This window comes from Thermoflexibacter ruber (assembly GCF_900113045.1).
Classification (GTDB): domain Bacteria; phylum Bacteroidota; class Bacteroidia; order Cytophagales; family Thermoflexibacteraceae; genus Thermoflexibacter; species Thermoflexibacter ruber.
In genome coordinates, this window is record NZ_FONY01000002.1 from 1 (window position 1) to 44,251 (window position 44,251).

At 37.5% G+C, this 44,251-nt stretch carries 36 protein-coding genes; 19 read left to right on the forward strand and 17 right to left on the reverse strand.

Translation table 11 applies throughout. The annotated features are described in order from the left end of the window. Positions 1-671, forward strand: a 671-nt coding sequence (locus BM141_RS01105; RefSeq protein ID WP_221407611.1) for a hypothetical protein, incomplete at its 5' end; no start/stop codon positions are given. Further along, positions 671-2,890 carry a hypothetical protein gene (locus BM141_RS01110; RefSeq protein WP_091538576.1) on the forward strand — a complete coding sequence of 740 codons (2,220 nt, stop codon included), beginning with the start codon at positions 671-673 and terminating at the stop codon, positions 2,888-2,890. The genes BM141_RS01105 and BM141_RS01110, both read left to right, overlap by 1 nt. A gap of 461 nt (positions 2,891-3,351) precedes the next feature. Here BM141_RS01110 and BM141_RS01115 read toward each other — a convergent pair whose 3' ends face one another. After that, complete coding sequence (locus BM141_RS01115; RefSeq protein ID WP_091538579.1) at positions 3,352-3,837, reverse strand: Uma2 family endonuclease; 486 nt, start codon at positions 3,835-3,837, stop codon at positions 3,352-3,354. Positions 3,838-4,243: 406 nt separating this feature from the next. On the opposite strand from BM141_RS01115, the gene BM141_RS01120 reads away from it, so the two are divergent. Further along, positions 4,244-6,214, forward strand: coding sequence for a S9 family peptidase (locus BM141_RS01120; protein WP_091538581.1), 1,971 nt, complete (start codon positions 4,244-4,246; stop codon positions 6,212-6,214). Between the two features lie 19 nt (positions 6,215-6,233). After that, positions 6,234-6,860, forward strand: a complete 627-nt coding sequence (nth, locus tag BM141_RS01125; protein ID WP_091538585.1) for an endonuclease III — start codon at positions 6,234-6,236, stop codon at positions 6,858-6,860. Between the two features lie 5 nt (positions 6,861-6,865). On the opposite strand, the gene BM141_RS01130 is transcribed toward nth, so the two are convergent. Further along, entirely contained in the window at positions 6,866-7,378 is a 513-nt protein-coding gene (locus tag BM141_RS01130; RefSeq protein ID WP_091538591.1) for an HNH endonuclease, read from the reverse strand. 233 nt (positions 7,379-7,611) lie between these two features. On the opposite strand from BM141_RS01130, the gene BM141_RS01135 reads away from it, so the two are divergent. Next, positions 7,612-8,124 (forward strand): hypothetical protein, encoded by a 513-nt coding sequence (locus BM141_RS01135; RefSeq protein ID WP_091538594.1) that lies wholly within the window; start codon positions 7,612-7,614, stop codon positions 8,122-8,124. A gap of 69 nt (positions 8,125-8,193) precedes the next feature. After that, positions 8,194-9,330, forward strand: coding sequence for a methylmalonyl-CoA mutase family protein (locus BM141_RS01140; RefSeq protein ID WP_091538597.1), 1,137 nt, complete (start codon positions 8,194-8,196; stop codon positions 9,328-9,330). Between the two features lie 64 nt (positions 9,331-9,394). Here BM141_RS01140 and BM141_RS01145 read toward each other — a convergent pair whose 3' ends face one another. After that, entirely contained in the window at positions 9,395-10,702 is a 1,308-nt protein-coding gene (locus BM141_RS01145) for a GntT/GntP/DsdX family permease (RefSeq protein ID WP_091538600.1), read from the reverse strand. A gap of 177 nt (positions 10,703-10,879) precedes the next feature. Here BM141_RS01145 and BM141_RS01150 point away from each other — a divergent pair, with 177 nt between their 5' ends. Next, a complete protein-coding gene (locus BM141_RS01150; RefSeq protein ID WP_091538602.1) occupies positions 10,880-11,482 on the forward strand; it encodes a hypothetical protein in 603 nt (200 codons plus the stop codon). Between the two features lie 9 nt (positions 11,483-11,491). Here the strand turns inward: BM141_RS01150 and BM141_RS01155 are convergent, their stop codons facing one another. Beyond that, entirely contained in the window at positions 11,492-12,055 is a 564-nt protein-coding gene (locus tag BM141_RS01155) for a hypothetical protein (protein WP_091538605.1), read from the reverse strand. 144 nt (positions 12,056-12,199) lie between these two features. Here BM141_RS01155 and BM141_RS01160 point away from each other — a divergent pair, with 144 nt between their 5' ends. From BM141_RS01160 to BM141_RS01180, 5 genes are all read left to right on the forward strand, one after another. Continuing rightward, on the forward strand, positions 12,200-13,789 hold the full coding sequence (locus tag BM141_RS01160; RefSeq protein WP_091539139.1) for an ATP-dependent DNA ligase: 1,590 nt from the start codon (positions 12,200-12,202) through the stop codon (positions 13,787-13,789). Next, on the forward strand, positions 13,786-14,262 hold the full coding sequence (locus tag BM141_RS01165; RefSeq protein ID WP_091538609.1) for a nucleoside deaminase: 477 nt from the start codon (positions 13,786-13,788) through the stop codon (positions 14,260-14,262). The genes BM141_RS01160 and BM141_RS01165 overlap by 4 nt, the downstream gene beginning before the upstream one ends. Positions 14,263-14,386: 124 nt before the next feature. Beyond that, complete coding sequence (mnmA, locus tag BM141_RS01170; protein WP_091538612.1) at positions 14,387-15,499, forward strand: tRNA 2-thiouridine(34) synthase MnmA; 1,113 nt, start codon at positions 14,387-14,389, stop codon at positions 15,497-15,499. Between the two features lie 126 nt (positions 15,500-15,625). After that, entirely contained in the window at positions 15,626-16,147 is a 522-nt protein-coding gene (locus tag BM141_RS01175) for a hypothetical protein (protein ID WP_143090742.1), read from the forward strand. A 13-nt stretch (positions 16,148-16,160) separates the two neighbouring features. Then, positions 16,161-17,129, forward strand: coding sequence for a GSCFA domain-containing protein (locus tag BM141_RS01180; protein ID WP_091538618.1), 969 nt, complete (start codon positions 16,161-16,163; stop codon positions 17,127-17,129). Here the strand turns inward: BM141_RS01180 and BM141_RS01185 are convergent. The 10 genes from BM141_RS01185 to BM141_RS01230 form a co-directional block, all read right to left on the reverse strand. Then, complete coding sequence (locus BM141_RS01185; protein WP_091538621.1) at positions 17,110-17,688, reverse strand: phosphonate degradation HD-domain oxygenase; 579 nt, start codon at positions 17,686-17,688, stop codon at positions 17,110-17,112. The genes BM141_RS01180 and BM141_RS01185 overlap by 20 nt on opposite strands. A gap of 11 nt (positions 17,689-17,699) precedes the next feature. Next, positions 17,700-19,952, reverse strand: coding sequence for a TonB-dependent receptor (locus tag BM141_RS01190; protein ID WP_091538625.1), 2,253 nt, complete (start codon positions 19,950-19,952; stop codon positions 17,700-17,702). 87 nt (positions 19,953-20,039) lie between these two features. Beyond that, positions 20,040-21,119: an LptF/LptG family permease gene (locus BM141_RS01195; RefSeq protein ID WP_317039420.1), complete on the reverse strand. Its 1,080-nt coding sequence runs from the start codon at positions 21,117-21,119 to the stop codon at positions 20,040-20,042. 93 nt (positions 21,120-21,212) lie between these two features. Then, positions 21,213-24,149: an Eco57I restriction-modification methylase domain-containing protein gene (locus BM141_RS01200; RefSeq protein ID WP_091538629.1), complete on the reverse strand. Its 2,937-nt coding sequence runs from the start codon at positions 24,147-24,149 to the stop codon at positions 21,213-21,215. An 83-nt stretch (positions 24,150-24,232) separates the two neighbouring features. Beyond that, a complete protein-coding gene (locus tag BM141_RS01205; protein ID WP_091538633.1) occupies positions 24,233-26,470 on the reverse strand; it encodes a hypothetical protein in 2,238 nt (745 codons plus the stop codon). A 97-nt stretch (positions 26,471-26,567) separates the two neighbouring features. After that, positions 26,568-27,434 carry a YicC/YloC family endoribonuclease gene (locus BM141_RS01210; RefSeq protein WP_245763955.1) on the reverse strand — a complete coding sequence of 289 codons (867 nt, stop codon included), beginning with the start codon at positions 27,432-27,434 and terminating at the stop codon, positions 26,568-26,570. A 108-nt stretch (positions 27,435-27,542) separates the two neighbouring features. Further along, positions 27,543-28,085 (reverse strand): TlpA family protein disulfide reductase, encoded by a 543-nt coding sequence (locus BM141_RS01215; RefSeq protein WP_091538639.1) that lies wholly within the window; start codon positions 28,083-28,085, stop codon positions 27,543-27,545. A 179-nt stretch (positions 28,086-28,264) separates the two neighbouring features. Beyond that, positions 28,265-29,920, reverse strand: a complete 1,656-nt coding sequence (locus tag BM141_RS01220; RefSeq protein WP_091538642.1) for a S41 family peptidase — start codon at positions 29,918-29,920, stop codon at positions 28,265-28,267. Positions 29,921-30,034: 114 nt separating this feature from the next. Next, positions 30,035-30,961: a PhzF family phenazine biosynthesis protein gene (locus BM141_RS01225; protein ID WP_091538645.1), complete on the reverse strand. Its 927-nt coding sequence runs from the start codon at positions 30,959-30,961 to the stop codon at positions 30,035-30,037. Positions 30,962-30,980: 19 nt separating this feature from the next. Then, positions 30,981-32,333 (reverse strand): alkaline phosphatase D family protein, encoded by a 1,353-nt coding sequence (locus tag BM141_RS01230; protein WP_091538648.1) that lies wholly within the window; start codon positions 32,331-32,333, stop codon positions 30,981-30,983. A 98-nt stretch (positions 32,334-32,431) separates the two neighbouring features. Between BM141_RS01230 and BM141_RS01235 the strand changes: the two genes are divergently transcribed. From BM141_RS01235 to BM141_RS01250, 4 genes are all read left to right on the forward strand, one after another. Continuing rightward, a complete protein-coding gene (locus BM141_RS01235) occupies positions 32,432-33,082 on the forward strand; it encodes a class I SAM-dependent methyltransferase (RefSeq protein ID WP_091538651.1) in 651 nt (216 codons plus the stop codon). Between the two features lie 126 nt (positions 33,083-33,208). Next, the gene (serS, locus tag BM141_RS01240; protein ID WP_091538654.1) at positions 33,209-34,492 is read left to right on the forward strand and encodes a serine--tRNA ligase; all 1,284 of its coding nucleotides are present in this window, start codon (positions 33,209-33,211) and stop codon (positions 34,490-34,492) included. A 63-nt stretch (positions 34,493-34,555) separates the two neighbouring features. Next, the gene (locus tag BM141_RS01245) at positions 34,556-35,155 is read left to right on the forward strand and encodes a DUF4494 domain-containing protein (protein WP_091538657.1); all 600 of its coding nucleotides are present in this window, start codon (positions 34,556-34,558) and stop codon (positions 35,153-35,155) included. Between the two features lie 158 nt (positions 35,156-35,313). Further along, entirely contained in the window at positions 35,314-37,893 is a 2,580-nt protein-coding gene (locus BM141_RS01250; RefSeq protein WP_091538660.1) for a SpoIIE family protein phosphatase, read from the forward strand. A 39-nt stretch (positions 37,894-37,932) separates the two neighbouring features. Here BM141_RS01250 and BM141_RS01255 read toward each other — a convergent pair whose 3' ends face one another. After that, the gene (locus BM141_RS01255; protein WP_091538663.1) at positions 37,933-39,159 is read right to left on the reverse strand and encodes a WG repeat-containing protein; all 1,227 of its coding nucleotides are present in this window, start codon (positions 39,157-39,159) and stop codon (positions 37,933-37,935) included. Positions 39,160-39,246: 87 nt separating this feature from the next. On the opposite strand from BM141_RS01255, the gene BM141_RS01260 reads away from it, so the two are divergent. Further along, positions 39,247-40,830, forward strand: coding sequence for a DUF5723 family protein (locus BM141_RS01260; RefSeq protein WP_091538667.1), 1,584 nt, complete (start codon positions 39,247-39,249; stop codon positions 40,828-40,830). Between the two features lie 39 nt (positions 40,831-40,869). Here the strand turns inward: BM141_RS01260 and BM141_RS01265 are convergent, their stop codons facing one another. Then, positions 40,870-41,661, reverse strand: coding sequence for an SDR family oxidoreductase (locus BM141_RS01265; RefSeq protein WP_317039421.1), 792 nt, complete (start codon positions 41,659-41,661; stop codon positions 40,870-40,872). 3 nt (positions 41,662-41,664) lie between these two features. Then, the gene (locus BM141_RS01270) at positions 41,665-42,252 is read right to left on the reverse strand and encodes a bifunctional nuclease family protein (protein ID WP_091538671.1); all 588 of its coding nucleotides are present in this window, start codon (positions 42,250-42,252) and stop codon (positions 41,665-41,667) included. 191 nt (positions 42,253-42,443) lie between these two features. Here BM141_RS01270 and BM141_RS01275 point away from each other — a divergent pair, with 191 nt between their 5' ends. Beyond that, a complete protein-coding gene (locus BM141_RS01275) occupies positions 42,444-43,940 on the forward strand; it encodes an RNA-guided endonuclease TnpB family protein (protein WP_091538674.1) in 1,497 nt (498 codons plus the stop codon). Positions 43,941-43,949: 9 nt separating this feature from the next. Then, positions 43,950-44,081: a hypothetical protein gene (locus tag BM141_RS23605; protein ID WP_262509442.1), complete on the forward strand. Its 132-nt coding sequence runs from the start codon at positions 43,950-43,952 to the stop codon at positions 44,079-44,081. The last annotated feature ends 170 nt before the right edge of the window (positions 44,082-44,251 follow it).

Sequence of the window (44,251 nt, forward strand, 5' to 3'; positions counted from 1 at the left end):
ACATCCCTAACTTTTGCTATTTATTTAAACTTTATAACTCAACAACCTATCTTAGATATAAAAAACTTTATATTTTAACTAGCACAATTGGTTACGCAAGCATAAAAATAGATTTTTCGGGCAACGGAAAAGAAGTTTCGGCACAAGTTATTCACTTGCCTAAATTGATGCAAATTACAGAATTAAAGAACCTATTTGAAAGGCAAGGCTATGCCACAGATTTTAAAGTTAATGATTATATCATTGCCCCCGAAATTTTTAATAATATCTATAAAGGTGCTTTGGGAGAGGTAATTGGAAAATACATTTTTGAAAAATATGTTTTACCCAATACTAAGTTACAAGAACTACCCAACGAAATTTTTGAAAGATTTGATTTTGAGTTAGATAAAGGCGTTTTCATTGATTTCAAGTTTTGGAATGAAGAAAATAGCCAAGAGCAACAAACGCAAATTGAGAAAATATTTGGCTTAAAAGTGCCTGATATTCAACAAAAAGGATTTGAATTTAGTAAAGTTTTCATCATCAATATTTTGGCAGATAGTCGTTTTCCTATCCGAACAAGTCAGAACGGGCAACTCATTGAAGTTCCGTATTTGATTGACAGCAGTAGTTTTGCGATTGCTGAAAATGTTATTTTTGAATTACGTAACCTTTTAAGCACGAAATAATGCAGTACAAAACCAACCAATTAGAAAAAACTGTTTTGTTCTCAAACGAGAACTTTCAACATATTACACAAGATTTTTGGGTATATAAATTCACTACCGTAAATCCGTCCTATCAATATTCTTTGATAGATGATTTAAAGCAAGATTTACCAAATGTAAAGTCTGTTGTTTATCTGCAAGGCAAGGCTTTTTATACGTTGTTTGAAAAAGCAAAATTCAAAAATGATTTTGAATTAGAAGACAAGATAAAATCAGTTATCAATAACAGTGAGGAAGTACAATTTTCTCAAATCACCAATTTGAGAGATGAAAACGAAATAGACAAATGCCATTTAGCCCAACTTTTATTCAATAGTTTAGCAAATACTTCATCTAAAAATGCTAAATGCTCAAATATTACAGGTAGTTTATATTGGGTAATAAAAGCAGTTGAGGCAAAAGAAAAAGAGGATAAAGCCAAAATGACGTGGCAATATATTACCCTGAAATTAGAATTAGACTATCATTTGCACCTAAAAATAGAGGTAAAAACCTTTTCTAATCTTTTGATGACGGGTAAAATGAATTTTGCCAATAGAAAAACACAGTTAAAAGATTATTTGCAATATGAAATACTTTCGGGCAATATTCGCAGTATGCGAAGACTAAAAAGTAAGGAATACAATAAAAAACCTGAAACAACGTACATTTTAGCCCAAGCAGACGGCAAGAAAAGCACCGTTTCATTTTTAGATTTTTCAGATTGGAATAGTTTTGAAATGTCCAAAAGCGGTGTTTTGTATCTTTTTTTGAAAGAAGTACAAGAGCAGTTATCTAAATACATTACGATTAAGTTTGTAGAATTACCTTTTAGCCAAGAGAAAACGGAGTTTGATAAACAATTATCAGACAGCGTAAAAGCCAAAATAAAGGAGTTTTACCAAAACAAACCTATTGTTATCAATATCGCAGACAGCCTAAAAGACAACCAAGAGGCAAAGCAATTAGCCCAAGATTTGCAAACCTTTCTCACAGACAAAGAACGAGAATATAAAGCAAAGAATGTAACTTTTGGTAATTTATCTGAAAGTGCTTTGAATATTCGTATTATTCGTAGCAAGGAAAATTATGACGAACAAAATGATGAGCATTGCAATAAATACCAAAATGGTAAATATAGAAATTTCTTAGTTCATCATATTACCACAGATGACTTTGATATTGAATTAGAAAAAACCAAGAATGGTGAAACAAAAAAAATACTTTCAAACCCTGCTATTGATGTGATTTTGAAAGAAAGTTACATCAAAAATGATATTAAGCAAGGGAAAATCACTATTTTGGATTGGACTTTTGGCGAGTGGTTATTTATGGGAAAAGAGGAGATAAAAGAAGAAAACCAAAGTAGTAAGGATAAAAAATATGCTTTCCATTTGTTGAAAGTCTTAGAAAATGGCAATTTAGAATTTACAACTTGCCTACCCGACCAAGTTTTCAGTAATTCCGATTATGAAAGACTGAAATCAATTTATCAAACTTACGATAAATTCAATGGCAGGGAGTTTTTGAATTGTCTTTTGGTTTCAAACCATCAAGATGTTAACTTGATATTTGAAACACCACGTTTCACTATTCAAGAAATTGAAAAAATTGGAGAAAAATTGGAGTTAGAGGCACAAGAAACCGAATTACAAAAAAGCCAAGTATTGGCAATTCTTGAAAAGTTTGTTGCAGAAAATCAAAGTTTTGCGAGTGATGAAAAGTTACAAAACACTATCAATCACCTAAAAAATTTCAGAGATAAGTTAAGTAAAGACGAGTTAAACAATATTTTTAAGGAACAGGGTTTAATCAACCGCACCAAAATCAAAAAAGCCTTTTGCGATTTTTACTATCAAAATTCAGAACAATATTTAGGAAGAAAAGACGTATTGCATCATTTTTTCAAGGGTAAAGAAGAAATAGAAGAACTATTCGCCTCTAACACAAATATTTATTATCAAAATGAAAATGCAACAGAGGCTTTCTATTTTGTAGGAGTTGTACCCAAGCAAATACAAACAAGTTTCCAAAATGCAACCAACATTCGCAAAATAAAAGCAGTTAAGAACCTGAAAGGACAACAAAGCCGACTTGTATTTGACCAACTTTTACAAACAATGGCAGTAGATTTCGTAAAACAAGGAAGTTTGACAGTGCTACCGTTTCCGTTTAAGTACCTGAGAGAGATACAAAAGTAAATGCGTGCATCATTGCATTTGTGGCAAGCGGGGCGACAGTGCTTAATTGAAGTTTTGTGCTTTCTATTTACATTTGTGCTTGCCGACAGATTAGTGCTTCTAAGCCCTGCCTTCGCCAAGCCTTTTCCGTTAGGCACAATTTTAAAAAGCCAAAACAGGGAAAGCAAAACTAAAAATTAGCAGCCTAACTACTGAACAGTTTGAATTTTAATCACACTTAAAATAGTTAGCCCAATGGGAAGACAAATTCATTATTTATGAAAAAGTATTTACCCAAGAGGAAATCAAGATGGATTTAGGAGGCTTGAACAAAGGAGCTTATTTTATTGAAATTGAAGATAGTAGAGACAAACAAGTCAGGAAAGTGGTGAAAGAGTAGAGAAAAAGTTATCAAAAGAAAATAGAGAAGCCCCCACAATGATTTTGGAGATGATTGTGAGGGCTTTTTTTCTTTGGATAGCTTACATAAAAACATCTTCAAACTCTATTTCTAAGTCGTTGGCAAGGTCAGTAATTTTACCAGAAGAATATACTTTTTGGTTTCTCAAACTATCCTGCACAATTACTATTTTAGTAGAAGGAATGACAATCCAGCAAGATTTTACACCCCAAGAAAAATAAATTTTAGATTTACTTGTCAAATCAGTCAAAAACTGTTTGGGAGAAAGTATCTCGATAGCGATGAGTGGTGGCGTATCCACATAAATTTGGTCATCTGCTGCCCAATCTACTTCTTGGGCAGGAAAAACACATACATCTACTACGTATTCTTTTCCATTTACACTTAGCGAAAGTTCTGTATAAGCATCAAACTTACTTTTATATTTACTTCTGATAGCATAACTAATATTAGACTGTAAACGGGCATGAAATAAACTTGGTATATCTTTGCTTTCATTAAAATCTTCTATTTCGTATTTTTCAATCAGGTCTGTGGTCAGTTCCATACAATTTTCTCATTTTTTGATATTGTTAAGATACAATTATTTTTGCTATGAATCAAGAAAATAAAAGTTCTTCATAAAAAATTTCTCCTTCCTTGCTCAAAAAATCCAAGGAGATTCCCTTAATCTTGTATTACAAGGGGTAGAGGAGAACCTGATAGCCTCTGGAGAACATAAACAAAAACAACGGCAAGCAAAGGCAAAACAAAACTCGAGCAAACTCAACACTAACCTTCAACTTTTGTTGTTTGATAGACTAATTATTTATTAAAATTCGATAAAGTTTTGGATTTTACATAATTTTGCATAAAATTACCAATTCTTACCACTATTCTCACATATCGCCTATACTGTCTTAGGAACTTCAATATGTAAAAAATGATTATATATTTACAAGACTAATTTAAGTATGAAGGAAATTGCTATGGTACGAGGAGCAACAAACACAAGGCAAAATTGGTGTTTATGGGGTGTAATTGCTGTTTTGATGCTTGCTTGTAGCCCTAATGCCTTGGACAAGGGCACATCCACATCAAAGCATAAAATCTATTCGGCAGAGGATTTTTTTAGTACTCCTCATCTCAAAAAACCCATCTTTTCCCCCAATGGAGAAAAGATACTTCTTTCTACCAATAAGAATGGTACTTTTGACGTATTTGAACTTACCATAACTACAGGCGAACTCACTCAACTTACAGAATATGCTTCTAAATCGGCTTACGGCATTTCTTACTTCCCCAAAGACGAGCGTTTTTTGTATTCTTTGGACTTAGGATTAGACGTATCGCACATTTTTGTTCGCAATCTTGATGGAACTTCTACCGATTTGACCCCAGACTCGACAGCGAAAGCCATGTTTATGAAATGGAGTGAGGATAAAAAATCTTTTTATTACCTATGCAACAAAAGAGATAATCGTTATTTTGACTTGTATAAATTAGAGATAAAAAGTATTGATAAAAAAGATTTACGTTCAATCTTACTTTATGAAAACAAAGAGGGTTACGAAATACAAGGGATAAGCAAAGATGAAAGGTATTTGGCATTGGGCAAACTCTTTAACAGGAATCAGTCAGATGTTTTCATACATGATAGGCAGACAGGTCAGACTCAAAAAATCGTTGGGGACAACCAAGCATATAACTGGGCAGTAGGAGTGGACAATAATGAAAGCAAACTGTATTATCTGACCAACGCCGAAAGCGAGTTTTGCTACCTGAAAAGCTATGACTTTGATACAGAAAAGCATGAGGTCATTGCCAAAGAAGCATGGGACATCAACTATGTATTTTTCTCCCCCCAAAATACCTACCGAGCATTGCTTATCAATGAAGATGCACAAACCAAGCTAAAAATCTATCGAGAGGCAGATAATCAACTCATTAAAATTCCAGACCTCCCTTGCGGTGATATTAGTATGTTCAATTTTTCCGAAGATGAAAAAATGTGTTGCTTTATCCTCAATACGCCTACTTCGCCTAACGACTTGTATGTTTATGACTTTCAAACCCAGAAAGTTAGAAAAGTCAATATGGGAATAAGCACAGTACTGGACTATAAAAATCTATCAGAGCCAGACTTTGTTAAGTTTCCCTCTTTTGACGGCATGGAAATACCTGCGCTGCTTTACAAACCACTTCACCTTAAAGAAAATCAAAAAGTTCCTGCTTTGGTTTGGGTACATACTCCACTTGGAGGTCAAAATCGCGCTACTTACACGCCTATGATTCAATATCTTGCCAATCAAGGCTATGCAGTTTTAGCAGTAAATAATAGGGGTAGTTCTGGGTATGGAAAAACCTTTGCTGACGCTGATGAGGGCAAAGTAGGGGAAATTGACCTGAAAGATTTGATAGCAGGCAAGCAATTTTTAGAAAAGACAGATTTTGTTGCCAAAGGTAAAATAGGTATTATAGGGGCTGGGGCTTATGGTGGCTACATGTCTTTGTCTGCTTTGACTTTTGCACCGACTGAATTTGCCGTAGGGGTGGACTTATTTGGCATTACTAATTGGTTCAGAGTATTTAACAATCTTCCTGCTGCCGCCCAAGCAAGCAAACCTCTGCTCTACAAAAAAATAGGCAATCCAGCAACAGACTCTATTAGTATATACAATAAATCGCCCCTGTTTTTTGCCAAAGAAATTACCCGACCGCTGATGATAGTGCAAGGTGCCAATAATCCACGCGTGAACAAATCAGAAACAGACCAAATAATTAACGAGCTAAAAACCAATAAAATACCATACGAATATTTGCTTTTCCCTGATGAGCCTTACTTTTTCATAAAAAAAGAAAATGAAATTAAAGCTAATAAAGCTATCATCAAGTTCCTGAATAAGTACCTAAGAGGAGAAGTCAAAACCGAAACTTTGCAATAGCAAAGCAAAACATACACTTATGACAACAAAGCAAAAAGCAAAAGAAATTGCCAAAATCTTAGACCATTACTTCCCCAATCCTCCTATTCCTCTACATCACCAAGACGCATATACCTTACTGATTGCAGTATTGCTTTCTGCACAGTGTACTGATGAGCGTGTAAACAAAATTACCCCATTGTTATTTGCTAAGGCGGACAATCCTTTTGATATGCTAAAACTCAGCGTAGAGGAAATCAGAGAAATAATCAAACCTTGTGGACTTTCTCCCCGCAAATCGCAGGCAATTTATGACCTTTCTAAAGTCTTGGTAGAGAAATATGCGGGAAAAGTTCCTAATACCTTTGAGGAGTTAGAAGAACTATCAGGCGTAGGGCATAAGACGGCTTCGGTAGTCATGTGTCAATGGTATGGCATACCTGCTTTTCCTGTGGATACACACATTCATAGATTAGCGGCACGCTGGGGGCTATCCAATGGCAAAAGTGTGGAAAAAACAGAAGAAGACTTAAAGAACCTTTTTCCTAAGTCTTCTTGGAACAAATTGCACTTACAAATTATTTATTTTGGACGCAGCTTCTGCCCTGCTCGCGGACACAAAAAAGAAGAATGTCCTATTTGTAGCAAGTATGGGGTCGCTGACTGAGTTACTTACTCTTCTATACTTTCTGTTTGCAAGTAGGGTTTCCATGTATCATCACCGATACCTGAGAAATCCCGCAAGAATACAACAAAAGAAGGCTTGAAAGGAGCATAAGGCAATCTCATGCCCGCTTCTTCTGGGGTGTAATCCCCTTTGCGAGCATTACACTTCTTGCACGCTGTAACCAGATTAGTCCACTTAGTTTTTCCACCTCTGGAACGTGGCATGACGTGGTCAATGGTCAAATCTTCGCGAGAACTGCAATAAACGCATCTATGCCCGTCGCGTTTGAAAATGTTATGACGATTCAACATAACACTTTTATAAGGCATATTCACATAGCTATACAAGCGAATCACTGATGGCATAGGAAAAGACTGACTGACACTTCGCAAAAAAGTGTTTTCTACTTGATTAACCACCTCTGCCTTATCGAGAAATACCAGTAAAAACGCCTTGTAAACGCTACAAACTGTCAAGGCTCGGTAATCTGAATTAAGTACAAGTACTTTTCTTGCCATAAGTTTTAGGTTTATAGTTCCTTTCCCTACAAAGATAAAGTTTTATTACAAACTTAATATTAATTTTATGTTAATAATTAAAAGAGTATATCAACTACCAAATTATTGTATTTCAACTATATTTTTAGATTTTTAGTTCAAAAGTTACTTTGAAAATTTATAAATTAGTTTTGATTTTCTTCTTCAAACTCGTAAATTAGAGGAAAGTCAAAACTAATTCTACTAAAAATCCCATGAAAAAATATTATTTTCTGCTTGTGCTATTCTTAGGGCTAAGCCCATACTTTACAGAAGCACTCGCCCAGACCACCAAAACTGTACCTCTGAGAGGAATTACCGTACAAAGCGATTTTCTAAAGGATTCGTATTACTACGGCACTAAAAAACTCAATAGTTCTTATGATTTGACTATTCCCTTTATGGAGATAGGTGACAAAGAAGTAGATAGGCTATTTCAATCTGCTAAAACCATGCGTACGCTCCAAACAGCATCTTCCCTTTTGCCACTTTTATACTTTTCTTATGCCTTGAGAAACACAAGCGCACTTTACAATCTTGCTCCTTTTTACTGGGTACTCGGAGGCTCTTTGTCTATCAATATAGGTCTGGGGATATGGGGACGTGCCAATATCAGAAAAGCGATTCACCGATACAATGAACTGATTATGATTGATAATACCCCACAGGCTATATATGCTATGCCCCAGTTCCAAGGCGTACATTTGACTTGGCGATATAAGTTTTAAAAATCTTGTAAACTAATTTAAGACATTCCCTTATCTTTGCTTTTATCTTTATAAACGCATATAGACATCATGTTCGAAGAATTTGCAAAGTTTTTAAATGAGCAGTGGGAGGAGGTAGCCGCCCAAGAAGCCAAAGGCAAAGACCTCAAAGAAACCATCACTTGGAAAGTGGAAAATATGGAATTAAGAGCCATTTACACGGAAGCGGACTTAGCTAATATTTCCTATCTTCAGACTTTTCACCAAACCCTCCTCAATCCTGATGCTCCACAAAGAACATGGAGAAATGCTCAAAAAATCATCGTTTCAACGGAAAAATATGCCAATGCGTTGGCACTCGAAGCCCTCAATGGAGGAGTAAATGAAATTATATTTGAGGTAAGTCAGATAGAAAAACTTGATATAGAAATTTTACTTGCTGAAATTCTCCTGCCTTATTGTGCAGTTTCTTTTGTTTGTAAGGAAAATCAAGCTACCCAACTACTTGATGGCTATCTTTCATACGCAAAAAAATATAACTACGATGTTTCTGCTTTAGTTGGGTCAATAGCTTTTTCAGATGTTTCTGTGCCAAACATAGAAGTCTTGAGAAACTTATTTGCTCTTACCCAATCCGCACCTAACTTTTTAGTGATAAATTTGCTTTCCACAGAAACACACATAACAGATAGGTATGCAAATTTACTTCTCAAAGCTACCCATGTCATAGACTCACTGCTGAGAGAGGATTTCACTATTGCACAAATTGCTCAAAAAATACAATTTACCATTGGACTTAGCAATGCTTATTTCTTAGAAATAGCTGGGCTAAGAGTATTGAGAATGCTTTTTACTGAGATAGTCAAAGAATATGGACTCGAGGATTACAAGCCGTATCAAGTGCTGCTACAAGCCAACACGACCATTAGTACAGATGAAAAAACAATCCAAGAACCTGATTGGAATATGCTCAGCAATACTACCCAAGCCATGTCTGCTATCATTGGGGGGTGCGATGTACTTTGCGTAATACCTCATAATGAAGGAATTGGTGAAGTGAATAGCTTTTCGCATCGCATAGCGCGTAACGTGCATAACCTTTTGGCAGAAGAATCTTATTTTGATAAAGTCATAGATGCAGGTGCAGGGGCTTATTACATAGATGTCCTTACAGACAAACTCGCTGAGAAGGTTTGGGAGCAGTTTACTGCACAACAAGCCCTTTGATTATTACTATTTTAACCTCCCTCTCAGAAGGGGAAGAGCTGGGCGGTTATTTGAACTACTTACTTTACACAAACAGATGCAATATCAGTACCCCAATTAGCCCTACAATAGACACAAGGGTTTCCATAACCGTCCAAGTTTTCAATGTTTCCTTGATAGTCAGGTTAAAATATTCTTTGAAAAGCCAAAAACCTGCATCGTTCAGATGAGAAAACATCAGGCTACCTGCCCCAATCGCTAAGACCATCAACTCGGGTTTGATGTGCGTTTGTTGTTGAATCATCGGAGCAAGAATCCCTACTACTGTCAGTCCTGCTACGGTAGCTGAACCTACCGCTACTCTGATAGCCCCTGCGATTGCCCAGCTCAGCACTAAGGGAGAAATAGGAATGTATTGCAACTGCTCGCCTATGTACTTGCTAATCTGACTGTCATTAAGGACTTGTTTCAAAGCACCTGCCCCTGCTACGATGAGCAGAATAGTAGAAGTCGATTTGAAAGACTCCTCCAATTTTTTCATCACCGTTTTCATGTCATAGCCTTGCCTTAGCCCAAGCAGATAAATAGCCAAGAGTACAGACAGTAACATTCCAATATACGGCTCTCCAAGTAGTTGTAAAACAGGGGATTGGAAATTAAAACTTTTGATGATAGCAGTAAGCGAGAACAAGAGCAAAGGCAATAAAGTCGTTACGATACTTATTCCCAAAGAAGGCAGTTTTTCTTGTGGCAATACATTGACTTGGAAAGGGGAATCTCCTTCTCGGTATTGGTATTTTCTCAATGTTTTGCCAAAGATAGGACCCGCTACTACAATAGCTGGAATGGCTATCACTATGCCATAAATTAGCACTAAGCCCATGTCTGCCCCGATTTGCGTGGAAATAGCTACAGGAGAGGGGTGGGGGGGAAGGTAGCCATGCGCCACTGACAACGCCGAACACATAGGGATAGCGATGTATAAAATAGGCAATTTAGTAGAAGATGCCACAGCAAAAATCAGTGGGACAACGATGATAAAACCTGCATTGTAAAACAGGGGAATCCCAATGATAAAACCCGCTAATGCCAGACCCCATTGCACATTTTTGACTCCAAAAATAGAAATGATAAACTGGGTAATTCGCTGTGCCGCACCACTATCCGCCACCAACTTCCCCAACATTGCTCCAAAGCCAATAATCAGAATCAAATCGCCCAAAGTATTCCCAATGCCTACTTGAATCGACTTGCCAATGGCGGGAACAGACATTCCTGTAAGAAAACCTAAACCCAGTGCCACCAAGATAAAAGAAATAAAAGTATCTAATTTGATGTATGTAATGAGAAAAATAAGGACTAAAATCCCAATGAGCGCGTATAGAATAGGCATGAGAATTTTGACATTTAGATTTAAAAAAAAAAATACAATACGCACAAAGTAAATTGCTTTTAGGAAAAAATGCGAATTTTGTCTTTGGAAAAAGCAAACATTTTTTACAATCCAAGAGATGTTTTTTTACCTTTACAAAATTTTTATCAGACAATCAGCATAAATTCATTTTAAGCTATGTTTATCAAATACTTTCGGTTTATTCTTTTGTTGTTCTTCTTGGCCGCCTGTCAGTCCAAGCAAACAAGTAAGGAAGATTTTAATAAAGTATTGCAGTGCTTTAAAAAAGTAGAACTGCCTTACAAGATTGAAGCAGGGCATGGGAGCGAAAACTTGTTAGATTCTGCCTTTTTCCATGAAAAAATTTTTTCTTCTCCGCTCAAATGGTATCAACTCCCTTCCCAATCAGGTTTGAGCATAGAAGGGCTGGCACCTTCGCATGAAAATGTAAACTGCGGTTACTTAATGTTTGAAAATGAAAGATTTGTGGTCATAGATATTCAAGATACACGCATCGGTTTTGACCGCTATTTGTTAGTTTTTTCCAAAGCAGGCGATTTGATTGACGGTATTCCTGTAGCCCATCTCAGCAAAGGCAGGAATGGTGATGAGAGCTTTGAAATTGAGCAGTTTAGTGAAATAGACCAGAATTTAGTAATTAGAATGACAGAAAACATCAAACACTCTTTCTTAGAAACTACATCTTCGGAAGAGAAAGTTACTAAAACGGCTACTTATCAGATTAAAGAGGACGGAAAAATTCAATTTGTAAAGAATTGACCGAACCTACTAAGTATTAAGCAAATCTTTGTCTGATAGATAATAAGTAATTGTACCTGTTTCAGTTACATCTATTTCAAAGATTTCTTTTTTATAGAGTTCGTCTAACTTTTTCTTTGCTTCATCTATGGAAATATTCAATTTCAGGCAAAGAGCCGCAGGGGTAATTTTCCCTTTGGACTGCACAGCTACCGAGATGACATCAGCGTCTGTAATAGCTTTTCCTTTCTTGCCCTCAATGGAATTGTAGTTTTTTGTAGCGTCTTTGAGTACGTACCTGTGCTTAGAACCTGACCAATCACTCCAATCCCATTTCTGATGAATGATGCCTGACATAAGTAAGCTATTAATCTTTGTTTGTGCCTCATCTAAGGAAAGGTCTGTTTTTTCACAAAGCAAGACAGCACTAATCTCACCTCCATTTTGTCTTGCAATCTCAATTACTTCTTTGTCAGAAACCATAGCACTAATTTTTTTAGTCTTTTCCAAATGTGATTTGATAGCAAAAAAAATAACACTTCCTGCAACACCTAATCCCAAAATAACAGCTATCAAAGTAATTATCATGCTCATATTTTTAATATTTTCTTACTTTTTACAAAAATACAATTCTTTATTTTTATTTTATCGAATAGGCAAAACAAAAATGCGAGTATTAAAGTAGTATCATTACCAAGTTTATGGATACATTTCGTATTTTTGCCCAAAAACTATCAAGTGAAACAATTTGCCGCTCTTATTTTTGAATTAGCCAATAGCACTAAGACCAACGATAAATTACAGACTTTGGTGGAGTATTTTTCCACTGCCTCCAAAGACGACCAAATCTATACTTTGGCTCTTTTTACAGACAGAAGACCTAAAAGGGCTGTGAATACTACTAAGTTGCGAGAGTGGTGTGCGGAGCTGGCAGGGATTCCGCTTTGGCTTTTTGAGGAATCTTATCAGCACGTAGGGGATTTGTCAGAAACCATTGCCTTAGCATTGGGTACACAATTATCTGAAAAAGAACATGGTGCAGAAAAATCGCTTAAAGAGTGGATTATTTTTCTTCAGGACTTGCAAAATAAAACAGAGGAGGAAAAAAAAATAGCCATTACCCAAGCATGGAAAAGTTTAGATAAAAATGAATGTTTTGTTTTTAATAAACTCATGGGAGGAAATTTTCGTGTGGGCGTTTCCAAGGCTATGATAATCAATGCTCTATCCAAAGTGTATAAAATTGATGCTCAGGTAGTAACTCATCAAATTAGTGGGAATTGGCAAGTAGAAAATACCTCTTTGGAGGAACTCGTTCAAGGCAATGTAGGCGAAACCGATATTTCTAAGCCTTATCCTTTTTACTTAGCGTATCCTTTGGAAAGCGAAATCCACACCTTAGGAAATCCACAAGGCTGGCAGGCAGAGTGGAAATGGGATGGTATTCGCGGGCAAATCATCAAAAGAAATGGAGAAATCTTCGTGTGGAGTAGAGGAGAGGAACTTATTACGGACAAATTCCCAGAGTACGAAGTCCTAAAAAAACTGCTTCCTGATGGCACAGTATTAGACGGAGAAATCTTACCTTTTAAGGATAATAAGCCTCTTATTTTCAATGTCTTGCAAACAAGGATAGGAAGGAAAAATATTACAAAAAAAATCTTGCAAGACGCACCCGTAATTTTTTATGCTTATGATTTATTAGAGTACAAAGGCAAGGATATTAGGCAAGTGCCTTTAAGCCAACGGCGAGAATTGTTAAATCAAATGATAACCAACTTACCAAACGAAATACTGAGGCTTTCTCCTTTAGTAGATTTTGCAACTTGGGAAGAATTGGCTAACTTACGAGAAAAAGCACGCGAAAATGGAAGCGAAGGTTTGATGCTCAAAGCAAAAAATTCTATTTATCAAGCAGGACGCAGGCGAGGCGATTGGTGGAAATGGAAAGTTCATCCCCTTTCTATTGATTGTGTGCTGGTGGCAGCACAAAAGGGACACGGAAGGCGAGCCAATCTTTACACAGATTATACCTTTGCGGTGAAAGATGGAGAAAAATTTATTACTTTTGCCAAAGCCTACTCAGGACTGACAGACAAGGAGTTTGAGGAAGTAAATGTTTTTATTCAGCAAAACATCATAGACAAGTTTGGACCTGTAAGAACCGTAAAACCTGAATTGGTGTTTGAATTGGGTTTTGAAGGAATTGCTCCCAGCAATCGGCACAAATCAGGCATTGCCCTCCGTTTCCCAAGAATTTTACGGTGGCGAAAAGATAAGAAGATAGATGAAATCAATACGTTGGAAGATTTAAGGAAAATGTTATGAAAGAAGAAAAGTATCAATTTATGTCTGAGGCAGTTAGACTCTCTTTAGAGAATATACATACAGGTGAAGGCGGTCCTTTTGGAGCAGTTATCGTAAAAAATGGACAAATCATTGCCAAAGGTAACAATCAAGTGTTAAAGACCAAAGACCCTACGGCTCATGCGGAGATAGTAGCGATTCGCGAAGCCTGTAAAGTATTGGGAACGTTTCAGTTAGAAGATTGCGAGCTTTATACAAGTTGCGAGCCTTGTCCTATGTGTTTAGGAGCTATCTATTGGGCAAGACCTGCCAAAGTGTATTATGCCAATACTCGCCAAGAGGCAGCATCAATAGGCTTTGATGATGCCTTCATTTACCAAGAAATAAATACACCTTTTGAGCAGAGGAAAATTCCTATGGAATATCTGCCTCACCAAGAGGCAATTATTGCTTTTCAACAATGGACAGAGAAAAGCGACAAAACCCTTTATTAAACTTTACACCTGAAGAATATTTGAACCTCTCGCATAGTTTATTTGTTAGTTAGGTTATAGTTGGAAAATCTATATTTTTATTTACGTATTTATCTAATTGAAAATCATAATTTTATAGTATAAAATGAGTACAAGAGGTAGAGTGTTAGTAGCGATGAGTGGTGGAATAGATAGTTCCTTAGCGGCGGTGCTACTGCACGAACAGGGTTATGAGGTAGTAGGAATGACCATGAAAACATGGGATTATGCTTCTTCGGGAGCGAAAAAAAAAGAAACGGGTTGTTGTAGTTTAGATTCCATTAACGATGCTCGCAATGTAGCTGTAACTTTGGGGTTTCCACATTATATCTTGGACATTCGCGAAGAGTTTGGAGATTACGTAATTGACCATTTTACAGGAGAATACTTAGCAGGACGAACTCCGAATCCATGTGTACTTTGCAATACGCATATCAAATGGGACGCTTTGCTGAGAAGAGCCGACAAACTCAAATGCGACTACATTGCCACAGGACATTATGCCAACGTCAGAGAGGAAAACGGTAGATTTGTTATTTCCAAAGGCTTAGACCAAGCCAAAGACCAATCCTATGCACTTTGGGGAGTATCCCAAGAAAGCCTTAGCCGAACCATTTTCCCCTTAGGAAAATTGAGAAAAACAGAAATTCGCCAAATGGCAACAGAAAGAGGTTTCATAGATTTGGTTAATAAGTCAGAGTCTTATGAAATCTGTTTTATCCCTGATAACGATTATCGCGGTTTTTTGAAAAATCGCGTGCCAGATTTGGAAACAAGCGTTGATGGGGGAGAATTTGTTTTAGAAGATGGAACAGTGGTAGGTAGGCATCAGGGCTATCCATTTTACACCATTGGGCAAAGAAAGGGCTTAGGCATTGCCTTGGGCTATCCTGTCTTTGTTACTGAAATTCAAAAAGATACCAATAGAGTCGTCTTAGGGACTTACAAAGAGTTGGCAAAAGATGGTATGTGGGTGCAGAAACTAAACATGATTAAATACGCAGACTTGCAAGACAAACAGGTAGAAACCATTACCAAAATTCGCTATAATGATAAAACAGGTACACCTGCGCTCATTACCCAAGAAGGCGACCGCATGAAAGTACTGTTCCACAAAGAGGTGTACGCCATTGCTCCCGGACAGGCAGCAGTATTTTATGAAGGCGATGACGTAATTGGGGGGGGCTGGATTATGTCAAGTTTTAAACAAGAAAAATAGCCTTTTGATAGATAATGGTTTGAAAATTGATAATTTAATCTTTGCAAAAGACCTATCAGGCTTGAGTATCTCAAATCTTATGGTCTTTTGTAAGGATAACTTCTGTAAAACATGATTGAAATGAATATGAAAAAAATATTTTCTTTGCTTTCCATTACACTATTACTCTTTGTATTAACATCAGCAAGGTATGAAAACCTTTTGGATAAAGGGAAACTTCCTGAACTCAAAGTAGAGGTCTATAACAATGGTAAAAAAGTTTCTTTTATTAGGAAAAAGTTACAGAACATTCCCGCTAATACCACTACAGGCTGGGTAAAGGAAAATGTAAGTCCAAAAGAATTGGGAAAATTGGAAGTGAAAATTCTTAACGAACAAGAGGTAAATCAAGTACTGCGTCAAAATTATAGATTGATTATCAATCAGTTGGATATTATGTTGGTCAGAGGTGAGCGATTAATAGGCAACCCACAAACCTTTGCTGACTATCGTGATGCAGCTCAGTTTCCAATAAACGAATGGCTGGGCAATCAGAAATATACCTCCAAAGACCGAGTAGTAGTGGCTTTAAGCTATGTCTATCAAATGCAGGACAATCCTGCACTAAGTGAACAAAAGGCTTTTGTAGTAAATTTTGAGCTACGATAAATCATTACTTTTCATGTTTCGCACTGAACTGCAAGTTTTTCCTGCTAAAACCCAAATTTCTTTGCAAAATCCTATTTTGCTTTTAGGTTCTTGCTTTTCAGATAATATAGGTAAACTGCTACAAGAAAACAAGTTTTCTGTTCTGCCTAACCCTTTCGGGGTCATCTATAATCCTATTTCTATTTTCAATTTGTTAGAAAGTAGTATTTTAGGCAAATCAAATCTTAATGATTTTTTTCTGCAAAGAGAAGAAATTTGGTATCACTATGATTTTCACTCGGGAATCTCAGCACTAAGAAAAGAGGACTTAGAAAAACAAATCTTGGAAAAGTTCAAACAAGTAAATCATTTTTTTTCCTTTTCAAATACTACTACTTTTTTAATCCTTACGCTGGGAACGGCTTTCGTGTATGAACTCAAAGGGAAAGAGAAAATCGTTGCTAACTGCCATAAAATGCCATCTTCGCTTTTTGAAAAGCGACTGCTTTCTCCCGAAAATATGGTCAAGGAATTTGAAAAACTATATGAAATACTACCCCAAAATCTACATATCATATTGACAGTCAGTCCTGTAAGACATATCAAAGATACTATCCCTCTCAATTCAGTAAGCAAATCAGTCCTTCGCTTTGCTTGCTACCAAATAGCAGAAGAATTTGAAAATGTGAGTTATTTTCCTGCTTACGAATTGATGATAGACGATTTGCGAGATTATCGTTTCTATGAAGCTGACATGTTACACCCTAATTCACAAGCAATCAACTATATTTTCCATAAGTTTGTTGAGATGTATTTAGATACTCCTGCTTTGATGTTCTTAAAAAAATGGGAAAAAATTTACAAATCCTTGCAACACAAGCCTTTCTATCCACATACTTCTGCTCACCAGCAGTTTTTAAGGCATCTTCTCCAACAGTTAGAAGCGATTACAGAAGTAGAAGTAAGCGAGGAGATTCATCTGGTCAAAGAGCAAATGATTTAGATAAATGCTTGATAGCCATTTGTTTATATTTGTTTAGTTCAGGCAAGGCTACCCCGATTTCCTTTGCTTTCTCGTCCCAAGTTCGCATCTGGATAGAAAGTGAAAAAAGCGTGTCGTTCTCAAAATTAGTGGCTTCCATTTCTGTCATTTTTCCGCCTTGAAACTCCAGAGTCTTTTTGCTTGCCTCTGAAAGTGCCTGATAATAAGTAGGATACTTGAAAGTCAAGTAACGTTTTGCCTGCACGTGATTTTCCACTAAACGAGCAGTTTTTTCTGAAAAACCTTTACTTCTGAGAAAATCTGCCCCGATTTGTTCGTGTCTTTTTACTCCATAGCCGTCCATGCTCTCAAAAATGCCTTCTTTGGCGCATAGATGCCCAATATCATGAAAAAAAGCGGCTAAGATAACTTCTTCATCAAACCCTTCTTCTTCCGCTAATTGTGCTGATTGGCAGGCGTGTTCTATTTGGGAGATAGGCTCTCCGATATAGTCCTCTTTGCCATATTTATCAAAAAGTATAAATACCTCATGAATAGTTTGTTGGATTTTTTCTTGCATAATGTTATGTATTAAAACTGTAACCTTGTTGTTAGCCAAAAATGCCTACCATAGCCATCTACGCCAGAGCCATGAATGCGATACAACACATTAAAAATGTTGCCTAAACCTCCTACAAAGCGGATATTTTTGTAAGTATAACCTAAGTGGAGATTGACCACCTTCCAACTTGGCGTTCCTTCTTTGCCTATTCGGTTATCATCTTTGTCCCCTTGCGCTAATCGGTCTTGCTTTCCTGCAAAAAGATATTCTAAGTTAGCATAGAATTGCTTTTGTGAGTAAAAAAGGCTGAGTTTTCCATTCAAGGGAGGTATCCTACGTACAGGCTCATTATTAGTTTTATTTTGCCCATAAAGATAAGTTATGTTGCCTAAAATTGTAAATTTAGAGGAAATCTGATAGGCAAATTCTGCTTCTGTTCCTCTGATAACTGCCTCAGCTACATTTTCCTTGCGGTACACTTGGTAGCCTTGTATAGAATCTCTGCCTTGTCTTACTCGATTTATCAAATTGCTCAATTGATTTTGAAAAACAGCAAAGCTACTTGAAAATCTGCCTGCATTAGCTTTCCAAGCTATTTGTGTATTTAGTGATTTTTCAGGCTGTAAGTTATTGGTTGGCAGTTCATAGCGAAAATCTACAATGCCCAAAGTACCTAAGTCATCTACGTTAGGACTGCGAAAGGCAGTATTAGCAGAAGCAATCAATTTGTGATTTTTATGGAATCGGTATGCCAAAGAAATATCGCCTACCAATGCACTGGGAGAGATAACAGCTTTGCCAATAGTTTGCTCAGGAATACTCAAGCGAATGAAATTATAACGCAAACCAGAAGAAATATTGAATTTGCTGAATCTGAACTGGTGCAAAGTAAAAAACGCCAAATTGTCCATAGTGGACTTGTCAGGATACAAGCCTCTTTTATAAGTTGGGCTAAGGGTCTGTGGATTGAACTCCAAACGCATGCTACCGACTTTGTCAAAGTAATATTCTGCCCCAGACTGAATTTCCCAAAAGTGGGTGGGGGCAGAGTGTATTTGGAAAATTAAGGCTTGTGTACGAGTTTTATCTTCCTCATAAACAAGAGTTTGACTTTGATTTCTTCGGTTATACCTGCCCTCATGCGAGAAATGATAGCTGTAAGTAAGTTCTACTTTTTGGAAAAGTCTGCTTTGATAAAACCCTGCTAATCTGGCGTAGAAAAGTTGTCTGTCTTGTGGGTCAAAGTAAGAAAATAGGTAATTTTCTAAAACTACTCTGTGGTACAAAGGAACTTGATTTTGCTCTACATACTGATAGTTCAGTGTAAGTAAGTAGTTGTTTGATAGGCGAAAGCGGGCTTTGGTATTGAAAGTGAGTTCGTTGTAGCCTGTAGGAGTCAGTTTACCCTTGCCTCCTCCTGCTAAAATATCTCCAAAATTGCGATAAGAAAGTCCCGTTTGCACGGCTATATTTTTGCTGGAGAGTTCTATTTCGCCTCTTCCGCTCTGTTCCATGCCGCTACTCATCATTTTGCCATACAGATTTCCATTGATAGTGAGTTTGTCAGAAAAAGTAGGATTTTTGGTAAACACCTGCACCAAACCGCCAATAGCATCGCTACCGTATTGCACTGAGCCAGCCCCTCTGATTACTTCTATCCGCTCCAGACTTAGCGGGTCTATCGTGTTGAAATACTGATTGGGACCTGAGCGAAAAGTAGCATTGTTTAAGCGTATGCCGTCAATCATAAGCAAAGTCTGTTGCCCTGTCAGACCTCTGACGAAGGGCGAACCTCCACCGTGATTAGTCTTTTGCACAAATACCCCCGTAGTTCCCATCAAAATCTCAGGCGTAGAACGTAGGGTATTTTGAAAAAGTTGGGTAGCAGACACTACTGAAGTAATAGCATTAGTTTCAAACTCATTCTGCTCGTAGCGATTGGCACTGACAATGACCTCTTTGTGCAAAGAAAATGTAGCAGCTCGCATGGGGATTGCTAATATCTCTGACTGCTCATTCACTTGAATCTCCTTTTGCAAGGTTTCGTATCCTACACAAGAAATTTGCAGAGTAATTTTTTGAAAGTTAGGTAGTTGAATACTAAAACTCCCCTCTTTGTCGCTGGATACGCCCAAAGAAGTTTGCAGAATAATAATATTGGCTCTTTCAATGTTTGTTTGGGTTTGGCTATCGTAAACCCGACCTCTAAGTAAGAGATTTTGCCCTTGCAGACAAAAAACAAAGGAGCAGAAAAAGAGAATAAGTAAAAAAATTTGCTTCATGTCAGTTTAGATTACATCAGTCATAAAAGCAAATAAAGAGAAAATAAAAGAATTAGATAGGAAGAGAAGTTTAAGTTTTAATGAACTTTATCTTGGTACAGTTTTGTAAAGCAGGACAGCAATGCCAGCAAAAAGTAGCGGAGGTATCAAAGCGGCGGTCAAGGGTTCTAAACTTCCTGCCTGCCCCATGCTTTTGCACATACGCACCAAAGTAATAAAGACAAAAGCCAGAAAAAAGCCCAAAGCGATTTGCCAACCTGTCCCTTGCCGAGATTTTCGGGCTGAGACAATTACGCCCATAATGGTCAGAATGATGATGGCAAAGGGATAAGTATATTTTTCGTACATCTCCACTGCAAAGATACCCACATTCGTATTCCCGCGAGAAAGCTGTTTGTTGATGTATTCTTTGAGTTCGGGCAAGGTAAGAGCCGTTTGGAGTTCGTGAGTGCTTTCAAAATCATTGGGGCTGAGGTTTAAGGCAGTATCTAAGGCATTGCCGCTTTCTATTTTTTCCTGCTCGCCGTCAAAAGTATGCAGTTTATAATAATCGACTTTCCACGTGTTTTTAGTAGTATCATAGGTAATGCGATCTGCCACTAACTTAGCTTCTAACCTGTTCCCTCGTAACTTTTCTATGGTAAAAAGATAGCCTACTTTTGAGATATTGTTATAGCTTTGCATATAGATAAAAGTTTCTGGGGCTACTTTCATGTGAATATCTCTTTGGTCAAAGTAGTATTGCCCTCTGATGTACTTGCCTTCAAAAGCTACACGTATCTTATTGGCTTTGGGGATAATCCAAGCATTGAGGAAAAAAGTAGCAATCGCTAAAATGACTGCCCCTACTACATAGGGAACGAGCAGACGCATAAAACTCACGCCTGAAGCCAGAATAGCTACTATTTCTGTGCGGGCTGCCATGCGAGAGGTAATAAAAACTACAGCAATAAAAACCAATATGGGGCTGAGCATATTGTTGATATGCAGGGTAAAATTGAGATAATAGTCAATCAAAATGAGGTCAAAAGGGATTTTTTTACTGATAAAGTCATCAGTTTTTTCTCCAAAATCAATCACATTGATAACCGCCAAAATTATCAAAGTAACAAAAAAGAAAGTAGAAAAAAACTTTTTAAGTATGTATTTGTCAATGAGTTTTATCATTCTTGTTATTTGGGTTAAGTAGTCCAACTTAGGAGAATAGCTGCTCGAGCAGCGGTTCAAATATAAGGCAAAAGCTAAATCAAAGCAAACATACTAAAAATCTTGCTTTAACTCCCTCAAAACCGTATCGTACAGTTCAGGTAGGATTTCGCTGATTTCGCCTTTTTTGTAGCCCAGCACTTCCAAGATAGCCCTGTCCATGGCTACCCTGCCCTCAAAACGCTTTTCTATTTGCTCTACTATGCTTGGAAACTCTACGCTACTCCACTTGTCAAAGACTGCTAATAACTTTTCCTTTTCTTTGTCTGTGAGTTTTTCATAATCAAGGAGTTGGAAGTTGAGAAGGTCAGTTTCTTTAATATGTGCATACATTCCTGTTGCTTGGCTTTTATTCACGATAACTTGTATCAAATGTAAAATACTATTAAAGTTCAAACATAGGATTTTGGCTTGTTTATTTGAAATATTGGGTACTATTTTAAATACATCTGCTTGTAAAAAATCATTTTCTGAATAAATTGCTAAAAAAGATGTATTGGGAGAATAAATATTAATTTTCATTGCAACAGCTAAATTCACAAACTTATTTTTTGCTTTCTTCTGTGCCAATTCCCAATCAAAATCTTGCTTATCTTTTAGTTTGGGCGATAGTTTTTTAATTTGCTCAAAATCAGGAAATTTATCAGAAATCCAGTAATCATGCTGTTCCTTGATTTCAAAAGTTTTAACACCTGTAATCGTTCTCAATGCTTTTTTTACTACTTTTTTAGGCACTCTATAGCGCAAATCTGTTTTACCCAATCTGATGTTTAAATAATTTTCTTTTTCACTTTCCAAAATCATAAATGCTCTTTCTATTCTGCTTTTTTCGTTTATTGGATTTGTAATAAAGGTTGCGTCCATTAAACCTCCATAACCCGCAGAAGTATAACAATCTCGTACAAAATTTTTAGGAAAATTCATTAACTTACTTTTATTCAGCTTCTTATAAAACTCATTAATAGTTTGGTAGCTTTTCAGTGTGCTTGCCCAAAGGAAATACATCAAGTTAGTATGTTTTTCTTGGAGTTGCTCTTGTGTTACAGTAAAAATGTCAAAAGTTTCATTGCTTTCGTTTTCCGCCTTGCGGATTTGGTTGTAGAGTTTGGGCATCTCCTCATTTTTGAAACTTCTGATGCTTTTCTTGAAATACACGATTTTGCAAGTGTCCTCTGCCTCTGGCTTTTTCTTTTCTGTGATGAGCAAAATATCCCTAAATGCCGCCCCTTCGCTGAAAGCCAAATCACCTACGGGCTTTACTATGTACCTGACTGTATGGTTTTTAAAAATAAATTCTCTGATTTTTTCGCTTGCCTGCCCTCTGGCAAAATTGATAGGGATAACCGAACCCACTAAACCATTTTCTTTGACCAATAAATCACCCAAAACCAAGAAATAGCCCCACAAATTGACCAAGTTACCGCAATGCTTGTTAAGTGTTGTATTTTGGTTTAGCTTTTCTTGCATGGATTTAGGCATTTTCTCTCTGTCAGAATAGGGTGGGTTCATAATCACCACATCAGACAAGTTGAGAGTAAAACCTGCACTCTCTCCTTCGGGATTGATAGCCCCTTTTTTTACTTTTTTGCTTTCATAAATTTTGAAAATTGTGCCTTGTATGGTTTCGTTGTAGCCTTCTATGTCTATGCCAAAGTCAGTTACTCTCTCTCGATTCAGTGGACTTGCCAACTCCAAAGAATCACGCGTAGCAAAGCGCACTACATTGGTAACTTGCTCGATGTTTTGCATAGTGAGGTTTATCGTGCTGATATGCGCCGCAAAAGGCATGATGTCAATACCTGTAATGTCATTTTCTATGAAATCCTTGTGCATTTGAGCTTGGTTAGCATAGCCTAACATTTTTTCGTAAAGCCACTGCTTGCGTTTGTAAGCGGCGACCAGTAGCGTTCCAGAACCGCAAGCAGGGTCAATCAAGGTATCTTCATAACTCTCAATAAGCAAACCAGCCAAAAGGTCTGCGGCGTTGGGGTGAGTATAAAATGCGGCTAAGACTTTGCGAACCTCATGCGGTATGAGTTCGTGAAAAAAGCGACCCGCCAAATCGTGGGTGATGTACTCTGCGCGCAAAGACTTGATACCCAAAATCAAATCATTGAGTTTTTGAATAAAAAAAAGTTCGTTAGGGATATGTCCTAAGATATTGACCTTATAAATAGACTTGTAATCAATGAGTTGTATTTCATCAAAATACTTTTGAATGTCTTTGACGTGCTTGATTTCTACAATTTCTGGAACTCTATTTTCTGTTTTTCTATGAAAAATATGGTAAAACAAAATTTGATTAAAAAGTAAAAAAGAAGCAAGGTTAAGCACCTGTTTTTGAGCAGTTTCCTTATCTTTGAAGTCGCCAATAGAGGAAAACAAATCCAGTTTGCTTACTATTTCTTCTGTGAGGCTTTCTTGATTAAAACGGTAAACCGCACTATTAAAGTCAGTTACGTAGTCATTAATACGGTTTACAGTTGATTTGAAGTCAATACTTGGCTTTTCTTGTATAAATTTTTCTTTGAGCTGTTTGATGAAATTGATAAGGGTAGTTTTAGGTATATTTTCAGACCATTTTTCAGTAGCTACATAGGCATAAATCTGGGTTTTCAATACAACATCACTAAAAGGAGTGCTACCAAACAGGCTTTCTTGTTTGAGTTTCTTGGGAAAAACAAAGACAATAAAATTATTTGTTCCCAATTTTTGAGCATACCTATATGCTTGTACGGAGGCACTTGGTAATACTTTTTCATCATCAAGTTTGACCTCTACTACAAATTTTTGCCCTTCGTATTCAAACAAAATATCTGGTCTTGTATTTATATCTTTGAATTTCGTTTCTCCAATCGCATCAAAACCCTCATTGCGAAGGTATTGGATTATTTCAGGGTAGAGGGTGCTTTCTTGGATTTGAGGTGTTTGTTGAATCATTGTTTTACTTTGTACTGTGTTTGCTTCCTCCTCGGCAAAGGAAAAATTCAAAAATAATCAAATTTTATCTCAAAACCAAAACTAAAAATCTTGCTTTAACTCCCTCAAAATAGAAATAAAGCATTGTGGACAATTTACTTCTTGGCTATTTGTATAGTTTGCAAGCTATTATTTGCCTGATAATGAATAGTTAAGGTGCGACTAATCTGATGGAATACATCAATATTAGGATTTTTGGCAATATCCAAAAGGTAATATCCGAAAGAGCGGATATGGTGCGATTGCGTCCAAAATGCTTGCATCTGCTCAAAACTCTTTTGAATTACCTCCTCGTAAGGGAGTTCGCTCCCTATGCCTTTTGCCAAAAGATTAGCCCCTGCCACAAAACTCTCCACTTGGGTAGCTGTATTAGGATTCAACTGAATCAACCCTTGAAAGTAGTTGTATCCCCCTACGCTGTTTCTCTGATAAGAGCCTTCGTAATTTGCCAAGTCTTTGTGCTGACTTTTTAGGTGTGTTTGAGCCAAACTTGCCCAGTTGATATTTTCCTCATATTTAGAGAGATAAGTTGCCCAAAGGGGAGCGTATAGTTCCGCTCGCTTTTCTGCCACCTTACGTGCATCAAAATAATTCAAAAAGTTCATTCCTGCTCCTAACGCCTTGCCTATCAAGGTATTAATTTTTCTTGAAAGTACAGGTAAAAGCATGACAAATGCCTCATTAGGCACTTGGATTTGGAAAACATAAGAAATATTTTTGGTGTTGCCCAAAGTATTTTCAAGCTCAAGTGCGTATTTGTCAAACTCCTCTTCGGTTATTATCCCCCAAAGCACTGCCAAGTCTATGATTTGTAACAGTTCTTCTTTGTCTGTTTCGTTCTCAGTCTGCTCCCAAATCACTTGCAAGCCGTACTGAAATTCATGGGCTTTAGCAATATTTTCAAAAGAAAAATTAGGCATTTGTGCAGTAAAACTTACACCCCAATTCACTTTGTTTTTCCATTCCGTAGCCTTGTAGATACGCGTGCCTACAAATGAAACTTGTTGCTTTAACTGAGCATTTTGTCGTATAGACCATTCTACACTTTTGTTATCCTTACCTGCCAATGCTCCCCAACGCCCAAAATCCAAGCCTAACCCCCAAGCTACTCTTTTTTGGTAACGAGTTTCATGCAGATATTTTTCTATTTTAGCACCTTCTTTGTCTATCAAATTACTTAGCAAATCATTGATTTTGAAGAATAAAATATTTTGGTGGTTTTGTTCTAAAATAGACTGGCTCACTACGGCTTGTAAAAAAGCATCTTCACTTTTTAGTCTTTGGTATTCAAAAGAAAAGCCTAATTGCACCTTAGTTTGCGCGATATTTTTGACCAGTTCCAACACGCTTTTTTCTGTTTCCTCTATTTTTTGAGGAATCTGCTTGATGTCCATGCCTTGCGACAGTCCCAATCGCTTGATAATCACACCAACTGCCTGACGTTCAGCTTCATCAAGCCATTGGTCAGCTTTGATTTTTTCCCCAATTTCTTTGAGTTTATTCTCGGGCAAGTCAAAAATCCCTTCTATCATAGGGGCAAGCATTCGCATCACTTGGGCAGAATTTTGCAAACTTACTCCTATATTTAAGTCGGCTTTTGCTGAAATATTTTGGGCTACCGCTTTTGTCAAGCTAATTTTGTATTGATTATCAGCGATTTTACATATTACTAAGTTAAAATCGTCTTTGACTTCTATGCTAAAATCTGCTTCTGCTTTTGCTCCTAACTGGACTTTGATGCTTTCGTTGCTACCCAAAAGTTTCCCTAATTGGTTCAAACTTCCTGCAAAAATATCAGCCCATCTGACAGTAGCAGAAGTTTTGAACTTTCCCGCTACTTGCATAGAAACTGCCTCATTGATTTGCAAGTTATTTAGTACTTGACTTTTAGAAAAAATCACCACAAAGTCTTTTAGGTCTTGGAAAATCGCTTGGGGAAGGGTTTGGCTGTCAGTGTGGACTTTATAAGAATTGAAAATTATTTTTTTATCCACGTCAAAATTAATTCCTAACTGGCTGATTAGTTTGGGATTATCAATGTCTAAATGACTTTCTGAGGAATACGCTAACCATGCCTCTCCTTGCTTGGGAGCTAATAAGTTCCGCACATTAGCATCGCTGGGCTGTATCGTTTTATTATCGGCAAGGTCAAAAAGTCGGACTTGGAAATTGCTTAGTGCTTTGATAGGCAGTATTCCGTTTTCACCGAAAGAAAGTGGAGTATCCAAAGAAGCTTTTTTCAAAAGAGGCAGAGGTAAGTCTTTGTCTTTAAAGGTTTTACTGCTTAGTAAGCGGTCTATTTCTTCTGCGTTGATATGTTGTAACAGGTTCATGTTAGTTTTTAGTAGTTAAGTGTTTGGTGTTTAGTATTTTACTTTCAAAAGATAAAAAAATTACCTTACTTTTATTGAAGCATAAATTTACAAAAAATTACACCACATTGTTCAACTGTTCTTTCATTTTTTCTAACTCATCTTTCATCTGTACTACTAAGTGTTGAATCTGTGCGTCATTGGCTTTTGAACCAATGGTATTAATTTCTCTACCCATTTCTTGGGTAATGAAATTGAGTTTTTTTCCGTTAGAGATAGGTTCGTTAAGGGTTTCTAAAAAATAGTTGAGGTGGCTTTTAAGGCGAACCTTCTCCTCGTTGATGTCTAATCGCTCTACATAGTAAATGAGTTCTTGCTCAAAACGGTTAGCATCAAAATGTTCACTGCTGATAAAATCTTTGACTTGTTGGTGGAGTTTTTCGCGAATAGTAATCAATCTTTGCGGGTCAAACTTTTCTATTTCTGTTAGTAGCTTGGTAATTTTGTTTGTACAGTCTTTCATCATTTGAAGCATCACTTCTCCTTCTATACAGCGAAAATTATCACATTTTTTTAAAGCTACTAAAAAAGCCTCATATATTATTTGCCATTCCTCTTCGCTAACCGCTGCAACGGGAGAAACCGTATAAGCATCGGGCATCATCATTGCTAAGCGGAATAGGTCTTGCTCGTCTGCGCCTACTGCTTGGGCAGTAGCTTTCAAATCTTTGTAATATTGTCCTACTAAATCCTTGTTTACTACGGCTCTTTCTGCGGTATTTTTTTTATTGGTGTAAATCACTAAAAGATTGATTTTGCCACGTTCTAAGACTTTTCCGAGGTGGTTGCGTAGTTCTACTTCTTTTTCAGAAAGGGCATGGCTCACTTTTGAGGATATGTCTAAGCCCTTAGAGTTCAGGGATTTGATTTCTATAAGCAAATTCATGGATTCGTTGTCAATATTGACAGAGCCGAATCCTGTCATAGATTTTAGCATGAAAAAGTTTTTGAAGTTGTATTTTGGATAAAAAATTAAACAAAACCCGCAAGGTTATTGGAAAACCTTGCGGGTTAGTAAAGATAAAAAAATTGATTATTGTAATAGTTTCATAATATCTTCGTAAGTTTTGCTGGAACCAGGTCTGCTGGCATCTGGATTGACGATTTTCCCATTTTTGTCTATGAGCAAGTATCTTGGGATACCTTCAATCTGAAATTGATTTCGCATGATTTGCTCTTGACTTTCAGTGGGATACCAATGATAACCCTCCAGTTCAAAGTTTTCTATGCCTTCTTTCCATCTTTCCTCAGAATCTTTTACCACTATATACAGAAAAGCAACAGGTTGGTCTTTGAGTTTTTCATGTAATTTTTTAGAGTGAGGAAACTGCGCCCTGCAAGGTCCACACCAAGTTGCCCAGAAATCTACATAGACTACCTTGCCCTTGAACTCACTGATGACCTCAGAGAAAGATTTATCCGTGCCATCTGCCCTTTTAGGATTGATATAAACTATTTTTGCGCTTGACTCTATAGGATTACTCTTACTAATTTCAGAGTAGGAACTCATACTCACTAAAGCAAAGCACACTGCCACTAAAGCAAGTGCGACAATTTTAATAAGATTTTTTCTCATACATCTATGAAAGTTTATACAGTTAAACGAGAAAAATAGACCAAAGTTAGTTAAGAAAATTTAATGAGTCAAAATAGATTTTGCCTTTCAAAATCAGGTAGTTAGGTGTTTTTTTTTCACAAAACAAAAACAAATGTATAAAAAAAAATTTATTTGTCAATAAAAACGCCAATTAGTTTTTACTTGCCTTTGACTAAGGGCTTGCTCTCTAACCTTGTTGCTTCATCAAAAAGTGTCATTGCCTTTTGTACAATCGCATCTTCCTGATTCCAAACAGCAAAAGCCGCTTCGCTATCCCATACCATTCTCCCTATAAAAGCTTTGATATTATTTTTGATGTATTTTTTAGATTTTTCAAAGCCTTTTTCGTGATACTTAATGCTTTGCTTTTCACACATCTTAATAAATTTTTTAAGCATGTCATCGCTGACTTGGAAATCTCTCACATAGTTTCTGATACCCATGCTTAGCAATTTATTTTTGTGTTCGTTGGCATAGTCCAAAGCAAACTCTCTGATGATTTCATGCACAGTGCCGATGGTCTGAACAGTCAAGAAGTCACTGATATGGCTGGTATCCACCGCAACGAAATAATCAGGCATGATGCCTCCACCGCCATAGACTGTTCTTCCCTTAGAAGTTTTGTACTGCTGATTGCGGTCTATTCTGTTGCTATCGGCGTAGAAAAGTTCCCCATTGCTGTATCTTTTCTCTTCTTCTGCGTAGTACTCCTCGCGATGTCCCATGACGTAAGGCTTTTGGATAGAACGACCACTTGGGGTGTAATATCTTGAAATAGTGATTCTTAGCTCTGAGCCATCAGAAAGAGAAATAGGTCGCTGTACCAGACCTTTTCCAAAAGAACGTCTGCCTACGATTAAAGCTCTGTCATTGTCTTGTAATGCTCCTGCTACAATTTCTGAGGCAGATGCGCTCTCTTCGTCTATCAATAACACTACAGCCCCTTGCTCGAATATCCCTCTACTCTTAGTTTTGTATTTTTCATCATACTTGTCCAATTTGCCGTCAGTATAGACGATGAGTTTTTCTCCCCCCACTAATTCATCTACGATATTTACAGCCCTGTCCATGTATCCGCCTCCATTGTCGCGCAAGTCTATCATTACTTGCTTCATACCTTGTTTGAGCAGTTTTTCTAAAGCAGTCTTGAACTCATCGTAGGCAGTAGCCCCAAAGCGAGAAATTTTGATGTACCCTGTCTTGCTATCAAGCATGTAAGCGACATCTATGCTGTGTTGGGGAATTTTGGCTCTGGTAATGTTGAAAACAAGGGGGTTGGCTTCTCCCTTGCGCAGGACTGTGATTTTGACTTTTGTGCCTTTTTTCCCTCTGAGTCTGTCAAAAACTCCACGATTAGTCAGCCCTACCCCTGCAATGTTTTCATCATTGACTTTAATAATTTTATCCCCTGAGCGAAGTCCTGCCTGCTCGGAAGGACCGCCCCCAATGACTGTTTCTATGTGCAAGGTATCGTGGAAAATCTGGAAACTTACTCCAATACCTTCAAAATCACCGTCTAACTGTGTTCCCAGATATTCCATATCTTTGGCAGGAATGTAGGAGGTGTGAGGGTCTAATTTTTGTAACATTTGTTGTATAGCATGGTCGGTAAGTGCATTTAGATCAGTACTATCTACGTATTCGTTATTAATATGAGTAAGCACTTCTCTAAGTCTGCTTATGTTAGCATTAATATCGCCTTTGGACGTTTTTCCATCGCCAAACATTTTTGCACCTACGAAAATTCCTGCACATATTGCAATCGCCAGAATGATAGGCAATCTGACGTAGAAATTATTATGATTATTGCTCATGTTAGTCATCACAAAACTTTTAATTGTAGAAAGGTAAACGATTTTATAATCATTTTGGTTAAGCTAAAATAACTTTTTTATTGTTATATATCAAAAATAAGACAGTTTATTTTGCTATACCGTCCATTCTCCATTGGCTATCCACTGTATTTTTCCACCTACTTTGAGGAGATAAGTTCCCTGTTCGTCCAATTTGCCTTTCAGATATAGTTTGGAAGGTCTTGCGATTTCATAGCCCTGCTCTACAGAAATAGCTAAGTCTTTGCTTTGTAAAAAATTGTTTTTCAGTAGATAAGCTAATAAACAGGCATTAGCACTGCCTGTAGCGGCATCTTCCCTGACCATACCGTTTTCAGGGAGCAGCATTCTCGCATTGATTTGATTTTCTGAGAAATACGTTTCTCTTGAAAAAATAAAAAGCATAGTATGTACGCCTATGGGGCTATTGTCTTTGTGTAGTTGATTTTTAAGTAAGAAATTTTCATAACCTTCTAAATTCACTTTTACTTGCTTGACAGCTTGCAAGCTTTTTAGTGGGACTATCATGAAACCTATACCTGTGGAAACGACTTCCACAGGATAGTTTTCTTCTATATCATTTGGAGCTATGCCGAGCAGTTGGGCTAAGGCTTCCTTATCATAATTCCCACTGAAAGCGGGAGATTTGGCAGTGAGCCAAGCAATTTCCGATTGGTCTGTCTGGGGAACGAACTCCACAGGAATAGTGCCTACTTGGAGGTCTAAATCCAACTTTTCTGCCTTGCCTCCCAATAAGATTTCTTTGATGACCGTAGCCGTGCCAATAGTCGGGTGTCCTGCAAAAGGCATTTCATATTCTGGAGTAAAAATCTTGACCTTGAAGCCTTTATCCGTTGGGGTATTGCCTAAGACAAAGGTACTTTCTTGGAAATTGATTTCCTTAGTAATGGTCTGCATTTCTTGCTGGGAGAGTGTTTCTGCATTGAAAAACACAGCCAACTGGTTGCCTTGATATTTTTTTTCTGCAAAGACATCTACGATGTAAAAGGGTATTTTTTTCATTCTTGCTTATTGTTAGATGTTAGTTGTTAGCTAAATCTTGGGCTAAGATTTCTTTTTTCCAAAGTTCTTTGCCCTTGGTATCAAAAATAGTAATAGTGAGTTTGCGATTTTTCCTTTCTCCTGTAACTTGTAAAGTGGCAAAATTTCTTTCTCTTATCAAAGTATTTTCCACGCGGTTAGTATTGTTTTCTCTTGGATTGGCTGTACCAGAAGTAAGCGGGGAAACAGTTAAATCATACAAAGGATAGACTTTGTCGTTTTCTTTGAGCATGCTCAATTCGGTATGATGACGGTCGCCAGAGAGAAAAAATACTCCTTTTACCCCAGATTGGCGAATCAAGGAAAGTAATTTTTCGCGTTCCTCAGGGTAGGTAGCATAATTTTCAAAAACTTGGGCAGGATTGATTACCTGTCCGCCGATGACTACAAACTTGAAAGTAGCTTGGCTGTACGTCAAAGCATCTATGAGCCAGTTGATTTGTTGTTCTCCAAGGACTTCTCTTTTGCTTACGTGATTGTCATTGGGAGTGCGAAAATAGCGATTGTCTAAGAGGAAAAACTGCACATCTGCCCAGTAAAAAGTTCCGCAAATACCTTTGCCGTCCGTACCTACTCCATAGTTTGGATTGCCCCAAAAGAGTCTAAAAGCCTCAGTAGTAAGGTCTTTGAAAGCATAACCTCTATCGGCATCATTAGGTCCGAAATCGTGGTCGTCCCAAATAGCGTAGTGATGCACAGACCCAAGCAAAGGCTGAAGCTCTGGCAACGAACGAGCATGAGTATTTCTGTGTAAAATTCCAGAGCGGGAGTCATAATCCACCTCCCTCAAATAAATATTATCTCCTCCCCAAAGCATAAAATCGGGCTTTTTTTCATAAATAGAAGTAAAAATCTCATAGCTTCCTCCATAAGGCGTACCGGGTCTGTCGTATTTATCCTCGTTGATATAGGCACAACTTCCAAAAGCAAACTTAAAATCAGGAGGCTCTTTTCGCCAATTCCACAGTTCTTGGGTTTGGAAAGCTAAAGGATAATTTCTAATGGCTTTTTTTCCGTTAATAAATAACTCATATTCGTATTTTGTACTTGGCTCTAAATTATCTATGACTATTTTTGCAACAAAGGCATCTACCTTTTTGGTAACATAACTTTCTGATTGGTTTCGCTTTTGAGGCTGACTTTTTTCCCAGTACTCAAAATATACCGTAGCAGGCTCGCTGGTTTGTACCCAAAGCAATACCTCTCGCATGGCGGAATATCCTACCATAGGACCTGATTGCAAGAGGTTTTTTTGTGCAAAAATTAGCGGATTGGACAGAAAAATACTAAAAACAAAGAGAATGCTTAGTTTGAAATAATAATTTTGTTTCATTTTAATATAATTTTGTTGTTGAAAATTTAGATTCTTGTTTTTTGTTTGCAGGCTTCTTGTTACCAAAATTAATAAACCAGATATATAATAAATTAATTATGAATGATAAAAACATAGACTTTTACAAAAAGATAAACCTCGATAAGTTCAAGGAGTTTGCACGACTGATGGGTTTAGATACAAAAATAGACATTGATTTTATATATCCTTATATACAATCAGCAAAAATCTTAGTAGAGTTAGGCGCAGGTTATGGGAGGGTGATAGAGGCTCTCTTAGAGAAAGGCTTTCAAGGTCAAATAGTTGCTTTTGAGCGAGTTTCAGAATTGATGAACCACCTTAGGAGTCAATTTGATAATGAAAAATTTAACAGGAAAATAACACTCATAGAAGCTGATTTCAAGTACTATCCATTCCCAGAAAAAGTAGATGTGGTGCTTTGGCTTTGGTCTGGTTTTTTAGAATATTCTAAAATAGAGCAGATACAAAATGTAAAACGCATTTATGCCAATTTGACGGACAAGGGAGTATTAGTCATAGAAATTCCCATAGAGGTCAAGCACTTAGGTAAGCATGAAGACCATCAAATCATCAAAGTAGAAACAGAATGGGGGACAATAGAAGCCTATATGCCTCGCTATGAGGAACTTTTGGACTATGCGGCGCAAGCAGGTTTTGCAGGGGTAGAACGTCTTGACTATGCCACCACTACTAACTTAAAACGAGCTATTTATATTTTTAGAAAGTAGCTAAGGTAGGATTACGCTTCTTTTTCTTTTCCGTGCTTGTTTTTTACCAACTTATTTTCATTCATAAAATTAGATACTAACTTTGCAGACTTTACATATTTTTTGACAAAACTTACCTAATGATATATGTTACAGCTTTCATTTATTCGTGAAAATAAAGAACTGACTATTAAAGGATTACATAAAAAAAGAGTGAAAAATCCTGAGCAAATCATAGATGACTTGCTTGCCTTAGACAACAAGCGACGAGAAACACAAACAGAGAGAGATGGTGTACTGGCAAGGTCAAACTCAATTTCAAAGGAAATAGGGGGGCTGATGAAAGCAGGTAAAAAGGAAGAAGCTGAGGCAATGAAAGCAGAAACTTCTCTACTAAAAGCCAAAGAAAAAGAATTGACAGAACTGCTCAACGATTACGAGGCAAAGCTAACACAGATGCTCTATCAAATTCCGAACCTGCCTCACGAGACCGTACCCGAAGGAGCAGGTGCAGAGGACAATGAAGTAGTTTTTCTCTCACAAAATGCTCAAAATCTACCTGTTTTAGAGGGAAATCCTTTACCTCATTGGGATTTGATAAAAAAATATGACATTATAGATTTTGACTTAGGGGTAAAAATTTCAGGGGCAGGTTTTCCTGTTTACAAAGGCAAAGGAGCAAGATTACAACGTGCCTTGGTCAATTTTTTCTTAGATGAGGCTATCAAAGCAGGTTATACAGAAATTCAACCTCCTATCGTAGTGAACGAAGACTCAGGCTATGGCACAGGACAACTCCCTGATAAAGAGGGACAGATGTATTTTATCAATGCAGACGGTTTATATCTCATTCCTACTGCCGAAGTCCCTATTACCAATCTTTATCGCGATGTCATTGTCAAAGATGAAGACCTGCCCATCAAAAATGTGGGCTTTACGCCTTGTTTTAGGAGAGAGGCGGGTTCTTGGGGGGCGCATGTCAGAGGCTTAAATCGCTTGCATCAGTTTGACAAAGTGGAGATTGTGCAGATTACTAAGCCCGAAGATTCTTATAAGACTCACCAAGCAATGTGCGACTATGTAGCTGGTATTTTGGACAAGTTAGAGCTGCCTTATCGTATTTTGCGTCTTTGTGGAGGCGATATTAGCTTTAATGCTGCGCTCTGCCACGATTTTGAGGTGTATTCTGCTGCACAGCAACGCTGGTTAGAGGTAAGTTCTGTAAGCAACTTTGAAACCTTCCAAGCCAATCGCCTGAAACTAAGATATAAAGACGAAAACGGCAAAACTCAACTGCTTCATACCTTGAATGGGAGTGCTTTGGCGCTGCCGCGCATCTTGGCGGCTTTGTTAGAAAATAATCAAACAAACGAAGGCATCAAACTTCCTAAAATTATTCATGCTTATACAGGATTTGATATAATTAATTAATGCAAAAATAATTTTTTATTTCAATAATAATTTATAATTTTGTTATTTAAAATTGTAAAAAATATGACAACTTGGTTTCTTTGCACTATCCAATATATTAAAATATTAGAAAACGATAAGGCTAAAAACGTAAGTGAGCAGTATTTGGTTGATGCAGTGTCTTTTACAGATGCCGAAACTCGCCTTTACCGCAGTTTAAGCAGCGCGATTAAAGACTTCATTATTACGCGAGTAAGCAAGACCAACTACATAGATGTTTTCAACTACGAAGATTGCGAAACATGGTACAAGTGCAAAATTTCCTATTTAGATGTAGATGAGCATAGTGGCAAAGAAAAACGGGTCAGCAAATATATGCTCATAGCCGCCCCTAACCCAAGAGAGGCTTATGACCGTTTGCAAGCGCAACTTAGCACTTGGGTAATTCCTTTTGAAATTACAGACATCAATCTCAGCCCTATTTTGGAGGTAATTCCTTATGTATCAGGAGAGGAATTATTAGAAAATACCAACTTGAAGCCTATCAAGCAAATCGCAGGAGCTACCGAAGCTGACTATGAGAAAGCGGAATTGGAAGCAGAAATAGAGGAAGAAATCGTAGAAGAGGAGGAAATCATAGATGATGAAACAGGAGAGATTATAGAAGACAGCACCGAAGCCTAACCTTTTATTTTATTGGGTTTTATTGATAAAAATTTGTATTTTAATATGAATTTTTCAAAAGATTATTTTTATCTTGCAAGAAATATACCTTATTAAATTAAAATAAATAGATTACAAAGGTCTATTTACGAATATATTATCAATTTACCCCTTAGAAAATGAACGTTAGTAAAGTAGTTATTAGTGGAATAACTATACTTTTTTGTTGTACTCTTTATGCTCCTCTTATAGCACAAAATGAAAGAGGTTTTGTGAGTGGTGCGGCAATGAATAGCCCTTCAAGCCATCGTAGCTTTACAGAACTCATAGACGGGGCTTACCAAAGTTTAAGTATTAAGAACTACGAAAAGGCTTACCTTGAGTTTAAACTTGCCTTCCAAGATGCCAATATCGCTAAGTACCGCAATGCCGATGATGTCAATTGGCAAGCTATCAATAATGATTTTGGGGTAGTATGTGATACTTTGGGAACGCGTCTGCTAAGCACAGAGAGGCACGTAGAGGCGATTAGATATTTTGTAGAAGCAACAACGCCTTACCTAAGAGCTGATAACCAAGAAGCTGTGTTTGATATTACTAAAAAAATGGCACAGATTAGCCTTGCCACTAATCCCGCTCCTGAAAAATACGACAATGCTATCAAGAAATATCAAGATTTTCTCACTTTCAGACGCATCAAAGATATAGATTTGATAGCACAAGCCCACTATGAAATTGCAGTCTTGTACTTAGAAAAAGGAGAAAAGGAGAAAAGCATAAGTTTTTTGCAAGAAAGCATAAAAAACTTTGAGAAAGAGGAAGAGAAAATAGCCATTTATAAAAAGTTAGCTAATTTTTACAAATATTTAAAAGAACAAAAAGGTTATTCTAATCTCATCTACGAAGAAGCGACCAATTTCCTCAAAGAAGAAATAGATAAAACTCTTGACCACGAACTAAAAGCAAATCTTTACCTGATTAAAGCAGATTTTGAACTCAAAAGAGGCAAAAGTGGGAGTTTTTACAAAGATTACACCTCTGCCATTAACCTTTTCCAAGAGGACAATAACCCACTCGGGGCGGCAAATACTTGCATCAAAGCTGCTCAGACACTCTACGAAGCGGCAGAGTACTCCAAAGCCAAAGCCTATCTTGAAGAAGGTAAAAAGCTGATTACCACCATGAAAAATAAGAATCACCCTGACGTAAAGCATACAACTATGCTTCTCCAAGATATGCTCGAGGACGTACAACGCAGGGAAAAGTTAGAAACTATTGAGGGAAAGGCTGGCACGCTTGACGAGCAGTTAGAGGAACAGCAAAGACAGTTTTTGACTATTATTTCTCTGGTGCTGATGTCTGCTTTGGTGTTTGTAGGGATTAGCTTTTACAATGCTCGCAAGAACAATAAGTTATTGCATAGGAAAAACATAGAAATTTATTTCCAAAAAGAGCAAATTTCCCAACAGCACAATAACATCGTCAAGCAGAAAGATGAGTTAGAAACCTCTTATAGGAATATTAGCTTGCTGAGTGAAATTGGTCAGAAAATTACCGCTACCTTAGACATTGATTCTGTGGTACATTTGGTACATGAGTGTTTCAGTGGACTGGTAAGCACAGATATTTTTGCAGTGGGCGTATATAATCCTACGATAGAAAGAGTAAATTTTATTTATCATGTAGAAAATGGAACTGAACTTGCTGAGCATGGTATCAATCTACAAAGGCAAGAAAATCAGTTCCTTGCTAAATGTCTCAAAAGTGGGAGAGAATTAGTCCTCTCAGATGAAGAAAAAGAGATTAAGTCCCAGTTATTTCTGCCTTTGTCTGCCAATAACAAGGTTACAGGCATAATTACTGTGCAAAGCAAAAAAGCCAATGCCTACTCCAAAAGAGATTTGAATCTACTCAAAGCCTTAGCTTCCTATACTTCGGTTGCCCTTGCCAATGCCAATGCCTACCAAATCATTGAAAACAAAAATAAGCACATTACCGACAGCCTACGCTACGGCAAGACTATCCAACAAGCGCTTCTGCCAAGTAAGGAAAAACTGGAAAGCGTATTCAAAGAGAGTTTTATTTTTTTCCGTCCCAAAGACATTGTTTCAGGAGATTTTTATTGGTTTTCAACAGTTTATAATAAAAATATAGTGGCGGCTGTGGACTGTACAGGGCATGGTGTACCCGGCGCATTTATGAGTATGATAGGGCATACCTTGCTCAATGAGATAGTCAATCAGAACAAAATTACTGACCCTGCCCAAATTTTAGGATTACTGCACGCCAATATTCGTAAAGCCTTGAACCAAAGTGCAGAAAGTGGCAATGCCAATGATGATGGCATGGATGCGGCTATTTGTGTGATAGAATCTATCTCTGACGAGCAGACCAAAGTAACTTTTGCTGGAGCAAAGCGTCCTTTGGTCTGTATCCCGTATCCTCATACAGAAATTAAGCATATTAGGGGGGACAGGAAATCCATAGGCGGTTTGCAAAAAGAAGAATACAGGGTTTTTAATAATCACGAATTGATACTGAACAAAAATAGCCTTATTTATCTATTTACTGATGGTTTTCCAGACCAGAATGGCATAGACAAGGGTAGCTTTAGCACTAAACGCTTTGAAAACCTGCTTTTACAACACGCCTCTGAACCTTTGGCGAGCCAAAAAGAAATACTGCGCAGGGAGTTAGCACATCACCAGCAAGAGGCAGAGCAGAGAGATGATATGACTATTATTGGGATTAGGGTGTGAGGTGCTAAAATCCCAATTTTCTAAAGTTTGGAATCATACTCAATCAAAATACTCTGTTCCCTCTTTGTCTATGTAGCCATATAGTTTGTTGAAAACCACTTTTGCCAAGCCTTTCTGAAAGTCATAAATCTGTAAGTATTTGGCAGGTATAACTTCTATGCCTTTGCTATCTATGCACCCCCACTTGCCGCTGATTTTGACGGCAAACAAGTTCTCGCCTATGTATTTTAAATCATCATAGCGATATTCAGTAATTTCCTTCCCGTTGCTACTCAACAAGCCCCATTTTTTACTCATTACTCCTGAGAAACCATTTTTGAACGAGGTTGCCATGTTGAACTTAAACGGAATGAATAACCTGCCTGTTTTGTCTATGTAACCCCACTTGTCATTGCTTTTGACTGCGGCAAAACCTTCGCTGAAGTCCAGTACTTCGTTGTAGGCTGGTGGGACTATTTCCTTGCCTTGCTTGTCCACGAAACCCCACATTCCCCCAGACTTTACCGCTCCCAGCCCCTCACTGAAATTTCTTGCCTCTTCGTATTTAGGTTCTATTATTTCATTGCCTAACTTGTCAATGTACCCCCACATATCATTATTTTTGACTGCGGCAATGCCTTCTTTGAAATCTAAGGCGGCTTGGTAAAAATAGCCACTGCCAATTTCTCTGCCTTGTTTGTTCAGGTAGCCCATTTTCCCACTAAAATTTACTACTACCAACCCCTCGTTGCAGTCCCCAACATAGTCGTACTGACTTCCTACTACCTCTACACCTTGTATATTGAGTAGTCCCCATTTGCCTTTGAGTTGGAAAGCGGCTAAACCTTCTTTGAAGTCCCTAACTTTGTCATACTTAACAGGTACTATCACTTTGGATTCTTTGTTAATAAAGCCTTCTTTTTGGTTTTGCCTTACTTTGGCAAGTCCATTGCTGAAGGAGCTAACCGTATCGTATCTCAACGAAATCGTAGCAATACCTTGCTGATTGACGAATCCCCAGCGATTATCTAATTTGACAGCTCCTCTATCTTCTGAAAAAGGTTGAACCTCATCATACCCCCAGTGTACTATCCATTCTCTTTGCTTATTCATGTACCCCCATTCTTTTCCTTTGCGTGCAGGGTAGAGTTCCATGTTTTTTACATTTGCATTTTTTTGCGCAGCAGAGGGTTGGGTAATAAGTAGAATAAAAGAAAATAAAAACATCAAAAAATAAGCTGATAAATAGCGTAGGAAAAAAAACAAAAAGTTGATAATTTTCGCCATGTTTTTTTTTTGTTTACATTTTTGTATAAATTTAAGAGAAAATCAAGGAGGTATTTATTACTTTTATAGACTTTTACTTAAATCAACATGAAGACGTTACTAACGCAGTATTGTAAATTCACGATATTTTTTAGCTGTATCCTTTTCCTATGCTTTCATTCTCCTATCTTCGCACAGAGCGACCTGAGTGCTTTTACCGCTACAGGACGCGGTGTAGCTACTACCTTTACTACTGACTATCAGACTATTGGTATCAATCCCGCCAATTTGGGTTTTCGCCGTAGCTTCCGCGACCCTTTGCTAACCATAGGCTTTTTTGAGCAAAGTAGCTCGTTTTTTTCTGGTGCGCTTAGTCGTGGAGATATAATTAAAACCGTATTGAACCCTTCTGATTTTAACTTCTCCTTAGAAGAGAAAGCAAGAGCCGTTCCAAAGTTACAAAACCGAGCTCTTGCGGCAAGTATAGATTTTATGATTGTGGGAGTGGGACTAAGCATTCCAAAAGTTGGAGGTTTTGCATTTAGTATGCGAGATAAGATTCAATTTTTTACTCGTTTAAATCCTACCGTAACAGAGATAGCTTTTTTAGGACACAACGCAAGCTATTTCCCCGAAGTGGAACTTTCTAATGGAAGAATTATACCTAATAGTCCCAATCTCCCAGATAGAATCAGAGAGCAAGTAGTCGGTGGGGGCTTCTACAACAATCCGCAAAATGCTAAAAGCTACGGGGAGATACTTAATGACTCGCGTCTATCTGCCGCTTGGTACAGAGAATACAATTTTAGCTATGGCACAAAAATCATAGACCAATACAATTTAGCCGTTCACATTGGGGGAGGAGTAAAACTGCTTAGAGGGATTGCTTTAATAGACCTTTTGGCTGAGAACAACCAATTAGTCCAAGATAATATTTCTCTTTCTCCTACTTTTGGGCTTACCTTTGGAGAAGACCCTGACAAACCTACCGCTCCCGGATTTATCAATCCCGAAGTCGGAGCCTCGAGATTCAGGAAATACCTCGCTGCAACACCCGTAGGTACAGGAGTAGGTTTTGATATGGGGATAAACTTTGTTATCAAAAAAAATCTCTATTTTGGGGCTGCTCTGACCAACATAGGTTCTATTAACTGGACAGGGAATGCCTACAAGTTAAGCAATGGAAGACTGGAACAGATAGAAGGCTCAGGATTAAATACTTATAATATATTTGCCGCTTCAGAGGAAAATATACGTTTTGGTGGAGATAAGTCCCTGTTCCAACTCAATGGGGTGAATGAAATACGCACCCAGCTGCCAAGTACCCTGCGTATTGGCGGTAGTTATGAGTATTTTCGCACGTTTCATATAGGTTTTGATGTTATCGTGCCTCTCAATGATGTTTCAGGAAACTTTAATGAAGTGTGGTACGGTATAGGAGGCGACTGGCGCGTCAATCGTTGGTTCAAGTTTTCCATGGGCTTCAATACAGGCGGGAATCAAGGCAACAAGGTCAATATCCCAATGGGCATTACCTATAACGGAAGTCGCCGTTGGTATGAAATGGGCATTGCGACACGCGATATTTCTTCTTATGTTGCAAGTAATTTTGCAGGGGGAACGACTGTATCTTTCGCTTCTGGTTTTCTTAGGTTCAAAATCAATGAGATTAGGTTGAGGAAAGCGAGATAGGTTTTCGTGTTATTAATGACAGACGCTACCCTATGTATATTAGGTTACTTTGGCTTTTCGTAGTATGCGAGAGAAAAGTTGAGGGAAGAGTCTTTTGAGATAAACTGCATAAATTTCTCTACCTCCTATATATACTTCTTCTCTGTCTGCTAAGATAGCTTTGATGATTTTCTCAGCACATTTTTCTGCACTCATACCTTTAGCTTGGGCATCGTCCATTTTGTTTTGTTTGTCGCCTTTGGCGGTAAGGGCATTGATAGAAACCTGCGTTTTGATAAATCCCGGACACACGATTAGCACTTTTAAGTTTTCTTGCCAACACTCGGCTCTTAAAGAATCAAAAAAACCATGCAACGCGTGCTTAGCCGCTGCATAAGCAGACCTAAGTGGCGTTCCAAATTTGCCTACTAAGCTCGTAATGACCACTATTTTTCCTGATTTTCTTTGGAGCATCAAAGGCAGTACTGCTTTGGTAAGGGCAAGCGTTCCAAAATAGTCTATTTCCATGATTCGCCTATCTACCGCTAAGTCTGTATCCTTTGCCAAAGAGCGTTGGCTGATGCCTCCGTTGTTTATCAAAATGTCTATGTGAGCAAAATGCGCAATAGCTTGGGCTACTTTTTCTGGAAATTCTGCTTGCTTTTCCAAATCTAAGGGAAGCACCAAAATATCCCCGTCTGCTCTTTGACAAGCACTTTTTACCCTGAAAAGTTCCTCTTCTCTACGAGCAGAAAGGATTAGCTTAGCACCTTTCCGAGCCAAACTATACGCTAAGGCTTCTCCTATTCCTGAGGAAGCACCTGTAATCCATATTACCTGCCCTTGCATCATACTTTATTTATTGCGAAGGTTAATCTCGTCGCGAATTTTGGCTGCCTTTTCGTAGTTCTCTTCCGCTAAGGCTTCTTGCAGTAGTTCCTCTAACTCCTCGGTAGAGTATTCCTTCAAACTGCCAGAGGAGGAAGCCTTTTTCTCGCTTTTGCGTTTGGGAGCGTCCTCTTCCTCATCAGAAAGCACAATACCCGCCTCAGAAAGGATATGCTCATAGGTATAAATAGGCACGTTGAAACGCAAACCAATAGCAATAGCATCAGAAGGACGAGAATCTATTTCAATACGTCTATAAGAATTATTGGAGGAGCAGATAATCTTGGCAAAAAACACGCCTTCGCGTAGGTCTGAAATGATAATCTCGTGAATATTGTAATTAAAGGCTTCGGCAAACGACTTAAAGAGGTCGTGTGTCATAGGACGATTGGAGGTAATTTTTTCTAACTCAATCGCAATCGCCTGTGCCTCAAACATTCCTATAATGATTGGTAAGCGGCGATTCCTACCTTCCTCGCCCAGTACCAAAGCAAAAGAACCTTGTTGTGATTGACTTGATGAAAGCCCAAGTATTTCTAATCTAATTTTTTCCACAGCGATATATGCTTATTCGTCTATTTGACTTTGATAAAATGACAGCAAAGTTATAAAAATTATTAAAATACAACAATTTTTTAGAATAGATACGGATAGTTGATAGAAAAACTTTAGATACAGACTTTTAAGCAATAATTTATTGTTAAGCAAAAAAAATATATATTTATGAACTAAAAAAGTTTTGAGTTATGCAATTAAATACTATTACTTTGACAGTTAAACTTCAAATAAGACCCTTAGGGGATAAAGAAGCCCAAAACGAAGTTTGGAGAAATCTGAGAAATATCAATAGAGATGTTTTCAAAGCCGCTAACCTTCTCATGTCCCACCTGCACTTTGTAGAAGCCTTTGAGCATCAATTTATGCAGACGGATAGAATTCTGGAAAAAGAAATGCTTGATAGGGAGAATAAAAAGAAAAATAAAAAACTCAATGCTCAGCAAATAGAAACCATAGCACAAGAAATCGCAGAAATCAAACAAAAGCGCAAAGAACTTAAAATAGAAGTTGCAGAAAAAGTAAAAATCTTTTACAATGGAAAAAATGAAAGTTTTGCATATAATTTTATACGCCATGAATACCCTCAAATCCCCTCTTATTCTGTAAGTATTCTTGTTAAGACAGTACAAAATAAGTTTAAAGAAGAATGGAAGGAGGTAAAAAAAGGAGAAAAATCCATTAGTAACTTTAAAAAGACGATACCTATTCCTATTGATGATAAACAAATCGCTAATACAGATAAGGGAAAGAAACTTTGTTACATAAAAAAAGAAGGAGAAAAGTTTGTTTGGGAGTTAAATTCTCTGGAAGCAAAGTTTGAAATTGTTACAGGAAAATACAAGCAGTCAAAATATATGGGAGAAGATAAAAATAAGCGCACTACTTTGGAAAGAGTGATGAATTTTGAATACAAAGTAGCAGACTCGTCCCTAAAGATAGAAGAAAATAAAATCTTCTTGTTGCTCGTTTGTAAGATTCCCCAACAGCAAGCTACCAGCCTACCCAATGTTAGTATAGGAGTCGACTTAGGCATTCGTACTCCCGCTTGTATTGCCTGTAATGATGGACTACGAGTAATTTCACTTGGTTCAAAACAAGATTTTTTAGCCATAAGGCAAAGGTTTTACGAGCATAGGAAAAGACTACAAAAAAGCCTTGCTATGACCAAAGGAGGAAAAGGAAGAGAAAAAAAACTCAAAGCCCTTGAAAAACTGAGAAAAGCAGAAAGAAATTGGGTAAGAACTTATAATCATACTTTAAGCAAAAAAATTATTCATTTTGCCATCCAATGTAGAGCAAGTAGGATACAGATAGAATTGTTAGAAGGCTTTGGCAGGAACGAAAATAAGGTAGATGAAAAAGGAAATTATTTATTGGGCAAATGGAGTTATTACGAGCTTCAAAATATGATAAAGCAAAAAGCAGAACAGTACAAACTTGTAGTTACAACTATAGACCCTTATCATACCAGCAAGACCTGTCATGTGTGCGGAGAATTGGGGTATAGGAAGGGAGCAGACTTTTTCTGCCAAAATGAACGATGTAAAGAATATCAAAAAAGACAGAATGCCGACCACAATGCCGCTTTCAATATTGCTAAAAGTACGACTTTTGTTGCTAAAAAAGAGGATTGTACTTATTTCAAGTTGGAGCAAGAAAAAAAGAGTAAAAAAGAAGAAGAATAATTAGAAAAATTGTATCTTTGTTCTAACTACATCATAGATGTATTCTATCAGAAAGAGATAGACGCTTCGGGTGCTTGTGTAGGTCTTCCTCCTCATAAGAGGAAGTTTGTTGGCGAAACAACCCTAAGCCTATACCGATAAGGTAGCAGGCTCATCCGTAGGCGGGGAGAAAGCATTAGATTTATAATGCATATTCTACCTTTGCAATATACTTTCAAATCTTTTTTTAACAAAAAAAATGCTCTTTGACATAACGCTTGAGGTCAAAATCCTTCAGTTTTTTTGTTAAAAACTATAAATAAGCTGCTGTT

Excerpts from the sequence above, each read along its gene's own strand:
- BM141_RS01110 (WP_091538576.1), top strand. The coding sequence starts at position 671 with ATGCAGTACAAAACCAACCAATTAGAAAAAACTGTTTTGTTCTCAAAC.
- BM141_RS01115 (WP_091538579.1), bottom strand. The coding sequence starts at position 3,837 with ATGGAACTGACCACAGACCTGATTGAAAAATACGAAATAGAAGATTTT.
- BM141_RS01120 (WP_091538581.1), top strand. The coding sequence starts at position 4,244 with ATGAAGGAAATTGCTATGGTACGAGGAGCAACAAACACAAGGCAAAAT.
- nth (WP_091538585.1), top strand. The coding sequence starts at position 6,234 with ATGACAACAAAGCAAAAAGCAAAAGAAATTGCCAAAATCTTAGACCAT.
- BM141_RS01130 (WP_091538591.1), bottom strand. The coding sequence starts at position 7,378 with ATGGCAAGAAAAGTACTTGTACTTAATTCAGATTACCGAGCCTTGACA.
- BM141_RS01135 (WP_091538594.1), top strand. The coding sequence starts at position 7,612 with ATGAAAAAATATTATTTTCTGCTTGTGCTATTCTTAGGGCTAAGCCCA.
- BM141_RS01140 (WP_091538597.1), top strand. The coding sequence starts at position 8,194 with ATGTTCGAAGAATTTGCAAAGTTTTTAAATGAGCAGTGGGAGGAGGTA.
- BM141_RS01145 (WP_091538600.1), bottom strand. The coding sequence starts at position 10,702 with ATGCCTATTCTATACGCGCTCATTGGGATTTTAGTCCTTATTTTTCTC.
- BM141_RS01150 (WP_091538602.1), top strand. The coding sequence starts at position 10,880 with ATGTTTATCAAATACTTTCGGTTTATTCTTTTGTTGTTCTTCTTGGCC.
- BM141_RS01155 (WP_091538605.1), bottom strand. The coding sequence starts at position 12,055 with ATGAGCATGATAATTACTTTGATAGCTGTTATTTTGGGATTAGGTGTT.
- BM141_RS01165 (WP_091538609.1), top strand. The coding sequence starts at position 13,786 with ATGAAAGAAGAAAAGTATCAATTTATGTCTGAGGCAGTTAGACTCTCT.
- mnmA (WP_091538612.1), top strand. The coding sequence starts at position 14,387 with ATGAGTACAAGAGGTAGAGTGTTAGTAGCGATGAGTGGTGGAATAGAT.
- BM141_RS01175 (WP_143090742.1), top strand. The coding sequence starts at position 15,626 with ATGAAAAAAATATTTTCTTTGCTTTCCATTACACTATTACTCTTTGTA.
- BM141_RS01180 (WP_091538618.1), top strand. The coding sequence starts at position 16,161 with ATGTTTCGCACTGAACTGCAAGTTTTTCCTGCTAAAACCCAAATTTCT.
- BM141_RS01185 (WP_091538621.1), bottom strand. The coding sequence starts at position 17,688 with ATGCAAGAAAAAATCCAACAAACTATTCATGAGGTATTTATACTTTTT.
- BM141_RS01190 (WP_091538625.1), bottom strand. The coding sequence starts at position 19,952 with ATGAAGCAAATTTTTTTACTTATTCTCTTTTTCTGCTCCTTTGTTTTT.
- BM141_RS01195 (WP_317039420.1), bottom strand. The coding sequence starts at position 21,119 with ATGATAAAACTCATTGACAAATACATACTTAAAAAGTTTTTTTCTACT.
- BM141_RS01205 (WP_091538633.1), bottom strand. The coding sequence starts at position 26,470 with ATGAACCTGTTACAACATATCAACGCAGAAGAAATAGACCGCTTACTA.
- BM141_RS01210 (WP_245763955.1), bottom strand. The coding sequence starts at position 27,434 with ATGACAGGATTCGGCTCTGTCAATATTGACAACGAATCCATGAATTTG.
- BM141_RS01215 (WP_091538639.1), bottom strand. The coding sequence starts at position 28,085 with ATGAGAAAAAATCTTATTAAAATTGTCGCACTTGCTTTAGTGGCAGTG.
- BM141_RS01220 (WP_091538642.1), bottom strand. The coding sequence starts at position 29,920 with ATGAGCAATAATCATAATAATTTCTACGTCAGATTGCCTATCATTCTG.
- BM141_RS01225 (WP_091538645.1), bottom strand. The coding sequence starts at position 30,961 with ATGAAAAAAATACCCTTTTACATCGTAGATGTCTTTGCAGAAAAAAAA.
- BM141_RS01230 (WP_091538648.1), bottom strand. The coding sequence starts at position 32,333 with ATGAAACAAAATTATTATTTCAAACTAAGCATTCTCTTTGTTTTTAGT.
- BM141_RS01235 (WP_091538651.1), top strand. The coding sequence starts at position 32,432 with ATGAATGATAAAAACATAGACTTTTACAAAAAGATAAACCTCGATAAG.
- serS (WP_091538654.1), top strand. The coding sequence starts at position 33,209 with ATGTTACAGCTTTCATTTATTCGTGAAAATAAAGAACTGACTATTAAA.
- BM141_RS01245 (WP_091538657.1), top strand. The coding sequence starts at position 34,556 with ATGACAACTTGGTTTCTTTGCACTATCCAATATATTAAAATATTAGAA.
- BM141_RS01250 (WP_091538660.1), top strand. The coding sequence starts at position 35,314 with ATGAACGTTAGTAAAGTAGTTATTAGTGGAATAACTATACTTTTTTGT.
- BM141_RS01255 (WP_091538663.1), bottom strand. The coding sequence starts at position 39,159 with ATGGCGAAAATTATCAACTTTTTGTTTTTTTTCCTACGCTATTTATCA.
- BM141_RS01260 (WP_091538667.1), top strand. The coding sequence starts at position 39,247 with ATGAAGACGTTACTAACGCAGTATTGTAAATTCACGATATTTTTTAGC.
- BM141_RS01265 (WP_317039421.1), bottom strand. The coding sequence starts at position 41,661 with ATGATGCAAGGGCAGGTAATATGGATTACAGGTGCTTCCTCAGGAATA.
- BM141_RS01275 (WP_091538674.1), top strand. The coding sequence starts at position 42,444 with ATGCAATTAAATACTATTACTTTGACAGTTAAACTTCAAATAAGACCC.